General features: G+C 67.2%; 60 protein-coding genes (2 of these 60 cut by a window edge). 33 read left to right on the top strand and 27 right to left on the bottom strand.

Annotated features, from left to right (window positions below; translation table 11 throughout):
* The 3 genes from asnB to J2852_RS00545 all read left to right on the top strand — a co-directional run.
* A protein-coding gene (asnB, locus tag J2852_RS00555; RefSeq protein WP_209869377.1) for an asparagine synthase (glutamine-hydrolyzing) crosses the window boundary here: on the top strand, window positions 1-1,023 show its 3' portion. It extends 951 nt beyond the left edge of the window; the window shows 1,023 of its 1,974 coding nt (coding positions 952-1,974); the start codon falls outside the window, past its left edge; its stop codon occupies window positions 1,021-1,023.
* Complete coding sequence (locus tag J2852_RS00550; protein ID WP_209869375.1) at window positions 1,020-1,160, top strand: hypothetical protein; 141 nt, start codon at window positions 1,020-1,022, stop codon at window positions 1,158-1,160. The genes asnB and J2852_RS00550 overlap by 4 nt, the downstream gene beginning before the upstream one ends.
* Window positions 1,161-1,233: 73 nt before the next feature.
* Entirely contained in the window at window positions 1,234-2,154 is a 921-nt protein-coding gene (locus tag J2852_RS00545; protein WP_209869372.1) for a DMT family transporter, read from the top strand.
* On the opposite strand, the gene J2852_RS00540 is transcribed toward J2852_RS00545, so the two are convergent.
* Complete coding sequence (locus tag J2852_RS00540; protein WP_211112054.1) at window positions 2,135-2,578, bottom strand: GNAT family N-acetyltransferase; 444 nt, start codon at window positions 2,576-2,578, stop codon at window positions 2,135-2,137. The two genes, J2852_RS00545 and J2852_RS00540, sit on opposite strands and share 20 nt — an antisense overlap.
* 101 nt (window positions 2,579-2,679) lie before the next feature.
* Between J2852_RS00540 and dcd the strand changes: the two genes are divergently transcribed.
* The 6 genes from dcd to J2852_RS00510 are packed head-to-tail and all read left to right on the top strand — an operon-like array spanning window position 2,680 to window position 7,248.
* Complete coding sequence (gene dcd, locus J2852_RS00535; protein ID WP_209869369.1) at window positions 2,680-3,234, top strand: dCTP deaminase; 555 nt, start codon at window positions 2,680-2,682, stop codon at window positions 3,232-3,234.
* Window positions 3,235-3,285: 51 nt separating this feature from the next.
* On the top strand, window positions 3,286-4,578 hold the full coding sequence (gene murA, locus J2852_RS00530) for a UDP-N-acetylglucosamine 1-carboxyvinyltransferase (protein ID WP_209869347.1): 1,293 nt from the start codon (window positions 3,286-3,288) through the stop codon (window positions 4,576-4,578).
* A gap of 32 nt (window positions 4,579-4,610) precedes the next feature.
* A complete protein-coding gene (locus J2852_RS00525) occupies window positions 4,611-5,069 on the top strand; it encodes a DUF2948 family protein (RefSeq protein ID WP_209869323.1) in 459 nt (152 codons plus the stop codon).
* Window positions 5,070-5,091: 22 nt separating this feature from the next.
* Complete coding sequence (locus J2852_RS00520; RefSeq protein ID WP_209869320.1) at window positions 5,092-5,688, top strand: hypothetical protein; 597 nt, start codon at window positions 5,092-5,094, stop codon at window positions 5,686-5,688.
* A gap of 42 nt (window positions 5,689-5,730) precedes the next feature.
* Entirely contained in the window at window positions 5,731-6,150 is a 420-nt protein-coding gene (locus J2852_RS00515) for an OsmC family protein (RefSeq protein ID WP_209869317.1), read from the top strand.
* 60 nt (window positions 6,151-6,210) lie between these two features.
* Entirely contained in the window at window positions 6,211-7,248 is a 1,038-nt protein-coding gene (locus tag J2852_RS00510) for an SDR family oxidoreductase (RefSeq protein WP_209869314.1), read from the top strand.
* Between the two features lie 10 nt (window positions 7,249-7,258).
* Here J2852_RS00510 and sugE read toward each other — a convergent pair whose 3' ends face one another.
* From sugE to J2852_RS00490, 4 genes are all read right to left on the bottom strand, one after another.
* Complete coding sequence (gene sugE, locus J2852_RS00505) at window positions 7,259-7,576, bottom strand: quaternary ammonium compound efflux SMR transporter SugE (protein ID WP_209869312.1); 318 nt, start codon at window positions 7,574-7,576, stop codon at window positions 7,259-7,261.
* A gap of 127 nt (window positions 7,577-7,703) precedes the next feature.
* A complete protein-coding gene (locus tag J2852_RS00500) occupies window positions 7,704-7,895 on the bottom strand; it encodes a hypothetical protein (protein WP_209869310.1) in 192 nt (63 codons plus the stop codon).
* 104 nt (window positions 7,896-7,999) lie between these two features.
* Entirely contained in the window at window positions 8,000-8,938 is a 939-nt protein-coding gene (locus J2852_RS00495) for a GGDEF domain-containing response regulator (RefSeq protein WP_209869307.1), read from the bottom strand.
* A 54-nt stretch (window positions 8,939-8,992) separates the two neighbouring features.
* The gene (locus J2852_RS00490; RefSeq protein WP_209869304.1) at window positions 8,993-10,015 is read right to left on the bottom strand and encodes a hypothetical protein; all 1,023 of its coding nucleotides are present in this window, start codon (window positions 10,013-10,015) and stop codon (window positions 8,993-8,995) included.
* Between the two features lie 158 nt (window positions 10,016-10,173).
* Between J2852_RS00490 and J2852_RS00485 the strand changes: the two genes are divergently transcribed.
* On the top strand, window positions 10,174-11,994 hold the full coding sequence (locus tag J2852_RS00485; RefSeq protein WP_209869301.1) for an ATP-binding response regulator: 1,821 nt from the start codon (window positions 10,174-10,176) through the stop codon (window positions 11,992-11,994).
* A gap of 9 nt (window positions 11,995-12,003) precedes the next feature.
* Here J2852_RS00485 and J2852_RS00480 read toward each other — a convergent pair whose 3' ends face one another.
* From J2852_RS00480 to J2852_RS00465, 4 genes are all read right to left on the bottom strand, one after another.
* Window positions 12,004-12,747 carry a response regulator transcription factor gene (locus J2852_RS00480; RefSeq protein ID WP_209869299.1) on the bottom strand — a complete coding sequence of 248 codons (744 nt, stop codon included), beginning with the start codon at window positions 12,745-12,747 and terminating at the stop codon, window positions 12,004-12,006.
* Between the two features lie 86 nt (window positions 12,748-12,833).
* Window positions 12,834-14,624, bottom strand: a complete 1,791-nt coding sequence (ftsH, locus tag J2852_RS00475; protein WP_209869296.1) for an ATP-dependent zinc metalloprotease FtsH — start codon at window positions 14,622-14,624, stop codon at window positions 12,834-12,836.
* A gap of 125 nt (window positions 14,625-14,749) precedes the next feature.
* Window positions 14,750-15,715, bottom strand: a complete 966-nt coding sequence (locus tag J2852_RS00470; RefSeq protein ID WP_211112053.1) for a DnaJ C-terminal domain-containing protein — start codon at window positions 15,713-15,715, stop codon at window positions 14,750-14,752.
* A gap of 33 nt (window positions 15,716-15,748) precedes the next feature.
* The gene (locus tag J2852_RS00465) at window positions 15,749-16,216 is read right to left on the bottom strand and encodes an RT0821/Lpp0805 family surface protein (protein WP_209869290.1); all 468 of its coding nucleotides are present in this window, start codon (window positions 16,214-16,216) and stop codon (window positions 15,749-15,751) included.
* 173 nt (window positions 16,217-16,389) lie between these two features.
* On the opposite strand from J2852_RS00465, the gene pdxH reads away from it, so the two are divergent.
* A complete protein-coding gene (gene pdxH, locus J2852_RS00460) occupies window positions 16,390-16,998 on the top strand; it encodes a pyridoxamine 5'-phosphate oxidase (protein WP_209869287.1) in 609 nt (202 codons plus the stop codon).
* 41 nt (window positions 16,999-17,039) lie between these two features.
* A complete protein-coding gene (locus J2852_RS00455; RefSeq protein WP_425514341.1) occupies window positions 17,040-17,963 on the top strand; it encodes a cation diffusion facilitator family transporter in 924 nt (307 codons plus the stop codon).
* A gap of 115 nt (window positions 17,964-18,078) precedes the next feature.
* Here J2852_RS00455 and J2852_RS31345 read toward each other — a convergent pair whose 3' ends face one another.
* Window positions 18,079-18,351, bottom strand: coding sequence for a hypothetical protein (locus tag J2852_RS31345; RefSeq protein WP_246499279.1), 273 nt, complete (start codon window positions 18,349-18,351; stop codon window positions 18,079-18,081).
* On the opposite strand from J2852_RS31345, the gene J2852_RS00450 reads away from it, so the two are divergent.
* The 7 genes from J2852_RS00450 (at window position 18,331) to J2852_RS00420 (ending at window position 25,476) form a co-directional block, all read left to right on the top strand.
* Window positions 18,331-19,503 (top strand): methyl-accepting chemotaxis protein, encoded by a 1,173-nt coding sequence (locus J2852_RS00450; RefSeq protein WP_343206642.1) that lies wholly within the window; start codon window positions 18,331-18,333, stop codon window positions 19,501-19,503. The two genes, J2852_RS31345 and J2852_RS00450, sit on opposite strands and share 21 nt — an antisense overlap.
* Window positions 19,504-19,743: 240 nt before the next feature.
* On the top strand, window positions 19,744-19,986 hold the full coding sequence (locus tag J2852_RS00445) for a hypothetical protein (RefSeq protein ID WP_209869281.1): 243 nt from the start codon (window positions 19,744-19,746) through the stop codon (window positions 19,984-19,986).
* Between the two features lie 151 nt (window positions 19,987-20,137).
* Window positions 20,138-20,962, top strand: a complete 825-nt coding sequence (locus J2852_RS00440) for an MBL fold metallo-hydrolase (protein WP_209869278.1) — start codon at window positions 20,138-20,140, stop codon at window positions 20,960-20,962.
* A 13-nt stretch (window positions 20,963-20,975) separates the two neighbouring features.
* Window positions 20,976-21,413, top strand: a complete 438-nt coding sequence (locus J2852_RS00435; RefSeq protein WP_209869274.1) for an acetyltransferase — start codon at window positions 20,976-20,978, stop codon at window positions 21,411-21,413.
* 71 nt (window positions 21,414-21,484) lie between these two features.
* Window positions 21,485-22,714, top strand: a complete 1,230-nt coding sequence (locus tag J2852_RS00430; RefSeq protein ID WP_209869271.1) for an SLC13 family permease — start codon at window positions 21,485-21,487, stop codon at window positions 22,712-22,714.
* Between the two features lie 201 nt (window positions 22,715-22,915).
* The gene (locus tag J2852_RS00425) at window positions 22,916-23,899 is read left to right on the top strand and encodes a glycosyltransferase (protein WP_209869269.1); all 984 of its coding nucleotides are present in this window, start codon (window positions 22,916-22,918) and stop codon (window positions 23,897-23,899) included.
* The gene (locus tag J2852_RS00420) at window positions 23,893-25,476 is read left to right on the top strand and encodes a hypothetical protein (protein WP_209869266.1); all 1,584 of its coding nucleotides are present in this window, start codon (window positions 23,893-23,895) and stop codon (window positions 25,474-25,476) included. Before J2852_RS00425 ends, J2852_RS00420 begins: the two co-directional genes overlap by 7 nt.
* Here J2852_RS00420 and J2852_RS00415 read toward each other — a convergent pair whose 3' ends face one another.
* The 4 genes from J2852_RS00415 to J2852_RS00400 form a co-directional block, all read right to left on the bottom strand.
* Window positions 25,477-26,646: a CobW family GTP-binding protein gene (locus J2852_RS00415; protein WP_209869264.1), complete on the bottom strand. Its 1,170-nt coding sequence runs from the start codon at window positions 26,644-26,646 to the stop codon at window positions 25,477-25,479.
* A complete protein-coding gene (locus J2852_RS00410; RefSeq protein ID WP_209869261.1) occupies window positions 26,616-27,098 on the bottom strand; it encodes a Fur family transcriptional regulator in 483 nt (160 codons plus the stop codon). The genes J2852_RS00415 and J2852_RS00410 overlap by 31 nt, the downstream gene beginning before the upstream one ends.
* Window positions 27,099-27,215: 117 nt before the next feature.
* Window positions 27,216-29,231 (bottom strand): PhoX family protein, encoded by a 2,016-nt coding sequence (locus tag J2852_RS00405; protein WP_209869258.1) that lies wholly within the window; start codon window positions 29,229-29,231, stop codon window positions 27,216-27,218.
* A 125-nt stretch (window positions 29,232-29,356) separates the two neighbouring features.
* Entirely contained in the window at window positions 29,357-30,814 is a 1,458-nt protein-coding gene (locus J2852_RS00400) for a cryptochrome/photolyase family protein (protein ID WP_209869255.1), read from the bottom strand.
* A 274-nt stretch (window positions 30,815-31,088) separates the two neighbouring features.
* Between J2852_RS00400 and J2852_RS00395 the strand changes: the two genes are divergently transcribed.
* The gene (locus J2852_RS00395) at window positions 31,089-31,577 is read left to right on the top strand and encodes a fasciclin domain-containing protein (protein WP_209869252.1); all 489 of its coding nucleotides are present in this window, start codon (window positions 31,089-31,091) and stop codon (window positions 31,575-31,577) included.
* An 84-nt stretch (window positions 31,578-31,661) separates the two neighbouring features.
* On the opposite strand, the gene pdeM is transcribed toward J2852_RS00395, so the two are convergent.
* From pdeM to J2852_RS00380, 3 genes are all read right to left on the bottom strand, one after another.
* The gene (pdeM, locus tag J2852_RS00390; protein ID WP_209869249.1) at window positions 31,662-32,342 is read right to left on the bottom strand and encodes a ligase-associated DNA damage response endonuclease PdeM; all 681 of its coding nucleotides are present in this window, start codon (window positions 32,340-32,342) and stop codon (window positions 31,662-31,664) included.
* Window positions 32,323-34,764 carry a ligase-associated DNA damage response DEXH box helicase gene (locus J2852_RS00385; RefSeq protein ID WP_425514340.1) on the bottom strand — a complete coding sequence of 814 codons (2,442 nt, stop codon included), beginning with the start codon at window positions 34,762-34,764 and terminating at the stop codon, window positions 32,323-32,325. Before J2852_RS00385 ends, pdeM begins: the two co-directional genes overlap by 20 nt.
* Window positions 34,765-35,061: 297 nt before the next feature.
* Complete coding sequence (locus tag J2852_RS00380) at window positions 35,062-35,814, bottom strand: hypothetical protein (RefSeq protein ID WP_209869243.1); 753 nt, start codon at window positions 35,812-35,814, stop codon at window positions 35,062-35,064.
* Window positions 35,815-36,727: 913 nt separating this feature from the next.
* On the opposite strand from J2852_RS00380, the gene J2852_RS00375 reads away from it, so the two are divergent.
* Window positions 36,728-38,596, top strand: coding sequence for a cellulase family glycosylhydrolase (locus J2852_RS00375; protein WP_209869240.1), 1,869 nt, complete (start codon window positions 36,728-36,730; stop codon window positions 38,594-38,596).
* A 181-nt stretch (window positions 38,597-38,777) separates the two neighbouring features.
* Here J2852_RS00375 and J2852_RS00370 read toward each other — a convergent pair whose 3' ends face one another.
* The gene (locus J2852_RS00370) at window positions 38,778-39,560 is read right to left on the bottom strand and encodes an oxepin-CoA hydrolase, alternative type (RefSeq protein WP_209869237.1); all 783 of its coding nucleotides are present in this window, start codon (window positions 39,558-39,560) and stop codon (window positions 38,778-38,780) included.
* A gap of 170 nt (window positions 39,561-39,730) precedes the next feature.
* Between J2852_RS00370 and J2852_RS00365 the strand changes: the two genes are divergently transcribed.
* Both J2852_RS00365 and J2852_RS00360 read left to right on the top strand, forming a co-directional pair.
* Window positions 39,731-40,423: a rhomboid family intramembrane serine protease gene (locus J2852_RS00365; RefSeq protein WP_343206640.1), complete on the top strand. Its 693-nt coding sequence runs from the start codon at window positions 39,731-39,733 to the stop codon at window positions 40,421-40,423.
* A gap of 67 nt (window positions 40,424-40,490) precedes the next feature.
* Entirely contained in the window at window positions 40,491-41,375 is an 885-nt protein-coding gene (locus tag J2852_RS00360) for an S-methyl-5'-thioadenosine phosphorylase (RefSeq protein ID WP_209869234.1), read from the top strand.
* 4 nt (window positions 41,376-41,379) lie between these two features.
* Here the strand turns inward: J2852_RS00360 and J2852_RS00355 are convergent, their stop codons facing one another.
* The 3 genes from J2852_RS00355 to J2852_RS00345 form a co-directional block, all read right to left on the bottom strand.
* The gene (locus J2852_RS00355; RefSeq protein ID WP_209869231.1) at window positions 41,380-41,691 is read right to left on the bottom strand and encodes a hypothetical protein; all 312 of its coding nucleotides are present in this window, start codon (window positions 41,689-41,691) and stop codon (window positions 41,380-41,382) included.
* Between the two features lie 71 nt (window positions 41,692-41,762).
* Complete coding sequence (locus tag J2852_RS00350; protein ID WP_209869230.1) at window positions 41,763-42,176, bottom strand: hypothetical protein; 414 nt, start codon at window positions 42,174-42,176, stop codon at window positions 41,763-41,765.
* A 100-nt stretch (window positions 42,177-42,276) separates the two neighbouring features.
* Window positions 42,277-43,206 (bottom strand): pseudouridine-5'-phosphate glycosidase, encoded by a 930-nt coding sequence (locus tag J2852_RS00345; protein WP_209869227.1) that lies wholly within the window; start codon window positions 43,204-43,206, stop codon window positions 42,277-42,279.
* 61 nt (window positions 43,207-43,267) lie between these two features.
* Between J2852_RS00345 and J2852_RS00340 the strand changes: the two genes are divergently transcribed.
* Window positions 43,268-44,302, top strand: a complete 1,035-nt coding sequence (locus J2852_RS00340) for a ligase-associated DNA damage response exonuclease (protein ID WP_209869224.1) — start codon at window positions 43,268-43,270, stop codon at window positions 44,300-44,302.
* Window positions 44,299-45,873, top strand: a complete 1,575-nt coding sequence (locus J2852_RS00335; RefSeq protein ID WP_209869222.1) for a cisplatin damage response ATP-dependent DNA ligase — start codon at window positions 44,299-44,301, stop codon at window positions 45,871-45,873. The genes J2852_RS00340 and J2852_RS00335 overlap by 4 nt, the downstream gene beginning before the upstream one ends.
* Window positions 45,874-45,877: 4 nt before the next feature.
* On the opposite strand, the gene J2852_RS00330 is transcribed toward J2852_RS00335, so the two are convergent.
* The 5 genes from J2852_RS00330 to J2852_RS00310 form a co-directional block, all read right to left on the bottom strand.
* A complete protein-coding gene (locus J2852_RS00330; RefSeq protein WP_209869219.1) occupies window positions 45,878-46,327 on the bottom strand; it encodes a GNAT family N-acetyltransferase in 450 nt (149 codons plus the stop codon).
* An 11-nt stretch (window positions 46,328-46,338) separates the two neighbouring features.
* Window positions 46,339-46,821, bottom strand: a complete 483-nt coding sequence (locus J2852_RS00325; RefSeq protein ID WP_209869217.1) for a DUF488 domain-containing protein — start codon at window positions 46,819-46,821, stop codon at window positions 46,339-46,341.
* Entirely contained in the window at window positions 46,821-47,234 is a 414-nt protein-coding gene (locus J2852_RS00320; protein ID WP_209869214.1) for a hypothetical protein, read from the bottom strand. Before J2852_RS00320 ends, J2852_RS00325 begins: the two co-directional genes overlap by 1 nt.
* 42 nt (window positions 47,235-47,276) lie before the next feature.
* A complete protein-coding gene (locus tag J2852_RS00315; protein ID WP_209869212.1) occupies window positions 47,277-47,705 on the bottom strand; it encodes a hypothetical protein in 429 nt (142 codons plus the stop codon).
* A 136-nt stretch (window positions 47,706-47,841) separates the two neighbouring features.
* Window positions 47,842-48,354, bottom strand: a complete 513-nt coding sequence (locus J2852_RS00310; RefSeq protein WP_209869209.1) for a YciE/YciF ferroxidase family protein — start codon at window positions 48,352-48,354, stop codon at window positions 47,842-47,844.
* Window positions 48,355-48,493: 139 nt separating this feature from the next.
* Between J2852_RS00310 and J2852_RS00305 the strand changes: the two genes are divergently transcribed.
* Window positions 48,494-48,718 (top strand): DUF6898 family protein, encoded by a 225-nt coding sequence (locus J2852_RS00305; RefSeq protein ID WP_209869206.1) that lies wholly within the window; start codon window positions 48,494-48,496, stop codon window positions 48,716-48,718.
* Window positions 48,719-48,970: 252 nt separating this feature from the next.
* A complete protein-coding gene (locus J2852_RS00300) occupies window positions 48,971-49,312 on the top strand; it encodes a hypothetical protein (protein ID WP_209869204.1) in 342 nt (113 codons plus the stop codon).
* Between the two features lie 122 nt (window positions 49,313-49,434).
* Here the strand turns inward: J2852_RS00300 and J2852_RS00295 are convergent, their stop codons facing one another.
* Entirely contained in the window at window positions 49,435-49,878 is a 444-nt protein-coding gene (locus tag J2852_RS00295; RefSeq protein ID WP_209869201.1) for a Ros/MucR family transcriptional regulator, read from the bottom strand.
* A 477-nt stretch (window positions 49,879-50,355) separates the two neighbouring features.
* Here J2852_RS00295 and rpiB point away from each other — a divergent pair, with 477 nt between their 5' ends.
* From rpiB to ribB, 6 genes are all read left to right on the top strand, one after another.
* Complete coding sequence (rpiB, locus tag J2852_RS00290; RefSeq protein ID WP_209869198.1) at window positions 50,356-50,793, top strand: ribose 5-phosphate isomerase B; 438 nt, start codon at window positions 50,356-50,358, stop codon at window positions 50,791-50,793.
* Window positions 50,794-50,863: 70 nt separating this feature from the next.
* Window positions 50,864-52,174, top strand: coding sequence for a serine hydroxymethyltransferase (gene glyA / locus J2852_RS00285; protein ID WP_209869195.1), 1,311 nt, complete (start codon window positions 50,864-50,866; stop codon window positions 52,172-52,174).
* Between the two features lie 47 nt (window positions 52,175-52,221).
* Window positions 52,222-52,686, top strand: a complete 465-nt coding sequence (gene nrdR / locus J2852_RS00280; RefSeq protein WP_209869192.1) for a transcriptional regulator NrdR — start codon at window positions 52,222-52,224, stop codon at window positions 52,684-52,686.
* Window positions 52,687-52,705: 19 nt separating this feature from the next.
* Window positions 52,706-53,848 (top strand): bifunctional diaminohydroxyphosphoribosylaminopyrimidine deaminase/5-amino-6-(5-phosphoribosylamino)uracil reductase RibD, encoded by a 1,143-nt coding sequence (gene ribD / locus J2852_RS00275; protein WP_425514339.1) that lies wholly within the window; start codon window positions 52,706-52,708, stop codon window positions 53,846-53,848.
* Between the two features lie 95 nt (window positions 53,849-53,943).
* Window positions 53,944-54,531: a riboflavin synthase gene (locus tag J2852_RS00270; protein ID WP_209869190.1), complete on the top strand. Its 588-nt coding sequence runs from the start codon at window positions 53,944-53,946 to the stop codon at window positions 54,529-54,531.
* Window positions 54,528-54,750 carry the start of a 3,4-dihydroxy-2-butanone-4-phosphate synthase gene (gene ribB, locus J2852_RS00265; RefSeq protein ID WP_209869187.1) on the top strand. The gene runs 905 nt beyond the window's last position, so only the first 223 of its 1,128 coding nucleotides appear in the window; its start codon is at window positions 54,528-54,530; its stop codon lies beyond the right edge, outside the window. Before J2852_RS00270 ends, ribB begins: the two co-directional genes overlap by 4 nt.

Genomic DNA, 54,750 nt, shown 5'->3' with positions numbered 1-54,750 from the left:
GCCGCCCATCTCGGCACCGAACACACCGAGTTGCGCGTGGACGCCGCCCACGCGCTGGACGCCATCCCGCGCCTGCCCGAGTTCTACGACGAGCCCTTCGCCGACAGTTCCCAGATCCCGACGCTGCTGGTGTCGGAGATGACGCGCCGCTCCGTCACCGTGGCCCTGTCGGGCGACGGCGGGGACGAGCTGTTCGCCGGCTACAACCGTTACTTCTGGGGGCCCGCCGTGTGGCGGCGCATCGGGCGCCTGCCGGCCGGACTGCGGCGTGGCGCCGCCGGCTTGGTGCGCTCGGTGCCGCCGCAGGGCTGGGACGCGCTGTTCGGCCTCGTCCCGCAATCCCGCCGCCCGCGCCAGCCCGGCGACAAGCTGCACAAGCTGGCCGGCGTTCTGGGTGCCGCCGACGAGGACGCGCTCTACCGCCGCTTGGTCAGCCAATGGGACGAGCCCGATTCCCTGGTCCTCGGCGGCCGGGAGCCGCGCGGCCGGCTGTGGGACGACGGCGTGGCCGCCGCGATGCCGGATTTCGTCGAGCGGATGCAGTATCTGGATTCGGTCACCTATCTGCCCGACGACATCCTCGCCAAGGTGGATCGCGCCAGCATGGGCGTGTCGCTGGAAGCGCGCGTTCCGCTGCTCGACCACCGCGTCGTGGAGCATGCGTGGCGCGTGCCACTGTCCCAGAAGATTCGCGACGGCAAGGGCAAGTGGCTGCTGCGCCAAGTCCTCTACCGCCACGTCCCGCGCGAGTTGATCGAACGCCCAAAGTCTGGCTTCGCCGTGCCCATCGACTCCTGGCTGCGCGGCCCACTACGCGCGTGGGCCGAGGATTTGCTGGACGAACGCCGCCTGCGCAGCGACGGCTATTTCGACCCGGCCCCGATCCGCGCCTGCTGGGCGGAGCATCTGGCGGGCACCCGCAACAACCAGCACCGGCTGTGGAGCGTCCTGATGTTCCAGGCGTGGAAACAGCGCTGGGGCACCGCTTCCACCGCCGCACCGCTTGCCGCGAGCGCCGCATGACAGAAGACCCGAAGAAACCCGCCGTCCCCTCCAAGAAGGACGACCGCGCCGAACGCCTCGCCGCCCGCCTGCGCGAGAACCTGCGCAAGCGCAAGGAGCAGGCCCGCCAGCGGGAAAAGGACGAGCAGCCGAACTGACCGCCGGCCGATTTGCCGCATAGGGGGGCCGTTGCGATTCGCTATGCTCGCGCCGAACGGACCCGGAATCGCCATGTCGGATCGCGCCACCGCCAACGCACGCCTGATCGGCTACACCTGCATCGTCGCCTCGGCGCTGCTGTTCGGCATTGCCGGGACGGTGGCGAAGATGCTGTTCGTCACGGCGATGCCGCCCCTGGTGATGATCGCCCTGCGCGCCTTCGTGGCGGCCGGCGCCATGGCCGCGATCATGCTGATGTTGAGCAAGCCGATCCGTGTCGCCCGCGCCGACATACCGTTCCTCCTTCAACTCGGCGTGCTGCTGACGCTGGTCAACGTCACATTCTTCTACGCCATCGCGCTGACCAACGTCGCCTTGGCCTTGATGCTGGAATACACGGCCCCCCTGCTGATCGTCGCGGCGGGGGTGGTCCTCGGCACGCACCGGCTTAATCGGCCCGTGCTGCTGATCCTGGCCGGCAACATCGCCGGCTGCTTCCTGCTGGTCGGCGGTTACGACGCGGCGCTTTGGGACGCGAACACGGCGGGCGTGATCGTCGGACTGCTCTGTGCCGCGTCGTTCGCCGCCTACAACGTCTGGTGCGCGCGGGGGCACGTCCGGGGCCTGAACAGCTGGACCATGAACTTCTGGCCGTTCTTCTTGTCGGCGCTGTTCTGGCTGGTGGCGACCCCGATGATCGACTACGGGTCGGTCGAGCCGACCTGGGAGGTGATCGGCTTCACGTTTTTCGTCGGCATCTTTGGCACGGTCGCGCCCTACTGGCTCTACCTGGAAGGGCTTCGCACCATCGACCCGTTCCCCGCGACGGTGGTCGGGATGCTCGACCCCGTGTTCGCGGGGCTAACCGCCTATGCGCTGTTGGGCGAATCGTTCGACCCGCCCCAGATCGCCGGCATGCTGCTGGTCTGTGCGGTGATCGTCTACCTCAAGCGCAATGAGGCGGCGGTGCGGCCTACGCCAGCGTCTTCCTGAACCAGATCTGCGTGTGCCCCGGCGGATAGCCTTCCATTTCCGCCCACACCTCGTAACCCTGCTTCCTGTAAAAGCCCGGCGCCTGGAAGTCGTAGGTGTAGAGCCGCGACCACTTGCAGCCGCGCCGCAGGCCTTCTTCCTCCGCCGCCTTCAGCAGGCGGGAACCAAGCCCACTCCTTCGCTGGCTGTCATGGGTCCACAGATAGTCCACATACAGCCACTCCCAGTTCGTCCAGCCGGTCAGGCCGCCCAGCAGGGTGCCGTCGTCCCCTCGCGCGGTGACCATCAGTTCCCGCATGTCGTAGGGGCGGGTGAACTGCTCGTTGTAGCCGCGCAGGCCGTCATGCAGCTGCTTTACCTCCGCCGGGTCGAAACGGTCCTTCAGCGACAGGGTGACGGTCGGCGCGATGGTTTTGTCGTCCATGATATGCAGAAAGCCCCATTTCCTTCCCTTGAGCCCGCCCGCATGCTCGGCTACAACGCCTAGTCGGTTCAACCCCCTTTATACCCGAGGAGTACCCCACGATGGGCATCATGCCGGACACTTGGATCCGCGAGATGGCCGAGACCAAAGGCATGATTGAGCCTTTCGTCGAGAAGCAGCATCGCGAGGGGGTGATCTCCTACGGCCTGTCCTCCTACGGGTACGACGCGCGGGTGGCCGACGAGTTCAAGATCTTCACCAACGTGGACAACGCCGTCGTCGACCCGAAGAAGTTCGATGACAGCAGCTTCGTGGACCGCAAGGTGGACGTCTGCATCATCCCGCCGAACAGCTTCGCGCTGGCCCGCACGGTGGAATATTTCCGCATTCCCCGCGACGTGCTGGTGATCTGCCTGGGCAAGAGCACCTACGCCCGCTGCGGCCTGATCGTGAACGTGACGCCGCTGGAACCCGAATGGGAAGGCCACGTTACGCTGGAGATTTCAAACACGACGCCCCTGCCGGCGAAGGTGTACGCCAACGAAGGCCTCTGCCAGTTCCTGTTCCTGAAGGGGGACAGCGTCTGTGAGACCTCGTATGCGGACAAGTCCGGTAAGTACATGGGCCAAAAGGGAGTGACGCTGCCCCGGTTGTAATCCGCCGGGCCACAGCCCTATTGACAGTTTCACACCGGACAAGACAGCTTCATGGACAAAATCCGCATCTGCGGCGGCAAGCCCCTGCACGGTTCCATCACGGTGGGCGGCGCCAAGAACGCCGCGCTGCCGCTGATGACGGCGGCGCTCCTCACCGACGAGACGCTGACCCTCACCAACCTGCCGATCCTCGCGGACATCAACACGCTGTGCAACCTGCTGCTCCAGCACGGCGTGGCGATCCACATGGCCGGGGCCGGCGGTGATTGCGCGGGGCGCGCGGTGGACTTCACCGCCCGCGACGTCACCAACACGACCGCGCCCTACGACCTCGTCCGCAAGATGCGGGCGAGCGTTCTGGTGCTGGGCCCGCTGCTGGCCCGCTGCGGCCAGGCCAAGGTGTCGCTGCCCGGCGGCTGCGCCATCGGCGCGCGCCCGGTGGATCTGCACATCAAGGGCCTTGAAGCCATGGGCGCGGAGATCCGGATCGAGAGCGGCTACATCGTTGCCAAGGCGCCTCCGGGCGGCCTGCGCGGGGCGGAGTATGTGTTCCCGAAGGTCTCCGTCGGCGCGACCGAGAACCTGCTGATGGCCGCCACGCTGGCGAAGGGCACGACCATCCTGGTCAACGCCGCGCGTGAGCCGGAGGTGACCGACCTCGCCGAATGCCTCGTGAAGATGGGCGCCCGGATCACCGGGATCGGCTCCGACCGCCTGACGATCGAGGGCGTGGACCGCCTGCACGGCGCCCGCCACATGGTGGTGCCGGACCGCATCGAGACGGGCACCTACGCCATGGCCGCCGCGATGACCGGCGGTTCGCTCGACATCATGAACACCCGCCTCGACCTCATCAAGGCGGCGGTCACGGCACTTCAGCCAGCCGGCGTGGAGTTCTCGGAGATCGAGAACGGTATCCGCGTGTCGCGGGCCAACGGCGAGCTGGTTGGGGTGGACGTGATGACGGAGCCGTTCCCCGGCTTCCCCACCGACCTTCAGGCCCAGATGATGGCCCTGATGTGCACGGCGAGGGGTGCAGCCATGATCACCGAGACCATATTTGAGAATCGGTTCATGCACGCGCCCGAGCTGACCCGTATGGGAGCCCGCATCACGGTGCACGGTTCCTCCGCCCTCGTCCGGGGTGTGGAGCGTTTGACCGGCGCGCCCGTTATGGCGACGGATCTCCGCGCGTCGGTGTCGCTGGTGCTCGCCGGCCTCGCGGCGGAGGGGGAGACGACGGTCAACCGCGTCTACCACCTCGACCGTGGGTACGAGCGGGTGGAGGAGAAGCTGGCGGCCTGCGGCGCGGACATCGAACGACTCCGGGCGGAAGACGACTGACGCCCGCCTGACTGTCTAGCCAGAGGAAGCCCATGACCGCATCGCCGATCAGACTGCGCGCCCAGGACGAGGAAGACCTGAAGGTCGTCTCCGCATGCCTCCAGGACGCCATCGTCCCCATCGGCGATATGTGTTACCTGCCGGACGAGAGGCGGTTCGTGCTGGTGGTCAACCGCTTCAAGTGGGAGACCGCCGACCAGCCGCGACCCGGCCCCTCGGCCGACGACGACCACCTCACACCCTTCGAGCGCACCCATTGCGGCGTGCGGATCGAGGGGGTGACGGCGGTCAAGATCAAGGACATCGATCTCAAGGACCGTACGCAGATCCTCGAACTCCTGTCGCTGGAAGCGGTGCAGGGCGGGGTCGTGCTGCACTTCGCCGGCGGCGGCTGCGTCCGCCTGGACGGTTCGGGATGGTGCTGCTGGGTGGAGGATCTGGGCGAGCCCTGGCCGACCGTCTGCAAGCCCTGCCATCCGCTGGAAGAGTGAGCGTCCTTCCCGTGCTCGCCCGATGCTGAAGGCGCCAGAAACGATGTCCGCCCCTACCGCTACCGTGTCATCGCCGACCGCCAAGGTCGAAAGGCCGTGGCTGTCCGGGTGGCGGCTGGCCGCGCTTCTGATGGCGGCGCTGGCTGTTTACGGCGTCATGGTCGGGGTTACTCTCCCGGAACTGACCGCCCGTGGCGGCGGTCTCACCATGTTCGATGTGACCCCGCTGGGTTACGACGCCGCCTACGCCCACGCGCTGCTCGACCGCCTTGGGCCTGATGGGCGGCACTATTACCTTTTCCGCCAACTGCCGTTGGATTTCGCTTATCCGGCTCTGATGGCCCTGTCCTTGGCCGGCATCTGGTTGACCCTTCTGCGATGGGCAAACTTGGACTCGACGCGCTTGCGCGCGCTAGCATGGCTTGCCGCCGGAATGGCTGCACTCGATTACGCCGAAAATATTTCCGTCGCCGCCATGCTGCTGTCCTTTCCGCAGGAAAGTGGCGCGCTTGTTGGATTCGCATCGGTCGCGACGGTGATGAAATCAATGACGGCGACGGTTTGCTTCGTTGGTGTTCTGGGGGCCGGGGCGATTGCGGTCGTCCGCCGCCGCCGCTAGCGCGCCTTGCCAACGCTATCGTTTTGACTGTGGAGAACCGCCATGAAGGCGCGCGTGAAGTGGGTTGACGGCCGGATGTTCGTCGGTGAGTCCGGCAGCGGCCATGCCGTGGTGATGGACGGCGCGCCGGAGGCCGGTGGACGCAACCTCGGCATTCGTCCGATGGAAATGCTGTTGATCGGCATGGGCGGCTGCACGTCCTTTGACGTGGTGATGATCCTTGAAAAGGGCCGTCAGGCCATCACCGACTGCGTGGCGGAGATCGAGGCGGAGCGCGCCGACACCGACCCCAAGGTCTTCACCAGGATCCATGTCCATTTCGTCGTGACCGGCCGCAACCTCGATCCCGGCAAGGTCGAGCGCGCCATTGCCCTGTCGGCGGAAAAGTACTGCTCCGCGTCGATCATGCTGGGCGCTACGGCCAAGATCACCCACGACTTCGAGATCGTCGAAGCCCCCTAACGGAACCGGGGGGCGGCGCGCGGGTTTGGAACACGAATCCAACTTGCAAAGAGGCCGCCCATGGCCCGCCGCCCCGTGGCCCATCACCGTTTTCAGCACCGTCCCGTTGTCGTCGTTACCGGAGCCTCGGCGGGTGTCGGCCGCGCCACGGCGCTGGCCTTCGCCCAACGCTGGGGAGCGGCCGTTGGTCTGATCGCCCGCTCCCGCGATGCCTTGCAGGAGGTCGCGGCGGAGGTCGAACGGCTCGGCGGCCGGCCGGAGATCATTCCGGCCGACGTGGCCGATGCCGATGCCGTGTTCGCGGCGGCCGACACGGTGGAACGGACGCTCGGCCCCATCGACGTGTGGGTGAACAACGCGATGGTGACGGTGTTCGGGCGCGTCGGCGACCTGTCGCCGGACGAATTGCGGCGCGTGACGGAGGTCACCTACCTCGGTTCGGCCTATGGCACGATGGCGGCCCTGCACCACATGGCCCCGCGCAACCGGGGCACGATCCTTCAGGTCGGCTCCGCGCTGGCCTACCGCTCCATTCCCTTGCAGGCGGCCTATTGCGGGGCCAAGGCGGCGATCCGGGGCTTCATCGACAGCCTGCGCGCCGAACTGATCCACGACGGCAGCGACGTGCAGCTGACCATGGTGCACTTGCCGGCGGTCAACACACCGCAGTTCGACTGGGCGCGCAGCCACATGCCGCGCCGGGCCAAGCCGGTCGGCACCATCTACAGCCCGGAGGACATCGGCCTCGCCATTGTCAACGCCGCCGAGGCGCCCAGGCGCGAATACTGGCTGGGCTACTCGACGGCGGAGGCGATTCTCGGCACCCAGGCCATGCCGGCCTTCGCCGACCGCCGGGTCGCCACCATGGCTTTCGAAGGCCAGGAAACCAACGAACCGGAAACCCCCGGCCGCCCGGACAACCTGTTCCATCCCGTGGACAGCCTGCACCGCACGCGCGGCCGCTTCATCGACCAGGAACGGCACCTATCCCTGACCACCACGGGAAAGGCGGCGCGCGGCTTCGCCTTCCTGGCTGGGTTGGCGGTGGTCGGCGGGATTGGCTACGCGGCCCGCGCCGCCGCAGCGCGGGCCGAGTGAACCGCCGATTTTACGGTGTGACCAGCTTCAGCCCGACGATTCCGGCCATGATCAGCCCGATGCAGGCCAGCCGGATCACGTCCGACGACTCACCGTACAGCAGTATTCCCAGCAGCACCGTGCCGACCGTGCCGATGCCGGTCCACACCGCGTAGGCTGTGCCGAGCGGCAGGCTCTTCAGCGCCAGCCCCAGCAGGCCGAGGCTGATCACCATGGAAATCACGGTAAGGACAGTGGGGACGAGGCGGGTGAAGCCTTCCGTCTGCTTCAGGCCGATGGCCCAGCCAACCTCGAACAGACCGGCGAAGAACAGAATGACCCAAGCCATAGGGCACCTCCGAAATCATGGAGGCAGGGTCGTCCCCGCCAGTCTCCCTTGCATCGTGGTGAGGTCGTCCTCACGGGAAGGCGCCTCGGATATAGGAAAGGGACGGCGGCCGTCAAGACCTGGGCCGTCAAGCCGGGGGGCAGGCGTATTCCCAGCGGAAACCGCTGTCCACCTCGCCCAGAACGGCGACCTCGCGGCGCGGGCAGCTGTGGTCGTGCAGCGGCAGCTTCTCGGCGGTTTCCGGTTCTTGGCGCGGTGCCGTGCCGGACGACACCAAGGCCAATTCGGCGGGTTTGCGGGCGGATGACGGACGGCGCATGGCAATCACCATAACAGTGGGTTGGAGCACGGCGGCTTGGGGTTTTGCGGCAAGCCTATCCCCGCCACCGTGCCTCCCGCTGTGGAACACGCCACAGGCGGTGCTTATTCCGCCAACTCCACCCTATTCCGTCCGGCCGCCTTGGCGCGGTACAACGCGGCGTCGGCGGCGGCCAGCGCGGGCTCGATGCTGGTGGCGTCGGCCCGAACCTGCGCGGCCCCCAAGCTGACCGTCATGGCAAAGGACGCCTCGCCCGACTCGACCAAGACGTCGGCCACGGCGGTTCGCAGCCGTTCTGCGGCGCATCGCGCGTCACGCAATGCCATGTCCGGCAGCAGCAGCGCGAACTCCTCACCACCCATGCGGCCCAGCGCGTCGAAGGGGCGAACGGCGGCCCGGCAGGTCGCCGCGAAGCGCCGCAAGGCTTCGTCTCCGGCCGCGTGTCCGTGTGTGTCGTTGATCCGCTTGAAATGGTCGATGTCCGACACGACGACGGAAAAGGGTATTCCCGTCCGCCTTGCGCGCGCCAGGAACTCCTCGCCGCGATCGAAGAAGGCGCGGCGGTTCAGCGCGCCGGTCAGCGGGTCGGTGTTGGCAAGCCGCAGGATCTCCTGCCGCATCTCCACGATGCGGGCGCCGGCGCGCAGCCGGGCCATCAGTTCGGCGGGGTTGATCGGCTTGTGGATGAAGTCGTCGGCCCCGCCTTCCAGCGCGGAAATCAGACGGCTCGCCTCGTCATGGGCGGTGATCAGAATGATGTGGCTGTAGGCGGTGCGCGCGACGGCGCGCAGGCGGTTCACCACCTCCATCCCGTTCCGCTTGGGCATTTCCCAGTCGATGACCGCGATGTCGAAGGGCTCGCGCGCCGCCAGTTCCACCGCCTCTTCACCGTCCTTCGCCAGCAGGACCGTGTGGCCCATGGAGGTGATCCATTCCTCCAGCATGCTCCGCATCAGGAGCGTGTCTTCAGCGATCAAAACCTGCATCGCGTCGAAACCCCGGACCGTGTTCTCGTTCGAAAGCGGCCCACTGTGGCTGACCATGAACCGATCGTCCACAAAGCAATTCGGGATTTGAGACGAATGTGCATGTATGCGTCAAAGACGCGTCGGCGCCGGGCTATCGACCACCCCGGCCAGCGCCCGGCCAAGCCGTTTGGCGTCGTCCGGCGACAATGGGCGCCCGGAGTCCGACGCCGCGTCGAACAGCGCCATCAACCCGCGATCCAGCCCGGTCGCCGGCGCTGCGGGCAGGGACCGAACCTCGGACGCCGTGCCTTGACCGCCGACGCCGAACGCATCCAGCGCGGTCACCGCATTCTCCACCAGGGGTAGGGGCATAAGGGCGCGCAGGGCGGCGCCCAGCACCGGATCGCGCCGCGCGTAGAGGCCGGCCACCGCGAACAAGGCCATGGCGTCGGGGGGCGCGCCGCAGCCGGTCAGCGCGTCGCGGACAAGGGCGATCAGCCGGTCGATGTCCATGCTCTGCGCCGCCCCGCCCAGACGGCGCAGGTCGGGGCCGGCGCGCAGGGCCGCCGTCAGCGTCAGCAGGTCCGAGGCGTCGAGCGGCCGGGCCGGAACCCCGTTCGGCGCCATGCGGGCCCGTTCCGCGTTCGCCTCGGCGAGGACCGCCACCCGCTCGGTCGGATCGTCGTGCAGAGCCTCCAGGGCAGCCAGTGATTTGCACCGCAGCGTCTCCGACCAGCGTTCCGCCTCCTCCGACGCCAGAACCCGGTCGAGCGGGGCCGAGGCCGCGCATTCCTCCATGCGGTCCTGGATGTCGGCCGGGGTATCGCCCATGCGCCGGGACAGCGCCACCCACCATCCGGCGGCGTCGGCAAGGCGGATGCAGCCGGGCAGGGGCGTGCGCACGGACAGCAGCGCCCGGTCGCGAACCATCACCGGCTCCAGCCAGCGGGTCCACAGCCGCCGCGCGTGCGACCGGCGCCGGCCGGTGAGCACATCCAGCAGCATGGCCATCATTGGCGACGTGGGGGAGGCGGCCTTGGTGGGCTGGGCCACCAGTTCGTCGAACAGCCGCGCCCGCGTTTTGCGGTCGAGACGGGAGAGGAGTTGGCGTACCTTGTCGTACCGCCCGGCCGTCAGGTCCCCTCGTTCCATGGCGTCCTCCGCTCTCTCGTCTCAGAAGAGCTTAGGTGGCATTGCAATACCAGGGTATGCATCATTGATGAGGATCGGCGGCAATCCGCAACCATTTCCGGCGGAATGTCGCGATATCAGACAATTTGTGACGGGCTGATGCTCAGAGGGAGGGTCGGATGGGCGAGGTTCGGGACGAACGGCTTGACGACGAGCTTCTGTTCGGCCCCGAAAACGGCGTTGACGACGCTGACCTTGACGAGGCGCCTTGCTCAGCCCCAACGGCGGAACCCTGGCGCGTTCTGGTGGTGGACGACGACCCGCAGATCCACACCATGACCGAGGTGCTGCTGCGCGACTTCGAATTCGATGGCCGCCGGTTCGAGGTCATCAGCGCGTTATCCGCCGCCTCGGCGCGGGTCATCCTCGCGGCTCGGCCTGACATCCCCGTGGCTCTGCTCGATGTGGTGATGGAAACGGATGATGCCGGCCTGCGCCTCGTCCACCACATCCGGGAGGAACTCGGCAACCGCCGCATGCGCATCATCCTGCGCACCGGCCAGCCGGGGCAGGCGCCGGAACGCGACGTGGTCGTCGCCTACGACATCAACGACTACAAATCCAAGAGCGAGCTGACCGCGCAGCGCCTCTTCACCACGCTGGTCAGCGCGTTCCGGGCGTGGCGCGACATCGTGGCCATCGAACGGCACCGCCAGGGGTTGGAGCGCATCCTGACCGCCTCAGCCCCGCTGTTCGAAACACGCTCCATGCGCACGCTGGTGGAAGGGCTGGTGGACCAGTTCTCCAAGGTCGTGGACCACGCCGGGGGCGCGGTGCTCGCCTGCCGCATGATGGATTGCGGCGACGGGAGAGGCCGCCCCACCGTAATCGCCGGCTCCGGCCGTTTCGCCCGGCTCATAGGACAGCCCTCGGCCGGCGCGCTGTCCCCCGACCTGACCGCCGCCATCCTCACCGCCTTCGAGAGCCAGCGCAGCGCATTCGGCCCCGACCGCTGCGTTCTGGCCTTCCGCACGCGCGAGCACGGCACCACCGTCTTCGCCCTGGAACGCCCGGAGCCCTACGGCGAGGACGACCACCGCCTGCTCGAACTCTTCTGCAACCGCGTCGCGAGCGGCTTCGACAACGTCTGCCTCTACGAGGGCCTGATCGCGCTGAACCAGTCCCTGGAACGGCGCGTCGAGGAGCGCACCGCTGAACTGGCCGCCAACCAGGCCGCTCTGGTCGCCGCCAAGGAGCGGGTGGAGCGCGCGCTGGAGGCCGAACTGGCCGCCCGCGAGCAGCAGCGCCGCTTCGTCGGCATGGTCAGCCACGAATTCCGCACGCCGCTCGCCATCATCGACAGCGCCGCCCAGATGCTGGCGTTGCGGGCCGAACGCGTCGATCCGGAATCGTTGGACCGCCTCGGCGTCATCCGGGGAAGCGTGCAGCGCCTGACCGGCCTGATCGATTCCCACCTGACCGACGAGCGGATCCGGAAGGGCACCCTGTCCCTGAACCGCAGCGACGTCGACCTCGCCGGCCTTCTGCGCGTCGCGGTGGAGCCCTTCCGCGCCGCCTATCCCGGCAGTGCCTTCCACCTCGACCTCGATGGACTGCCGCCGATCATGGCGGCGGACGGGCATCTGCTGGGGATGCTGTTCGGCAATCTGCTCAGCAACGCCGTCAAATACGCGGACGGTGACGCGGCCGTCACCATCCGGGGTGGCACCGACGGCGCCATGGCGGTGGTGGAGGTCGCCGACCGTGGGCGCGGCATCCCGGAAAGCGAGCTTCCCCGCCTGTTCGACCGATTCTTCCGGGGTGCCGCTTCGACCGATGTGCCGGGAACGGGCATCGGTCTGCAAACTGTCCAGCAGATCGTTCAACTGCACGACGGCGCCGTCACCGTGAACAGCGTGGTCGGGCAGGGCACGACCTTCCGCATCGCGCTGCCGATCGGGACCCCGCAACCCCTCGTGGGAATGACGCTGGAAGAGTGAGCAAAAGCTCTACACCACCCTCACCGGGGCCGAGAACACATACCCCACCCCGTGCACCGACTTCAGCGGCGCCGGTCCGCCGATCGCCCCTTCGATCTTGTGCCGCAACCGCCCGACCACGGTGTCGATGGAGCGGTCGTCGGGGTTCCAGCGCCGGCCGTAGAGCGCCATCGAGATCTGGTCCCGTGTTGCCGGCTGACGCGCCTGCGCGGCGAGCAGCGAGGCCAGTTTCATCTCCATGCTGGTCAGGCTGATCCGGACACCCACGGGGCTGGTCAGCAGCCAGTCGGTGGCGTCCAGAACCCAGCCCGCCTCATCCCCGGAGGCTCCGACGCCCGCAACGGCCGGCGCGGTGACGGCCGGCGCACAGGGGGGCGCCGCTATGCTCTCCAGCCGGCGCAGCAACGCCTTCACCTGCGCCTCAAGCTCCCGCATCTCGACCGGCTTCACGAGATAGGCGTCCGCGCCGATCTCCAGCCCCACGACCCGGTCCACGGTGGAGCCGCGCGCGGTCACCATGATGATGCCGATGCCGGGCGTCTCACGCAGGCGGGAGGCGATCTTGAAGCCATCCTCCCCCGGCAGGTTAACGTCGAGGATGACCACCGACGCCGCCTTGGCCGCAAGACAGTCGTCAAGCTCGCGGCCGTCCTTCGCGGGCACAGCATCGAAGCCGCAGCCCCGCAGATACTCGACCATGTCACGGCGAAGCGAGGCCTCGTCCTCGACCACCACGATCGTGACCGCCGCCATGCCGCTCATCCTTTCCCCGTCAATTTGAGAAAAATCCTACGGGGAAATTAGAGGATCTTCATTCAACCGTCGAGACGCTTGCCGCCCTACGCCGCTTCGGTGGCGCGTTCAATCTCCTGCGCGTCGCCGGCCAGCTCGCCGATCTCGGCCCCGCTCAGCGTTTCGAATTCCAGCAGGGCGGTGGCGATGCTTTCCAGCGCCTTGCGGTCGGTCGCCAGGATGCGGCGGGCGTGCTCCATGCCCTCGTCCGTGATGCGGCGGATTTCCTCGTCGATGCGCCAGGCGGTGCGCTCCGACCGCACGGCCGCCGGGTCGTTGCCGGCGTGGGCGACGAAGCCGATGGCCTCGCTCATGCCCCAGGCGGTGACCATGCGGCGCGCCATGTCGGTGGCGGCGCGGAAGTCGGCCTCCGCCCCGGTGGTCACGGCGTCCGGGCCGAAGATCAGCTCCTCCGCCGCGCGGCCGGCCATGGCGACGGCGATGTCGGCCTCCAGCTTGGCCCGCGACACCGACACGCGGTCGCCTTCCGGCAGCCGGACGACCATGCCCAGCGCCCGGCCGCGCGGGATGATGGTGGCCTTGTGGATCGGGTCGGCCTCCGGGCAGCGGATGGAGACCAGCGCGTGCCCGGCCTCGTGGTAGGCGGTCAGGCGCCGCTCGTGGTCGGACAGGGCGAGGCTGCGCCGCTCGTTGCCCAGGAGCACGCGGTCCTTGGCCGCTTCGAAGTCGGCCATGGTGACGACCACGCGCCCGTTGCGCGCCGCCGACAGCGCCGCCTCGTTGGTCAGGTTGGCGAGTTCCGCGCCGGAGAAGCCCGGCGTGCCGCGCGCCACCGTCCGCATGCTGGCGTCCGGGGCCAGTTGCAGCCGGCCGGCGTGCACGCCCAGGATGGCCTCGCGCCCCGCCACGTCGGGCAGGCCGACGTGGATGTGGCGGTCGAAGCGGCCCGGCCGGGTTACGGCGGGGTCCAGCATCTCGGCCCGGTTCGTGGCGGCGATCACCACCACGTCGCCGCTGTCCACGATGCCGTCCATTTCGACCAGCAACTGGTTCAGGGTCTGCTCGCGCTCGGAGTGGGAGTTGGACTCGCCGCGCTTGCCGGCCAGCGCGTCCACCTCGTCGATGAACAGCAGGCAGGGGGCGTTGGCCCGCGCCGTCTTGAAGACGTTGCGCACGCGTGCCGCGCCCAGCCCGACGAACATCTCAACGAAATCCGACCCCGACGCGGTGAAGAAGGGCACGCCCGCCTCGCCCGCCGCCGCCTTCGCCAGCATGGTCTTGCCGGTGCCCGGCGGGCCGACCAGCAGGATGCCCTTCGGCACGCGGGCGCCGGCCATGGCGAAGCGGCGCGGGTCGCGCAGGAACTCCACGGTCTCGCGCAGTTCCTCCTTGGCCTCGTCCACGCCGGCCACATCGGCGAACACCGTGCGGGTGTCACGCGGGCGGACTCGGGTAGCCCGGCCCATGCCCATGAACTGCCCGCCGCTCAGCAGCAGCGCGCCGATCAGCAGGCCGATCACAAGGAAGGGAGCCAGCTTGTCCAGCACCGTCACGGTCTGCGGCACCAGCCCGCCCGGCCCGTCGTCGAAGGAGATGGCGACCTTGCGCCCACGCAGCTCCTTCAGCAGGTCGTCCGACACCGGCCCGATGACGCGCAGGCGCTTGCCGTCCGCCGTCGTCACATGCGCGGCCCCGTCGCCGAACATGACCGAGGCGACCTCGCCCCGTTCGACCGCCGCGACGAAGTCGCTGTAGGTCGCGGGCTCCTCCGCGCTTTTGCGGGAATAGTCGGACCACGCCGCGAAGGCAAACCAGCCAAGCAGAAGCGCGGCAATAGCGGCAAGGGCGACAAGTACCTTTTTCGGAATCTGCGGCATGGCATCCTACGGCATGTGCGAAGGCCGTTTCCGGCAATTCGCGACAATTGATGAATGCATGCGGCGACCGCATCAACCGCTTTCGGGCTCGGCCTTTTCTTTGACACCGGCGGCGGGGGAGGGGATTATTCCAGCCCCGCCTTCCGGCGCACGTCGTAGCTGCGCGTCTTGGCCCATTCCTCGACGAACTTCACCAGCTCCGCGTCGGGCGGGTCGGGAAGGACGACCTTCAGCTTCACATACTGGTCGCCGGCCTGCTTGGTCTTCTGGTTGACCACGCCTTTGCCGCGCAGCCGCAGGGTGGAGCCGGTGTTGGACCCCGGCGGCACCTTCACGGCAACCGGACCGCTGACCGTCGGCACGCGGATGGTGGCGCCGAGAACCGCCTCGTTCAGCGTGATCGGCACCTCGACGTGGATGTCGCCGTCCTGGCGGGTGAAGAAGGGGTGCGCCTCGACGTGAACTTCGATGATGGCGTCGCCGGCCGGCAGGCCGCCCATACCCGGCAGGCCCTGGCCCTTCAGGCGCAGCTTCTGCTGGTCCTCCGTCCCCGGCGGGATGGTGACGTCGATGCTCTTGCCGCTGGACAGGTTGATGCGGCGCTTTGCACCCTGCGCGGCGTCGATGAAGGACACCGTGACGGAATAAGAGATGTCCGTGCCGCGCGCCTTCGGCCCGCCCGACGACGATCCGCCGGTCCCGCCGCTGCCGCGCCGCCGGCCGCCGCCGAACAGGTCGGAGAACCAGTCGTCACCGCCGCCGCCCCCTCCGAAGAAGGAATCGTCGGCGTTGCTGTAGGCCCGGCCGCGGTTGGAATAGGCGTGGCCCCGGCCGCCGAATCCGTGGTGCCGCTCCTGGCCGGAGGCGTCGATCTCGCCACGGTCGAAGCGGGCGCGCTTCTCGGGATCGGACAGCAGCGTGTAGGCGGCCGAGATCTCCTTGAAGCGCTCTTCGTTGGCGGCGTTCCCCGGTTTCAGGTCGGGGTGGTGTTCCTTGGCGAGCTTGCGATACGCCTTTTTGATGTCGTCGGAACTCGCCGAGCGGCTGAGGCCGAGGATGTGATACGGATCGCGCGTGCTGGACACGGACAAGGACTTCCCACCCCGGAAACCGGAGACTGATGGTTACGAATTGGCGACGATCTTCCACGTACCGTCGGGCTGTTTGCAAGCGGTTCCGTATGCCAACTCCGTGGTGCCCTTGACGGTCACGGTCTGCTGATACTCCCGGCAATACTGGCCGGCGTTGTTGTAGCCGTCGCGGATCGAGGTGATCGTGCCGGAGTTGCCCGTCTGCGGGTTGGTCCAGCCGGCCTTCTCGCCGATCAGCCCGCCATAGGCGCGGCGCGCCGCGACCTCGGCCTGCGCCTGGTCGGACTTGTCGAGACCGGCGACGACGTCCTTGCTGATGAAAGCGCCGAGCAGCGGGCCCACGCCCAGCGACGCCAGCTTCGGGTTGCCGGTGCCGTACTGCGAGGCGATGCTGCCGCCGATCACGCCGCCTTCGGTCTTGGCCTGATCCTTCCCGCTGCTGGCGCAACCCGTGAGCAGGGCGATGGCCATCGCCGCCGGGACCATCTTCTTCACGAACATCGAGAGTGCCTTACGATAGGTTTGGGCGAAAGGTTGGATGCCGCCGCGCCGGACGGATGACGCTTCGGCGGTCACTCATATATGCGAGCTTATGCTATCTGTGAATTGGCCTGTGAGTTGAGACCAAGCCGTGACCGGCATTTCTTCCCGCAAAGGGGCAAGACGAGGCAACCATGAGTGAGAGCACTGACCGCGACCCGTACGAGCTGTTCCAGGAGTGGATGGAGGAGGCGGGCCGAAGCGAGCCCAACGACCCCAACGCCATGGCGCTGGCCACCGCCGACGCGAACGGCGTGCCGTCCCTGCGCATGGTGCTGCTGAAGGGGATCGACCCGCGCGGATTCGTCTTCTACACCAACACCGAAAGCCGCAAGGGCGAGCAGATGCTGGCCAATCCCAACGCCGCCCTGTGCTTCCACTGGAAGACGCTGAAGCGCCAGGTGCGCGTCGAAGGCGCGGTGGAGCAGGTCACCGACGCCGAGGCCGACGCCTATTTTGAAAGCCGCCCGCGAGAAAGCCGCATCGGCGCCTGGGCCTCGCAGCAGTCGCGTCCGCTGGAAGGCCGGTGGGAGCTGGAAAAGCGCGTTGCCCAGTTCGCCGCCAAGTTCGCCATCGGCCATGTGCCGCGCCCGCCGCACTGGACCGGCTTCCGCATCCTGCCCCGCCGGATTGAGTTCTGGCAGGACCGCCCCTTCCGCCTGCACGAACGCGTCCTTTACATCCGCGACGGCAACCCCGATGCAACTCCGGTGCGGTGGACGACCGAGCGCCTTTACCCCTAAGACTTCCCCCGGCCCCGCCAAGAAGGGCTGGAGGAGACATCATGATGACCGAAGCGCACACCGACCGGCTGCGCCGCCACGCCACCTACGCCAGCGTGGCGGTGGCGACGGCGTTGATCGCGGCGAAGCTGATCGCCTATCTGACGACCGATTCGGTCAGCATCCTGTCATCATTGATCGATTCCAGCACCGACCTGATGGCCTCGGTGGTGACCCTGTTGGGGGTGCGCACGGCGCTGCGCCCGCCTGACCGGGCCCACCGCTTCGGCCACGGCAAAGCGGAGGCGCTGGCAGCGCTGGCCCAGGCGGCCTTCATCGGTGGCTCGGCTTTGTTCCTGACCATCGAGGCGGTGCGCCGCCTCGTCCGCCCCGAACCGATCGGGGAAGGGGCGATCGGTATCGGGGTCATGCTTCTGTCCATCGTCCTGACCGCCGGCCTGATCGCCTTCCAGCGCCATGTCGTCACGGCGACGGGATCGGTCGCCGTCGGGGCGGACCGGCTGCATTACTCCGGCGATCTGCTGATGAACACGGCGGTCATCACCGCCATCCTGCTGACCGGCTGGACCGGAATCGGCGCCTTCGACCCTCTGTTCGGCCTGGGCATCGCCGCCTTCCTGCTGCACGGCGCGCGGGGCGTGGCGAAAGAGGCGCTGAACGTCCTGATGGACCGCGAACTGCCGGAGGAGGATCGCGCGCGCATCGCCGCCCTGGTCAAGGCCCATGCCGACGCGCGCGGCATGCACGACCTGCGCACGCGCAGCACCGGCACCGGCGTCTTCATTGAACTTCACCTGGAACTCGATCCGCAACTGACGGTGGCTGTCGCGCACGACATCACCGACCGCATCGAAACCGAACTGCGCGACGCCTTTCCGAACGCCGAAGTCATCATCCACCAGGAACCGGCCGGGCTTGCGGACGAGAGATTGGATAACCGGATCGCCAGGGGCAGCTTCGGCTGAGCGGCAAACCCTCCACCGGAAGGCGTGACATACGAAAGACGGAGAGTGGTCTTACCCCCTATGGTGTTGCAGGATTGCAAGAATCGGGCAATACTTGCCACGGGGAGTAAGCGTTCTACAAACTCTCACCATAAAAACGGTGGTAAAAATGGACAGTGCGCTCGGCAACCGCGGGCATCTGATCGCGGACATTGCCTCCGAAGCCGGTAACCTCGGCATCGAGATCGCGGACATCGCGGGGCACGTTGAAGACGTAAATGGTCGTCTCGGCCATCAGGCCAATGTTTTTGCCCAGCTGCGTGAAACCGGGACCAAGATGTCCCAAAGCACGATGCGCATCTCCGCTGCCTCCCTGGTGGCGCGCAACGTGACCGAACAGGCTCGCCAAGAGGTTGAATCCTCCCACGACCGCGTGCAGCGGTCGATGGCCGACATCCATTCGCTGGTCGCCGCCGTCGGCGGCATGGAAGGGCAGATCGCCGGTCTTCAGGAAGCGCTGGACCGCGTCGGCCGGGTCGCCAAGGAAATCTTCGCCATCGCCAAGCAGACCAACCTGCTGGCGCTGAACGCCACCATCGAGGCCGCGCGCGCGGGCGAGGCCGGGCGCGGTTTCGCCGTCGTCGCCAACGAAGTGAAGGCCCTGTCCAAAAAGACCAGCGAGGCGACGACGGAGATCGACGCCACGCTGAAATACCTGAACGACCAGGCGCAGCGGCTGATGACCGAAAGCTCGGCCAGCGCCAGCAAGGCGCGCGCGGTCAGCGAGGGGACCACGGCCATCGGCGCGGTGATCGAGACGGTCGGCCGCGCCATGAACGAACTGCACAACGAGACCGACAAGATCGACGCCGCCTCGTCCGAGATCGGCGTCAACTGCGACGAGCTGGAACGCGAGATCACCGACCTCGCCGTCGGCGTTCAGCTGTCCAGCGAGAATCTGGCGCAGGCGCGCGACCGTGTGAACAACCTGCTGGGCATGAGCGAGCGCCTGATCGGCATCACCGCCGAACTGGACGTGGAGACGGTGGACACGCCCTTCATCCGGCTGGTGCGCGAGGCGGCTTCCAAGATCTCCGCCAACTTCGAGGACGCGCTGGCGCGTGGCGAGGTCAGCGAGGCCGACCTGTTCGACAAGGCCTACCAGCCGATCGCCGGTTCCAACCCGCAGCAGCACATGGCGCGCTTTACCCAGTTCTGCGACCGCGTGCTGCCGGGAGTTCAGGAGCCGGTGTTGAGCCAGAACGACCGCATCGTCTTCTGCGTGGCGCTGGACACCAACGGCTATCTGCCGACCCACAACCGAAAATTCAGCCAGCCGCAGGGCTCCGATCCGGTGTGGAACGCGGCGAACTGCCGCAACCGCCGCATCTTCAACGACCGCGTCGGGCTGGCCGCCGGGCGCAACACCAAGCCGTTCCTGTTGCAAACCTACCGCCGCGACATGGGCGGCGGAAAGTTCGTGCTGATGAAGGATGTGTCCGCCCCCATCACCGTCCGTGGCCGGCACTGGGGCGGCCTGCGCGTGGCCTACAAGGTCTGATACCGAAGGGGTTTGATGGTTTCCATCAAACCCCTTCGATTAAAGCCCGGCAGCACATGGCGCAGCCATGTGCGAGAGGGGCATACGGCCGGCCGAACATGAAGCATTCATGCGCCGGCCGTATGACCTGGAGGTTGAGCCGAGCACTGGGCTTTGTTCATATATCAGTTTTCCGGCTTCATGTTTCAGCCCTGACATAAATGCGAAACATGCATATGGTGGTATTCATCACCAGATGAGGTGATTCGCATGCAAGCAATCGGGACGGGCCTGCAAGAGCCGGGAAGGGGCATCGACGTCATTCGGGAGGCCGTCGACGACGTGTTGTGCGCCGATGTCATTTCAAAAGAAGAGAAGAAAAGCGTTCTGACCCGTCTGGCCGTTCTGAAGACGGCTTTGGATTGCGCCGACAACGCCTGTCGTGGCTGCGACAACCGGGCGGACTGCGGGCGGCTGGTCGAGGGGATTTTGGCGTCGAACTGACGCCTCAAACTGGTGCCTCGCCGTCCGGGTGGGGATCGCGCACCTCTTTGGAGACGCGCAAGGCTGTGACGACCGTCACCGCACCGCCCGGAATCCGTGCTAAACTGTCATGTTGCCGGTTGATGAACCGGTGCCATGGTGCGAGGGGCGCATGGGGTTCTCGGTCACTTTCTGGGGGGTGCGCGGCACCGTTCCGTGCCCGAATCCCTCGTACATGGGATATGGCGGCAACACCAGCTGCGTCGAAGTGACGGCGGGGGACCACCGCATCGTGATCGACGCCGGGACCGGCATTCGCGCGTTGGGCAAACACTGGCTGAAGGACGGTGTCACCGAGGCCACGCTGCTGCTCAGCCACACGCACCTCGACCACATCAGCGGCTTTCCCTTCTTCGCGCCGGCCTACACCAAGGGGTTCGGGCTGCGCATCGTCTCCGGCCACCTCTCCGGCAACCCGAGCATCGAGGCAGTGATGGCCCGTCAGATGGAACGGCCACTGTTCCCCGTGCCCCTGCGCACCATGGGCGGCGACATCAGCTTCGTGGAGATCGCGGCGGGGCAAAGCTTCCCGCTGGAGGGCGGCATTCAGGTGCGCACCGCCCCCCTGAACCACCCGGACGGCGCCACCGGCTACCGCATCGAGTATGCGGGCAAGGCCTTCGTCTATGTCACCGACACGGAGCATGTCCCGGGCCAGCCTGACCGGAACGTGCTGGACCTGATCGCCGGCGCCGACCTCGTCCTCTACGATTCCACCTACACGGAGGAGGAGTGGCGGCAGCGCATCGGTTGGGGCCATTCCACCTGGGCCGAGGGCGTCCGGCTGGCCCGCGTGGCGGGCGTGAAGCGCCTTGTCCTCTTCCACCACGACCCCGACCACGACGACGCCGCCATGGCGGCCATCGAAGCCGCCGCCCAGGCGGAATTCCCCGACTGCTTCGCCGCACGCGAAGGGACGACGGTGACGTTGGTGTGATAGACCGGCGGCCATGATAATTCGTCTTCAGACCGCCGAGGATCACCTCCAACTCGTCGCCATTTGGCTCGACGCGGTGCGGGCCACCCATCACTTTCTGTCGGAGGAGGAGATCCAGTCGTTCCTGCCTCTGGTCCGCGATGTCTGCCTGACCGCGCTTGAAGTGTGGGTGGTAGAGGATACGCCCGGCGAGCCGCTTGGCTTCATGGGCCTCGACGGTGCCAAGGTCGAGGCTCTCTTCGTCGCTCCCGCGCATCACGGGCGCGGCATCGGCAGGGCGCTTCTGGCACACGCCGAAGCGCTGAAGGGCCGGCTGACCGTCGATGTCAACGAACAGAACCCAGAGGCAGTGGCCTTCTACAAACGGTGCGGCTTCACGCAGACCGGCCGTTCCGACCTCGATGGCATGGGCAAGCCCTTCCCGCTGATTCACATGGCGCAGGTTCCATAGACGGAGCAAAGCGACGGTGCGGCCCAACCAACAGGCTGGCACGGTGCTCGTGGTGGGCTATAAGCGCGCTCATGACCGCCACCATCGTCGCCCTGTTCACCGCCACCTATCTGGGCATGGCGCTGGGCCGTTTTCCCGGACTCCGCATTGACCGCACGGGCATCGCGCTTGTCGCCGCGATCCTGCTGCTGGGCATCGGCGCGCTTGATTCCCGTCAGGTGGTCGAGGCCATCGACTTCCCGACCATCTTCATCCTGTTCGGGCTGATGGTCCTGTCGGCGCAATATGCGGCCAGCCGCTTCTACGACTGGTGTGCGCTGCGCGTCGCGCAAGGAGCCCGCTCGCCCGCCCGCCTTCTCGCAGTGACCGTCGTCGTGGCCGGGGGGCTGTCGGCGGTACTCGCCAACGACGTGGTGGTCTTCGCCATGACGCCGATGCTGTGCGTCGGGCTGATGGCGCGCGGCTTGGACCCCCGGCCCTACTTGATCGCGCTGGCCGGGGCCGCCAACGCCGGCTCCGCCGCGACGGTCATCGGCAACCCGCAGAACATCCTGATCGGGCAGATGGGCCACCTCGACTTTTGGCGCTTCCTCGGCGTCTGCGGGGTGCCGGCGCTCGTCGGCCTCGCGCTGGTCTATGGCGTGGTCTGGCTGGTGTGGCGCAACCATTTCGGCCTGCCCACCGCCGACCACGCCGCCGAGCCGGTCGCGCTGGACCGCGCCCAGCTGGCCAAGGCGGTCGTCGCCACGGTCGCCCTGCTGGCGCTGTTCGCGACGCCGCTGCCGCACGAGACGGGCGTGCTGCTGGTCGCTGGGGCCATGCTGGTCAGCCGGCGGCTCGCCACGCGCGGCATGCTGGGCGTGGTGGACTGGCATCTGCTGGTGCTGTTCGCCGCCCTGTTCGCGGTCAACCACGCGCTGGGCCTGACGGGCCTTCCCGCTCAGATGGTCGGCTGGTTGGAGGGGGCGGGGCTGCTGCCCGACCGGCTGGCGGTGATGGCGCCGCTGGCGCTGGCGGCGAGCAACAGCATCGGCAACGTGCCCGCCGTGATCCTGCTGCTGTCCGCATGGCCGTCGCCGCCGGAAGGCGCGCTCTACGGTCTGGCCGTTCTATCGACCCTGGCCGGCAATTTCCTGCTCCCCGGCAGCCTTGCCAACATCATCGTGGCCGAGCGGGCGGAGGCGTCCGGCGTCCGTCTAGGCTTTATCGAGCACGCTCGCTGCGGCGTTCCCATAACGCTGCTGTCCATGGGGTTCGCGGTTCTTTGGCTGTGGGGCACCGGCTGGATGCGTCTCTTCTGACGGGACCACGTCTGACGGGTCCTTGGGGATTCCGCGCTATGCGAAAGACAGGGCGCCTCTCCGTCCGGATCATTGCCCGGACCTGACTCAGCGAAAACCTAGGGCTTGTGTGCGGCGCGGCGGGCACCTCCGCCGGCTGTCCTGCCGTGGCCGCGCCGTGTCGCTTCCTGTCGTCCGGCACAAGACGGAGAGCCGATCCGCATGTCCGAAGCCCTCACGCCCAGCGGCGCGCCGCCCGGTGCCGCCGCACACGTGATCGCGGTCGTCGTCACGCACAACCGGCTGTCGCTGCTGCGCGGCTGCGTCGCGGCCATCCACGCCCAGGAGCCGAGGCCCGGCCGCATCGTCGTGGTGGACAACGGCTCCACCGACGGCACGGCGGAGTGGCTGACCGAACAGCGCGAGCGCATCCCCGAACTGATCGTCGTCCGCCAGCCCAATGTCGGGTCGGCCGGGGCCTACCACACGGCCTTCGAGACGGCGCTGCGCTTCGGCGCCGAATGGATCTGGAGCACCGACGACGACGGCATCCCGGCGCCCGGCGCGCTGGCCGAACTGCTGCGCCAAGGCGAGCGGCACGACCTCGACCTCGTCGGCCCGATGGTCGTGGCGGCGGAGGATCAGGCCGACCTCGCCTTCGCCATGCATGGCCACACCCGCGCGGCGACCTTCGTCGCCTCGGCGTGCGACGGGATCGTCCCCGACGCCATCGCGCTGTTCAACGGCACCATGCTGCGCCGCCGGGTGTTCGAGCGGATCGGCAACGTCAAGCGCGAGATGTTCATCTGGGGCGACGAGTGGGAGTTCACGCTCCGCGCCCGCCGCGCCGGGCTGAAGGACGGCACCGCCGTGCACGCCCGCCACGTCCACCCGCGCAACCGCCGCACCCAGAGGCCGCTGGCCGGCGGCCTGCTCGGTACCGTGGAGGAGATGCCGGCGAACCGGACCACCTATTTCTTCCGCAACATGGGCTACATCCACGCGACCTACGAGCGCGAGGCCATCGCCCGCATGATGGCGAAGTACACGCTGTACTTCCTCGTCCACCGCCGTTTCGACCTGAAGGGGCTGCGCGGCTTCTGGTCCGACTACCGCGCCGGCCTGCGCAACCGGTACCCGGACGATCTCCGCTCAGCACCGGCACTCGCCATCGTCCCGCCCCCGGAGGAGCCCGCCTCATGCTGAACCAGGACAGCCTCGGCTGGCACGCGCCGGCACGTTCCGACGCCGCACTGCTGTGGCCGGCGGCCCTGCTGGCCTTGGTCGCGGCGGTGGTCCCTGTCTGGATGTTCGAGATTCCGGCGCTGGGTGACTACGTCAACCACGTCACGCGGATGTACGCCCTGACTTATCTGGATCAGGATGTTCCGCTTCAGCAGTACTACACGATCCGTTGGGCCATCGTGCCCAACCTCGTGATGGACTTCCTGGTGCCGCCGCTGGCCCTGCTGGTCGGGCTGCACACCGCCTGCAAGCTGTTCGTCACCGCCAGCTATCTGCTGCTGGTCAGCGGCACCATGGCGCTCTACCGCGCGGTCTGGGGCCGACTGGGGCTGGGGGCGCTGGCCGGTACGCTGTTCCTCTACACCATGTCCACCTACATGGGCCTGTTCAACTACCTGTTCGGGCTTGGGCTGGCGCTGTGGGGAATCGCGCTGTGGATCGGCTTGGCGGACCGCAACGCCTGGGTGCGCGGGCTGGTCTCGCTGGTCTTCGTGCTCGTGCTGTTCGCCTCGCATCTCTTCGCGCTGGGCCTCTACGGGATGACGCTTCTGTGCTCCGAGGCGTGGCGCCTGATGGGTTCGGGCGATTGGCGCCAGCCGCGCCGAGCCTTGCCGGACCTGCTGGCCTTTGCGCTGCCGTTCCTGGTCGTGCCGCCGCTGCTGCTGCTGAGCCCGTCGTCGGGCTACGCCGACGCGGTGATGTGGGTCGGCACGGCCAAGCTGATGGGCTTCGACTTCCTGTTCGGCGCCTACGCCGACGCGGTCGGCTACGTCACCGGCGCCGCGATCGGGATCGGCGTGCTGTGGGGCCTGTGGAGCGGGGCGCTGCGCGTCCACCCCGTGGGCGTCCTGACCATCGCGCTGGGGCTGGTCGTCTACGCCGCGATGCCGCTGGTCCTGTTCGGGTCCTGGTTCGCCGACAGCCGCCTGCCCATCGCGATCATGTTCGTCGCGCTGGGCTTCGCGCGGTGGGAGCTTGCCAGCGGCGCGATGCGCGCGGCCTTCGTCTCCGTCGTGCTGGCCCTGTCGCTGCTGCGCAGCGCCGATGCTGGGGTGGCGCTGGCCAAGGTCGATCCTCTGCTGGAGGAAGTCCGCCAGTCCATGACGCTGATCGAGCCGGGCAGCGCGGTCCTCTCCACCTACGCCGACGAGTCCCTGCGCAAGTCGCTGTTCCGCCCCGCCCAGTTCACCGATGACCGAGCCCTGGCCTTCGGGCTGCACCACACGCCGGTGCTGGCGCTGATGGACCGGTCCAGCATGGTGCCGATCGCCTTTACCCATCCGGGCAAGCAGATCCTGCTGCTGAAGCCGCCCTATGTGGACCTGGACGGCTCCTTCACCTACATGCCGCGCATCAGCTACGTCGCCGACGCGGTGCGGAACCCGACCGCGCGCGACAACCACTATTGGACCAACTGGCCGAAGCGCTACGGCTACGTCTATGTCCTGTTCACCGAGCCGAGGCAGGCGAACCCGGTGCCGGAGCACCTGACCCTCCTGCGGGAGGGCCGGCACTTCCAGCTCTACAAGGTGAAGTGATCAGGCGGCGGCGTTGCGCACGAACTGGTCGAACAGCGGCTCGATCACCGTCTGGCCGAGGTCGCGGGTGATGAACACGATCTTGGAGCGGTGGTCGTCGCTGGGCCACTCGTCCAGCCGGACCGGCGGGTGGAACATGTGCTGGACGCCGTGGACCACCACCGGCAGCTCGCTTTCCTTCACGTTCAGCAAGCCCTTGATGCGCAGCAGGTTCTCGCCGCCGGTGGCGATCAGGGCCTCCATGAAATCGACAAAGCTGTTCCATCCGATCGGCTCGTCCACCACCATGCAGAAGGCGCGGATGTGGTCGTCGTGCCTGTTCGCGTCGTGGTGATGATGCCCATGGTCATGATCGTGCCCGCAGTCGGGACCGCAGGCATCGTCATGCTCGTGGTCATGCCCATGATCATGATCGTGGTGATGGTGCCCATGGTCGTGATGCCCGTGCTCGTCCCGGTAGGCTTCTTCCCTCAGCCAGCGGGCCACGTCGGGGCTTTTGGTCTCCGGATTGAAGAGGCCGGCGTCGAACAGCTGCCTCGGGTCCACGTCGCCGTGCGCGGCCGGGATCACCGGAGCGGCCGGGTTGATGGTGCCGAGCCGCTGGACGAGCGCTAGCGTCGCGTTCGGCGTCGCCACGTCGGTCTTGGTCAGCACGATGCGGTCGGCGACGGCGGCCTGCTTCACGCTCTCCGGCTGGCGGTCCAGCTGGTTGGAGCCGTGCACCGCGTCCACCGTGGAAATGACGCCGTCCAGCCGGAAGCGCGCGGCCAGCAGCGGGTCGCTCATCAGCGTGTGGATGATCGGGGCGGGGTCGGCGAGGCCGGTCGTCTCCACCACCACGCGGTCGAACTCCGGAATCTCGCCCTTCACGCGCTTCAGGAACAGGTCGCGCAGCGTGTCCACCAGATCGCCGCGAATGGTGCAGCAGAGGCAGCCGCTGTCCATCAGCACCATGTTCTCCGACGCCTTGGCGACCAGCAGATGGTCCAGCCCGACCTCGCCGAACTCGTTGATGACGATGGCGGTGCGGGCCATGCCCGGATGGTGCAGCAGCTTTTGCAGCAGCGTGGTCTTGCCGCTGCCGAGAAAGCCGGTCAGCACCGAAACGGGCAGGCGGGCGGGAGGGGCGGCGACGTCGCTCACGGACTCTTCTCCTGACAATCGGTGCACATGCCCCGCACCTCGACGGTGGGGCGGTTCACCCGGAAACCGCGCTCGGCGGCGGTGGTGTCGATGGCGGCGCGGATTCGCGGGTCGTCAATCTCAACAGCGTTGCCGCACGCCTCGCACACCAGGAATTGCCCGGAATGCACGGCGCCCGGTGCGGCGCAGCCGATGTAGGCGTTCAGCGACTCGATCCGGTGGACCAGACCCTGCTCCACCAGGAATTCCAGGGCGCGGTAGACGGTCAGCGGCGCGGTGGACTTGCCCTCGCGCTGGCTGAGATCTTCCAGAATGGCGTAGGCGCCGCGCGGCCGGTGGCTGGTCCACACCAGTTCCAGCACCTGCCGGCGCAGGGCGGTCAGCCGCGCCCCACGCTCCGCGCACAGCGCATCGGCGCGCGTCAGCGCGTCGGCGATGCAGTGCGTGTGGTCGTGGTCGGCGGGGCGGGCGGCGGACATGCTGTTACTCTATAACATCGCCCCGCCGGTTTCCAGACGGGCGCCAAAGAATGAGGGGCGGCCCCTCGCGGAACCGCCCCCTTCAGGCGAGTGTCGCTGCTCTTGTCTTGGGACGGTTCAGAGGCCGATGACCCCGCCGCCCTTCTTGGTGATCGCGACCACCGACGGGCGCGGTGGCATGTTCGGCTTGAAGTCGGGCCAGCGGGTCGCCGGATCTTCGAAGGACGACAGCTTGCCCTGGAACTTGTCCCACTGATCGACGCCGTCGGTCGCCGGGTGCTGGACGGCGACGAACAGGGTCCGGTCGTCCGGCGAGAAGCAGGGGCCGCACATCTCCGCCCCGACCGGGACGCGGAAGAACATCTTGGACAGGCCGCGCAGGTCGCCCTCGGTCTCCACGGCCCAGACGCCATCGGCGGTGCCCGACGCCTTCTTCCAGTTCTCGCCCTGGTCGGTGGTCACCCACAGGCGGCCACGATTGTCCACCGCCGCATTGTCCGGGCAGGAGAACCAGCCGTTGGCCGAGGTATCGGCGTGGAACTGCGCGCCCACCGCCGCATCGGCCGGGTTGCCGGCGCGCAGCAGAATCTGCCAGTGACCCTTGGTCGAGGCGTGATCGCCGTTCTCCGGCAGGATCTCGACGATGTGACCCCAGTTGTTGTCGGCGCGCGGGTTGGTGGCGTCCACCTGCTCCGGCTTGCGGCGGGAGTTGTTGGTCAGCATCACGTAGACTTTGCCGGTCTTCGCGTTGACCTCGATGTCCTCCGGGCGGTCCATCTTGGTGGCGCCCAGCGCGTCGGCGGCGAGGCGGGCGTTGATCAGCACCGTGGCCTGATCGGGGAAGCCCTTCTCCGCCGTCAGCGGACCCTGGCCGTGCACCAGCGGCAGCCATTCCACCGTCGCGTCCGGCTTGAACTTCGCCACATACAGAATGCCGTCCGCGAGAATGTCCATGTTCGCGGCGCGGTTTCTCGGGTTGAACTTCTTCGACGCCACGAACTTGTAGACATAGTCGAACCGCTCGTCGTCGCCGGTGTAGGCGACCACGGTGCCGTCCTTGCCCACAGCGATCTGGCAGGCCTCATGCTTGAAGCGGCCGAGCGCCGTGCGCTTCTTCGGGGTGGAGGTCGGGTCGTACGGGTCGATCTCGACGATCCAGCCGAAGCGGTTGGACTCGTTCGGCTCCTTGGCGATGTCGAAGCGGTCGTGGTGCTGGCCCCAGTTGTACCACTCGCCGGGGAAGCCATAGCGCTTCAGCGCCTTGGCGTTCGGGTTGGTGTCCTCGACCTTGCCCCAGAAGTAGCCGTTGAAGTTCTCTTCCGCCGACAGCCAGGTGCCCCACGGCGTCATGCCGCCGGCACAGTTGTTCAGCATGCCGCGCACCCTGGTGCCGGTCGGGTCGTAGCCGGTCTTCATCAGCGCGTGGCCGGCGGCCGGGCCGGTGATGGCGCATTCCGTCTCGCCGGTGATGCGGCGGTTGTACTTGGAATTCGGGTCGTAGACCCACTTCCCCCGCACCTTGCGGATCTCGACCACCGAGCCGCCGTGCGCGGCGATCTCGATGTCCACCAGATCCCTGGTCATCCGGGCGAACTTGCCCTTCTGCTGCTCCACGCCGACACCGGGGAACATGACCTCCTCGTCGGTGTATTCGTGGTTCACGCAGAGCAGGGCTCGATCCGGAGACTTCGACCCCATGGGCAGCGGCGCGTAGCCGACAAAGTCGTTGTTGTAGCCGAACTGCATGGCCTGCGCCGACGCCGTCTGCTTCATCGGATCGAAGGCCGGCGCGCCGGGCAGCACCGGATCGCCCCAGCGGATCAGGATATCGGCGTCGTAGCCGGCGGCGACGTGGTGCGTCTCGTCAACGCCATGGGCCACTTCCTGAAAGCTGAAGGACGCCTTGCGCGGTGCTGCGGCCTCCGCCTCGCGGCTGGCGAGCAGGGCGGTCGGACCGAGCAGCGCGCTCATTGCCGTGCCGGCCAGCATGCCGCGCATCATTTCGCGGCGGCCGAAGCGCGCGTTGATGACGTCGCCCATGGTCGGGTTGTCGGACGGGTTGGACCCGATGTCCTCGCGCGCTTCGAAGGTCAGGTACTTGGTGCCCTTCCGGGGCAGATCACCGGTGTCCATGCTCTCGCCTCGCCTCGTATTCGCCGTTTGGTTGGTCGTGTTGTACGTTCAGGCGGGCGCACCTTACCGGCCGTCCATGACGGTTTCTTTGCGGTCCCGTGACTCGGGAGTGAATTCCATTGTGGTCAATTGGCCGTCTTGCGCATTCCCTCATAGGCGGCCAGCGCGCGGTCTCTCGCGGTACCATGATCGACGATGGGGCGCGGGTAATCGACGTCCAGCCGCAGGCCCGCGTCCCGCAGCACGCCTTCCGGCGCCTGCCACGGCTTGTGGATCCAGCGCGCCGGCAGGTCCGCCAGCTCTGGCACGAAGCGGCGGACGTAATCGCCCTCCGGGTCGAACTTCTCGCCCTGAAGCACCGGGTTGAAGACGCGGAAGAAGGGCGCAGCGTCGGCCCCGCAACCCGCCACCCATTGCCAGTTGCCAGCGTTGTTGGCGAGGTCAGCGTCCACCAGCGTGTCCCAGAACCACGCCTCGCCCGCTTGCCAGGGCAGCAGCAGGTCCTTGATCAGGAAGGAGCCGACGATCATCCGTACGCGGTTGTGCATCCAGCCTGTTTGCCACAGCTGCCGCATGCCCGCGTCCACGATGGGATAGCCGGTCCGGCCCCGCTGCCAAGCCTTCAGCCCCGCCTCATCCTCCTGCCACGGAAACCGCGCGAAGCGCTGGTCCAGCGGCGTGTCCGGCAGCCCCGGAAAGGCGTGGAGCAGATGGTGGTTGAACTCCCGCCACCCCAACTCCCGCAAGAACGCCTCGATCCCCGGCGCCAACTCCGGCCGAGCGTCCGCCGCATAGAGCGCGGCGTGCCAGATCTGCCGAGGCCCGATCTCTCCGAAGGCCAGATGCGGCGACAGCGACGAGGTGCCGTCCGTGTCCGGGCGGTCGCGCAGCGTCGGATAGTGCGCCACCGGCCCATCGAGGAGATCCGCCAACCGCTCCCGCGCCGCCGCCTCACCCGGCGTCCAGGTCTCGCGCAAGCCGCCCGCCCAGTCCGGTTTGGTTGGCAGGAAGCCCCAATCCTCTAACGATTCACTGCGCACAGGCTGCGCCGGCCCGACCAGCCGCTCCGGCGCCCGCGCCGGGTGCGCCGGGTCGGGCATGGCCCGCAGGGCCTTCCAGAAGGGCGTGAACACCTTGAACGGCCCGCCGGTCTTGGTTCGCACCGACTGCGGCTCGAACAGCAGGCCGGCGTTGTGGCTGCGCACCGTGACGCCGCGTGCCGTCAGTTCCTCCTCCACGCGCCGGTCCCGCGCCATGGCCGCCGGAGCGTGCCGGCGGTTCCACAGCACCGTTCCGGCCCCGGTCTCCTGGACCAGAGCCCCCAGCACCGCCGCCGGCTCCCCCGACCGCAGCACCAGCGGCGAGCCCAGCCGCGCCAGCGCCTCACCCAGCCGCTCCAGGCTGCCGTGCAGCCACCAGCGGGAGGCGGCCCCCGGCAGCCAAGGGTCCGCCGCGTCCTCCTCCCGGATGAAGACCGGCACCACCGGCGCGCCGCTCGCCACCGCATCGCTCAAAGCCGGATTGTCCGCCAAGCGAAGATCGTTCCGAAGCCAAACAATGATGGGTGCGGGTTCGGTGGTCATGGTGCTTTCTGCAAATAATAGATCATCGAATCAGTCGTTGCGCACTTTGGGCGTTACGCGTCTGCTATGCTACGCACGATGTTTTCACTTGGATCACCACAGCATAAAAAATTTTTCTTCACAAATCACCGTTGACCACCGTTTCGCCGCCGCTATTTCCGCAGTCACAGCCCCGGCGCGGGACCGGAGAGCACGGCGGCAATCATTTCGTTCAGTGCCACGCCGGTCCCGCGGTCGAGGGCGGGAGAGAGACACACCAAACTGGAGAAAATCCATGTCCCGTTTGTCGCAGCTTCTGAAGACCGCCGCCGTCGCCCTGCCGCTGGCTTTTGCCGCTAATGCTGCCAGCGCGGCGGACATCGTGGACACTGCCAAGTCGGCGGGCCAGTTCAACACGCTGGTCACGGCCGTGCAGGCGGCCGGCTTGGTGGACACGCTGAAGGGGCCGGGTCCCTTCACCGTCTTCGCCCCCACGGATGAGGCCTTCGCGAAGCTTCCCCAGGGCACGGTCGAAAATCTTCTGAAGCCGGAGAACCGCGACAAGCTCCGCTCCGTACTGACCTATCATGTGGTGCCCGGCAAGGTCATGGCCGGCGACATCACCGGCAAGACGGCCTCGCCCAAGACCGTCCAGGGCACGACCGTGGACATTGACGCGACCAAGGGCGGCGTGATGGTGGACAAGGCCAAGGTGACGAAGGCCGACATCGCGGCCTCCAACGGCGTCATCCACGTGATCGACACGGTCATCATGCCGAACTGAACACCGTTGTCCCCCGCCTGGCTGTCCGCCAGCCCGGCAGGAACCTCGGCCCGGAGAGACCCCCCGCTCTCCGGGCCACCTTTATCAATCCGGTGACAGGCGCCCGCTGGGAAAGCGGTGGACCTTTCCGCGCGCCAGCAGATGCACTTCGAACCGGGGCGCCAACATCCCCGCCACCGCCGGACTCAGCACGTTCAGCCCTCCGGTGAAGGCCCCAAAGGCCGGCAGGATCAGCTTCCCGCCGTCGAAGGCGAAGCACCGCTCCCGCACCCGCCGCCCCGGCACCAGCACGGCCGCCGCCGGGTGCAGATGCCCCGACACCTCGCCCACGGCGCCCTTCACCGCCTCGTGCCGAAACACCAACGGCCCCAACACCATCTCCTCCACGACCCGCCCGCCGAACCCCTCCGGAGGCTCCGGATCGTGGTTCCCGGTCACCCACACCCAATCGGCGACCCGCTCCGTCAGCCCGAGCAAGCGCTCCACATCCCCGGCCTCCATCCTTCCGGCCGCGCGCCGGTCGTGAAAGCTGTCGCCCAGGCACAGCACCCGCTCCGGTGAGACCCGCTCCACCAGCCTCGCCAGCCGGTCCAGCGTCGCCCGCGTGTCGTAGGGCGGCAGCATCCGCCCGCGCGCCGCGAAGGCGGAGCCCTTTTCCAAATGCAGGTCGGCGACCACCAGCGTCCGCTCCCCCGGCCACCATAAGGCCCCGGAGGCATCCAGCCTCAACGCCGCACCGCGAAACTCAATTGAAGAGCCCACCATCCCCAAACTCCGGCATCGCCTCGGCGACCAGTTCGTTCGCCGCCTGCTCCAACAGCTCATCCGTGGCGCTGCCGTCCACCTTCTCGCGCCCAATCTCCAAAATCACCGGCACGGCCAGCGGCGAGATGCGCTCCAGCTCCTTGTGCGTGATCCGCCCCTTCACCCGCGCCAGCAGGTCCGACAGCCGCCGCACATCCGTCAACCCGCCCGCCGCATCGGCCCGCGTCGCCCGCAGCAGCACATGCCCCGGATCGTGCTTCCTCAGCACGTCGTAGATCAGGTCGGACGAAAAGGTCACCTGCCGCCCGGTCTTCTCCTGCCCCGGATGCCGGCGGTCGATGACCCCCGTGATCAGCGCCACGTTCCGAAAGGTCCGCCGCAGCATGGAGGACTCGTCCATCCAAGCCTCCAGATCGTCGCCCAGCATGTCCTGGTCGAACAGCGCGTCCATATTCTTCGGCGACCGCAGCGACCACACCGCCAGCACATAGTCGGTCGCCACGAACCCCAGCGGCCCGAGGCCCATCCGCTCCATCCGTCGGGTCAGCAGCATGCCCAGTGTCTGGTGCGCGTTCCGCCCCTCGAACGCGTAGGCCACCAGAAACCGCTTCCCCCCGCGCGGAAAGGTCTCGACCAGCAGCCCGTCCCGTTCCGGCAGTACCGAGCGCCAGCGTTGCAGCCGCAGCCACTCCCGCACGTCCTCCGGCAGCCCGTCCCAGCAGCCGGGATCGGCGATCATCGCCCGCACCCGCTCCGCCAACGCCGAGGTCAGCGGCAGTCGCCCGCCGGCATAGGCCGGCACCTTCGGCTCCCCCTGACCACCCTTGGCGACCTGCGCCTCCATTTCCCGAACGCCGAGGAATTTCAGCAGTTGCCCCGCAAAGACAAAGGTGTCCCCCGGCGTCAGTCCCTGGATGAAGTATTCCTCCACCTCGCCCAGCACCGGGCCGCGATTCATGCGGACGCGCAGCATGGCCTCCTGCGTGATGGTGCCGACGTTCATCCGGTACTGCCGCGCCACTGCCGGCCCGGCCACCGCCATCCGCCCATCCTCCCGCACCACCAACCGCCGGAACCGCTCATAGGCGCCGAGCGCGTATCCCCCCGTCGCCACGAAGTCCAGCACGTCGTCGAACTCGTCCCGCCCCAGCCCGGCGTAGGGCGCGGCACTCACCACCTCCTCATACAGCTCGTCCGCCAGGAACGGCTCCGCACACGCCATCCCCAGCATGTGCTGCGCCAACACGTCGAGCCCGCCGGGCCGGGGCCGCTCGCCGTCCAAGCTCATCGCCCGCACCGCATCGACGGCGGCGCGGCATTCCAGCACCTCGAACCGGTTGGTGGGCACCAAGAGGGCGCGGCTCGGCTCGTCAAGCCGGTGGTTGGCGCGGCCGATGCGCTGGACCAGCCGGCTCGCCCCCTTCGGAGCCCCGATCTGCACCACGAGGTCCACCGCCGCCCAGTCGATGCCGAGGTCGAGCGAGGAGGTCGCCACCACCGCCCGCAGCTTCCCCGCCGCCATGGCGGCCTCCACCTTGCGCCGCTGCTCCGCCGCCAACGAGCCGTGGTGGAGCGCGATCGGCAGCCCGTCCTCGTTGATCCGCCACAGCTCCTGAAAGACCATCTCGGCCTGGGCGCGGGTGTTGACGAAGACCAGCGTGGTGCGGTGCCCCCGGATGCGCTCGTACACCTCGCCCAGCGCGTGCGCCGCCCGATGCCCGGCCCAGGGCAGCCGCTCGCGCGTCTCCAGGATCTCCACCTCCGCCGAGGCCCCCGCGCGCCCCGTCACCAGCCGGACGTCGCCACTCTCAGCCCGCCCGGTCTTCGACAGCCACGCGAGCAGCTGGTCCGGCTCCGCCACCGTGGCCGACAGCCCGACCCGCCGCGCCCCCGACGCCAGCCGCCCGAGCCGCGCCAGCCCCAGCGCCAGCAGATCGCCCCGTTTGGTCCCGGCCAGCGCGTGCAGTTCGTCCACGATGACGCAGCGCAGGTGCCGGAAGATCTTCTCCGCGTCGGCGTAGGACAGCAGCAGCGCCAGACTTTCCGGCGTGGTCATGAGGATCTGCGGCGGGTGCGCCCTCTGCCGCCGCCGCTTGGATTCCGGCGTGTCGCCCGTGCGGGTTTCCGTGCGGATGGGCAGCCGCATCTCGGCGACCGGCTCCTCCAGATTGCGCTGGATGTCCACCGCCAGAGCCTTCAGCGGCGAGATGTAGAGCGTGTGCAGCCCCTCGCGCGGCCTTTCCGCCAGCTCGATCAGCGAGGGCAGGAATCCCGCCAGCGTCTTTCCCCCGCCGGTGGGTGCGATCAGCAGAGCGCTGTCTCCGGCCACCGCCGCCTCGACCATGGCGAGCTGGTGCGGATGCGGCACCCACCCCCGCGCCCGAAACCACCCCGCGACCTTGGGCGGGAGAGGGGAGGGCACGCCCTCATCCATGGACCGGTCCGTCAGGCGCGAATGAAACGGGATGAAACGCCATGAAACATGAACCGCTGTGCTGTTTCATTCCCCCAAACCCGGATGCCGCGCCGCGTGCGCGGAGGATAGATGGGAGGTGGGAACGGAGCAAGAACAATGATGCTCCCATCGGCTCTCCCTTCTGGCGAAGGGGCGGGGTGGAGGGTTCGCGAGTGACCCGAAAGTCCTGTGCCCAGAATTCATTCCCCCTCCAATTCAGTTGAAGGAGGAGTGTAAAGGTTAATTTCCGTAAAATGTCAGACTCTATTCCTGATATTGCTCTCTATAATTGTCGTGATTTTTATCCCAGTACATTGAGTGACTTCCCGCCTTCTTTGAAGGTGTCATGTACCGATCGGAGTGGGCGCCCGTTTTTGCGGATTTTTTATAATTTTCAAGTCCATGATAAGTCGTCTTCTGGTTATTCCACTGCCTGTTTTGTTGCGGAGTTTGCTTGTGGCCAATTTCGTTGAAGTGCTCGGAGGCACCCTTGTCATGTCCGAAAACGACGTTGGAATGACCTTGTGTGAAGACGTCGTCCATCTTGCGGCTTGTTGGCGAATATGTAATGAAGTTTCGTTCTGGGTCGAGCAGCCAGTCCTCCTTGTCGTCCCAGCGCGAATCGTCGTAGGGTGTGTGCGCGCCGTCCTCCAGTATTGAGAGGCCGACCTTTGAATTATGTGCTGGATTATTATACCCGAAAAGAGACCTTTTCGGAATTTTTGTGGTTTTATAGGATTCTTTGTACTTTTTTATCGCTGCTCTGCAAATTTTTGCTCTCGTCCCCATGACCATTCCGGCCGAGTTTAAATAGTCCAGCTCCAAATAAAGCCCATGATCTACGTCTTCGTTAAAGCCAAATGCGTGGTTTTCGACATCGATGTCGCTGGAAAAAACGGTGATGATCAGCTTGCTCAGATCGTTGCTTCTCTTCATCCGTTGGATGACGGCGCGGCTGCCGCATGGAACGGTTGCCACTGCCTGGGAATGATGATGCGGCCTGAGGGGGTGTGCCACGTGTGCGACATGTCCGCCTGCCGCGGGAAGCGCGCGGGGCTTGTCATGACGCGGTCTGAATGGCTGGGCGGCCTGCACGGGTAAGGCGGGGGGAGGCGCGTTCCTCACCGGACGGATGTGATGGCCTGGCCTAAGTGGTTGGGCCACGGGCGTGGCGAGTCCGCGCGGTGCGGGATGGGGTAAATGTGAATGGTGGTGTGGCCTGTGCGGTTGGGGCGCGGGCGTGGGGGGCGGCAGGAAGCGCACCGTGGAAGCAGCCGCTTTCGGCTGGACGGCTGTTTGTGGTGTGTGGGTACCACTGGGTGCTGGCTGTGCGTTGGACCAATGTATGGGTGGAGGGGGCATGCGCTTCATGGGGGTGCTCGCGGCCGAACATTTGTTGCGGGTGTTGGCCGACGTTCCCGGAGCAAGCAGGCCAATCGTCGTGAGAGTACTTCAATGTACGCGGGCTGTGAATGGGGCGATGGACCCTGCAGGTTGACGGGGAGGGGCAAGCTGTCACTCCCTTTTGCGCCTTAAAGTTGCGCAGGAGGAAGGCTGGGAATGGTTTGTGCTCTTGTAGGGTGCCGAGATGTCCGCTGCTCTGGGGAGTGTCCAAGATTTCATGCTCGGCGAGGTTGTTCTGAAGCGGAAAGCGCTCCTGAATGGCACGACGCAAAGAGCCAATTATCCCGGACGCGATCCTCGAGCAGTTGAAGAGGGCGCTGACGGAGTGGGTGCCGAATGCGGACCGGCGTCCCCCTCGCCCACCGCCCCACAAAAGCCTCCTTGAGACGAAGCGGATGCCGAGATAAAGCCGCACGTCGCCCTTTCTTCGCAATTTGCCTAAAACTGTTCACAATTGGTTCCGGTCGCGCCGACTTAGGATTGCCGAACCCAACCGGGCTTCGGCCTCCAGACGACGTGAACGACCATGACGACCATCGCGCCGGGTTTCCTGTCCACCGACGGCGGGCAGATCATCGACAGCACCGGCAAGGCGGTGAAGCTGACCGGCGTCAACTGGTTCGGGGCCGAGGGCTACGCCTTCGCGCCGCAGGGGCTGTGGATGGACAGCTACCAGAACCAGATGGCCAAGATGAAGGAGCTGGGCTTCAACGTCATCCGCCTGCCCTACTCCGACGCCATGCTCGACGCCGGCCGCCGCCCGACCGGCATCGACTACGCCAAGAACCCCGATCTGGTCGGCAAGACCTCGCTGGAGGTGTTCGACAAGATCATCGAGCACGCCGACAAGATCGGCATGAAGATCATCCTCGACCACCATCGCTCCGGCGACGGCGCCTCGGCCAACGAGAACGGGCTCTGGTACACCAGCCAGTACCCGGAATCGAAGATGATCGAGAACTGGAAGATGCTGGCGACCCGCTACAAGGGCAACGACGCGGTCATCGGCGCCGACCTGCACAACGAGCCGCACAACCCGGCGACCTGGGGCGACGGCAACCCGGCGACCGACTGGGCGCGGGCGGCCGAGCGCATCGGCAACGCCATCCAGTCGGTGAACAAGGACTGGCTGCTGATCGTCGAAGGCATCGAGACCTACCAGAACCAGTGGTACTGGTGGGGCGGCAACCTGCTCGGCGAGAAGAACTACGAGGTCAAGTTCAACACGCCGGACAAGCTGGTCTACTCGGTGCACGACTACGGCCCGTCGCTGCACATGATGTCCTGGTTCAACGACGGCAACTTCCCGAACAACATGCCGGCGAAGTGGGACCAGATGTGGGGCCACTTCATCAAGAACGACGAGGCGCCGGTGCTGGTCGGTGAGTTCGGCAGCCGCATGGAGACCGCCATCGACCAGAAGTGGATGCCCAAGCTGGTCCAGTACATGAACGGCGACTGGGACGGCAACGGCACCATCGATCTGGCCAACGGCGACCAGGGCGCCAGCTGGACCTACTGGGCCTGGAGCCCCGGTTCGGGTGACACCGGCGGCATCATGAACGACAGCTGGCAGGTCGACTATCGCAAGTACGACGCCATCAAGGCCGGCCTGTTCGGCGGGGTGGCGCTGCCTCCGATGCCGCTGCCTCCGGTCGATGCGGGGATGCGGGCCGCCGGCACGGACGCGGCCGACGCTCTGACCGGACAGGGCGGAAACGACACCCTCATGGGCGGTGGCGGTGACGACACGCTCTTCGGGGCTGCCGGTTCCGACCTGGCTTTCGGCAACGCCGGCAACGACGTGCTGTTCGGCAACGCCGGCTCCGACCAGCTGTATGGGGGGGCCGGTGACGACGTGCTGTTCGGAGGGCGCGACAACGATCTGCTGAGCGGTGACCTCGGCGCCGACGTGGTCGTGGGCGACGAGGGTGACGACACGGTGGTTGGTGGGGGCAACGGCGATGCCCTGTCAGGTGGGGCCGGCGCCGACCTTCTGTTCGGCAACGCCGGGTCAGACCTTCTGTTCGGTAACGCCGGCGGTGACCAGCTGTTCGGCGGGCTCGGTGACGACAGCCTGTTCGGTGGCGCCGAGGCGGATCGGCTGTGTGGCGACCTCGGCAACGACCGCCTGTCGGGCGACGCCGGCGACGATACGCTGACCGGCGGGGAGGGCGCCGACCTGTTCGTCTTCATCATCGGCGGCGGCAGCGACCGGATCACCGACTTCAACGCCGCCGAAGGCGACCGCATCGGCCTGACCGCCGGCCGGACCTACACGGTGACGGCCAACGGTGCCGGTGAGGCGGTGCTCGTCTTCTCGGACAGCGACAACGTCACCCTGGCCGGCGTTCGCGGGGAGCAGTTCTCCGCCGACTGGGTCGTTGCCGCCTGAGCGCGGTTTGCGGTCGGACCGGGAACGGCCGGCGGGACACGAGGCAAATCGTTGTACAGTCCGTGCGCAATGTCAGGGCACAGGCAATACGCCGTAAACCTATGATCCAACGCCGATGAGGCACGTTGTGCAGATTTGAGTGTTCCCGAAATCTGCACAACAGGTTGGGTTGCCGCATTCGTTAACGCCCGTGGAACTTCGGCGCTCGTTTTTCGAAGAAGGCGTCGATGCCTTCCTTGGCCTCGGTGTGGTGGAGGGCTTCGACGAACAGGTCGCTCTCGCGGGCGAGCTGGGTGGCGAAGTTGCCGTAGGCCAGCTCCATCAGACGCTTGGCGCGGCCCATCGCCGCCGTGGGGCCATCGGCCAGCGTGGCGGCCCAGGCCAGCGCCTCGGGCAACGCCTGCCCACGCGCCACGACGCGGTTGACCACGCCGAAACCGTGCAGACGCTGCGGGTCCACCGGTCCGCCGTCCAGCATCACCTCGGCGTAGAGCTGCGGCGGCAGCGCGCGGGCGAGCGAGGCCGAAGCGCCGCCATCCGCGTTCAGCCCGACCCGGACATAGGCCGTCAGGAAGCGAGCGTCCTCCGCCGCGACGATCAGGTCGCAGGCCAGCGCCAGCGAGAAGCCGGCCCCGGCCGCCGGGCCCTCGACCGCCGCGACGATGGGCTTGGGGCATTCGCGCATGATGCGGACCCAACCGTGGAAACGCTCGATGGCGTCGCGGTTCTCGGAACGGGACTTGTGGGCGTGGTCGTACAGCCGCGTCAGGTGTCCGCCGGAACTGAAGGCTCCATCCGCGCCGGTCAGGACGATGGCGCCGACGCCCTCGTCGTGGGTGGCCTCGTCCAGCGCCTCGCGGCCCCGCGCCATCATCTCGCCGCTCAGCGCGTTGCGGGTGGCGGGGTCGTTCATGGTCAGCAGCATCACGCGCCCACGGCGCTCCACGTCCAGGCCGATGGTCATGGCGGTTCCCCCTATTCGTTGATTCTTGGTGACGGAAAACTGTGCCACCCGGCGGCTCCGCGACCAATGCGGCCGACCGGGGTAGGGCGGGTGCATCGGGCTGGCGGCATCGGGCTGGCGATCGGCTGGAGCGCCACCATATCGGGAGAAGGCGGCGAAAGGAAAAAGGCGTGGCGCAGCAGTACGCCTATGTGAACCGGGGGCTCATTCTGGTCTGCACGCTGGCCTTCGTGCTGGCGCTGCCGCCGGAGCCCTTCGCCTTCGTGCCCGCCTATTTCTTCGGAACGGTGGAGTTGGCCGGGCCGCTGCCGACCTGGGACCTGTGGCGCGGGCTGTTCGGGCATGTGCTGATCCACGGCGACGCGGGACATCTGGTCAGCAACATGCTGGCGCTCTGGGCCTTCGGCGACGCGGTGGAGCGGGCGATGGGAAGCCTGCGCTACCTGCTGTTCTTCGTGCTGTGCGCGGTTGCGGGGGCTCTGGTCGAAGGGGCGCTGGCCGCCGACCGCATGGCCCCGCTGGTCGGGGCGAGCGGGGCGATCTGCGGGGTGATGGGGGCCTATCTGCTGCTGCACCCGCAGGCCGTGCTGGGCATGTCGCCGGGACCGAGGGTGCCGGCCTCTTTCGTGGTCGGAGGCTTCCTGGTTTTCAACGTGCTGATGACCCTGATGCCGCCGGCACCGGAAACGGGGTTGGCCGACGTGGCCTGGGGGGCGCATCTCGGCGGCTTCGCGGCGGGCATGGCGCTGGTGCCGCTGCTGCTGCGGACGGGCGTGCCGGTCTGGGGCTCCGCCCGGCTGGTCACGGCGGCCAAGGCGGCGGTCTATCTGACTCTGCTGGTCGTGCTGATCCGGACCATGTAGGTGAGCGTTGCCTTTGCGGGGCTGAGCCGGAATACTGCGGCCTCCATTCAATCGGAGGCTTTGGACCATGGCGGAAACCGGGACCGCGCCGGTGCTCGGCGTGATCGGCGGCAGCGGCGTCTACGACATCGACGGGCTGGAGAACAAGCGCTGGGTGAAGGTGGAAACGCCCTTCGGCGACCCGTCGGACGAACTGCTGACCGGTGAGCTGAACGGCCAGACGCTGGTCTTCCTGCCGCGCCACGGCCGCGGCCACCGCATCCCGCCGTCGGAGCTGAATTTCCGCGCCAACATCTACGCGCTGAAGGCCCTGGGCGTGACGGAGATCCTGTCGGTGTCGGCGGTCGGTTCGCTGAAGGAGCACCTGCCGCCGGGCACCTTCGTGGTGATCGACCAGTTCATCGACCGCACCTTCGCCCGCGAGAAGACCTTCTTCGGCACCGGCATGGTGGCGCACGTCGCGCTGGGCCATCCGGTCTGCGGCCGGCTGGGCGATCTCATCGAGGAAGCTCTGGTTGAGCTGAAGGTCCCGCACCAGCGGCGCGGCACCTACATGGTCATGGAAGGCCCGCAGTTCTCGACCAAGGCCGAGTCCGAGCTGTACCGCAGCTGGGGCTGCGACGTGATCGGCATGACCAACATGCCCGAAGCCAAGCTCGCCCGCGAAGCGGAGATGTGCTACGCGACCGTGGCGATGGTGACGGACTTCGACTGCTGGCACCCGGACCACGACCACGTCACCGTGGACGCCGTCATCAAGGTGGTGATCGCCAACGCCGACAAGGCCCGCTCGCTGGTCAAGCAACTGGCGCCGAAGCTGGCGGTGCGCGACGGCCTGTGCGCCCAAGGCTGCCACACCGCCCTCGACAACGCCCTGATGACCGCGCCGGACAAGCGCGATCCTGCCTTGCTGAAGAAGCTGGACGTGATCCTGGCCCGAGTGTTGGGGTAACGCCTTAACTCGGCGTCGCGATGCCGGGTCCCTCGTCGCGCTCCTCTATGCCGCGCTCACCGCTGTCGGTGGTGCCCTTGGAGGAGCCGATACCGGGGTTTTCGAGCTGGTCGTTGCCGCGATCCGTCAAGGCGTCGCGAGCGTCGGGACCCTTGGCGCGGCGCTCACCGTCCGGGTCCATGGGCGGGGATTCCCGCTCCCGGTCCATTTTGCGGTTCTGGTCGTAACTCTTGGCTTCGGTGCCGCGTGGGTGCTTGCCGCCCTCCTGCTGGGGCGTCACGGAACCGCTGCCGCTGGGGTGCTTGATGGTGCCCAAAGCCGTTCTCCTGCGCTGACGAAACCGGGGCCGATGAGGCCCCGGATGCTCGTCCCAACAGGAGGAAAGGCTCAATGTCGCGTGCGCGCGGGCGTGACGTAGACGCCGTCCCAATCGACGCCGAACAGGGCGTCGTCGCCGGCCTCTTCGACCAACTCGTCATACTCGTTGGCCTCGATCAGGCCGAAGATGGAGGCGGTGCCGTCGGCGTCCAGGTCGCAGGTGACGACGCGGCCGGCGAACTCGACCGAGGTGAAGAAGATTTCCGGCAGCTCCATGCTGTCGAGGTCGGCGGTCACCGCGCACTCGATCTCATGGACAAGGCGCGACGGCAGGGAACCACGCAGCTTGGCGGCTTGGGAAGCCCAGACGATCCGCTTGACCCGCGCGGCGGGGCGGGTGTCGGCTTCACCGATGGCTTCGTCGGGCTGGGCAGCCATGGCGATCATCCGGGAAACCAGGTTCGACGAGCTGGGCGCACGCATAGAGACCTCCGCTATAGAACGGCCCCAGATTCGCTCCAGGGGAGTTAACGGGGTCTTAAGTCCGATGGTCGCAGAGGGCTTACCCCTTCTGTACAAAGTTCTAGGCCATCGGTCGGGGGAGGGCCGTGAGAGCCGCCGCAAGACGCGCCGCGACGATGGCGTTGTTGCGGATCAGCGCCATGTTGGCGGTCAGGCTGCGCCCCGCCGTGATGCGTTCCAGCGCGGCCAGAAGGAAAGGCGTGACCGCTTTCCCCTTGATTCCCTTGGCATCCGCGTCGGCCAGTGCCTCGGCGATGCAGGCTTCCATCGCGGCGCCGTCGAGCGCGTCGGCCTCCGGGATCGGGTTGGCGAGAACCACGCCGCCCTCTAGCCCAAGGTCCCATTTGGCGCGGAGGATGCGCGCGACCTCGGTTACGTTGTCACAGCGATGGGAGACAGGCAGACCAGAGTTGCGGCTGTAGAATGCCGGAAACTCCTCCGTGCCGAAGCCCAGCACCGGCACGCCGCGCGTCTCCAGCACCTCCAGCGTCTTGGGCAGGTCGAGGATCGACTTGGCCCCGGCGCAGACCACGCAGACGCTGGTGCGGGCCAACTCGTCAAGGTCAGCGGACACGTCGAAACTGGTTTCGGCGCCGCGATGAACACCGCCGAGCCCGCCCGTGGCGAAGATCCGGATCCCCGCGAGGCGGGCGCCGATCATGGTCGCGGCGACGGTGGTGGCACCCACGGCCCCGGTCGCCAGCGCCACGGGGAGATCGCGTCGGCTGAGTTTCAGCACCTCCTTGCCGCCGGAGGCGAGGCGTTCTAGGGCGGTGTCGTCCAGCCCGATGCGAATGCGCCCGTCAAGGACGGCGATGGTGGCGGGAACGGCGCCTTCGGCTCGGATCAGGGCTTCCAACCCGCGGGCCGTCTCCAGGTTCTTCGGATAGGGCATGCCGTGGGAGATGACGGTGGATTCCAGCGCCACCACCGGCCGGCCTTCGTTCAGCGCGTCGGCGACCTCGGGCGTCGGCAGCAGGGTGGGGTGCATGGTCGTCTCTCCCGTTGCTTCGGAATTTTGTCCTTTTGAACGATGCGCCTATATTGGGGGAATGCCCGCCGCCCCGCTAGCCAAACACGTGCCACCCGAACGCTGGATCAAAGTCTGCCCCGAAGGTCTCTTTGTGGAGCCCGGGGGCTTCTACGTGGACCCGCTGCGCCCGGTGGAGCGCGCGGTCATCACCCACGGCCATTCCGACCACGCGCGGCCGGGCCACGGACATGTGCTCGCCACGCCGGGGACGCTCGCCATCATGCGGCAGCGGCTGGGCGAGGGGGCCGGCGGAACGATGCAGCCGCTGGACTATGGCGAGACGCTCCGCATCGGCGAGGTGACGGTGCGGCTGGTCCCCGCCGGGCATGTGCTGGGCAGCGCGCAGGTGGTGCTGGAACACGCGGGCAGCCGCGTCGTGGTGTCCGGCGACTACAAGCGGCGCTTTGACCGCACCTGCGCGCCGTTCGAGCCGGTGCCCTGCGACGTCTTCATCACCGAGGCGACCTTTGGCCTGCCGGTATTCCGCCACCCACCGGACTTGGGCGAGGTGAACAAGCTGCTGCACTCCATGGCGGTCTTTCCGGAGCGCAGCCATGTGGTCGGCGTCTACGCGCTGGGGAAATGCCAGCGGGTCATCACGCTGCTGCGCGCGGCGGGCTATGACCGGCCCATCTACCTGCACGGCGCGCTGGAGCCGATCTGCACTCTGTATGAAAGGTTCGGGGTGGAGTTGGGCGCGTTGCGGCCGGCGACGGTCGCGGCGAAGGATGACCTGAAGGGCGCGCTGGTGCTGGCCCCGCCGGCGGCGGTGGCCGACCGCTGGGCGCGGCGGCTGGCCGATCCGGTGGTGGCGATGGCGTCCGGCTGGATGCGCGTGCGCCAGCGGGCGCGGCAGCGCGGCGTGGAGCTGCCCCTGGTCATCTCCGACCACGCGGACTGGGACGAACTGACCCAAACGCTGGAGGACGTCGGCGCGCCGGAGGTCTGGGTGACCCATGGGCGGGAGGAGGCGCTGGTCCACCACGCGACCCAACGCGGCATCCGGGCGCGCGCCCTGGCGCTGGTCGGGTTCGAGGAGGAGGACGCGGGATGAACCGCTTCGCCGACCTCATCGACGCGCTGGTCTTCATGCCCTCGCGCAACGGGAAGATCCGGCTGCTGGCCGACTTCTTCGCGACCACGCCCGACCCGGAGCGGGGATGGGCGCTGGCCTCGCTGACCGAAACGCTGGTCTTCCACGAGGCCAAGCCGGCGGCGATCCGGCAACTGGTCGCTGCGCGCGTCGATCCGGAACTGTTCGCGCTGTCCTATGATTATGTCGGCGATCTGGCGGAGACGGTGGCGCTGATCTGGCCGGAGCGTCCGGAGCGCGCCAACAGCCTGCCACCGTCGCTGAGCGAGGTCGTGGACACGCTGCGCGCCGCCAAGCGGTCGCAGGTCATGGAACTGGTGGAAGGCTGGCTCGACACGCTGGACGCGTCCGGGCGGTTCGCGCTGCTGAAGCTGATCACCGGAAGCCTGCGGGTCGGCGTGTCGGCGCGGCTCGCCAAGACGGCGCTGGCCGAGTGGGGCAAGGTCGAGGTCGGCGCGCTGGAGGAATGCTGGCACGGCCTGACCCCGCCCTATGTGGATCTGTTCGCGTGGCTGGAGGGCAGGGCGGAGCGCCCCTCCGCCGGGCACGGCGCAGGCTTCCGCCCGCTGATGCTGTCCCATCCCCTGGAAGAGGAGGACATGGCGGGGCTGGACCCGGCCGAATACTCCGCCGAGTGGAAGTGGGACGGCATCCGCGTGCAGTTGGCGGCCAAGGGTGGGGAGCGGCGCATCTACAGCCGCACCGGCGACGAGCTGTCCGCCGCCTTTCCCGACATCGCCGACCACATGAGCTTCGACGCCGTGCTGGACGGTGAACTGCTGGTGGCGCGTGACGGCGTCGTGGCCTCCTTCAACGACCTGCAGCAGCGGCTGAACCGCAAGACGGTGACCGCGAAGATGATCCAAGAGTTTCCGGCCTGGGTCCGCCTTTACGACATCCTGTTCGACGGCGACGAGGATCTGCGCGCTCTACCCTTCATGGAGAGGCGCGCCCGGCTGGAGCGATGGTACGAGGCGGTGCGGCCACGGCGCATGGACCTGTCGCCGCTGGTTCCCTTCGACGGGTGGGAGCCGCTGAAGTCGCTCCGCGAAGGGGCGCGGGAGAACGGCATCGAAGGGCTGATGCTGAAGCGCCGCGACAGCGCCTACACCGCCGGGCGGCCGAAAGGCCCCTGGTTCAAGTGGAAGCGCGGGGCGCTGACGCTCGACACCGTGCTGATGTACGCGCAGCGCGGGCACGGCAAGCGGTCCAGCTACTATTCCGATTTCACCTTCGGCGTCTGGCGCGGCGACGAGCTGGTCCCGGTCGGCAAGGCCTATTTCGGCTTCACGGACGCGGAACTGGTGGAACTCGACCGCTGGGTGCGCAACCGCACCGTCCGCAAATACGGTCCCGTGCGGGAGGTCGAACCGGGGCTGGTGCTGGAGGTCGCGTTCGACAGCGTCCATCCGTCGAACCGGCACAAGAGCGGGCTCGCCATGCGCTTCCCGCGCGTCCACCGCATCCGCTGGGACAAGCCGGCGGGGGAGGCCGACCGGCTGGAGACTTTGCAGAGGATGGTCGTCGGATAGGGGATCAGCGCGTCAGCCGCATGTCGATGTGGTCGATGCCCACGTCGTCGTAGACCTCGCTGACGCGGCGGAAGCCGAAGCTGCCGTAGAAGGCTTCCAGGTAGAGCTGTGCGCCGATCACCACGTCATGGTTCGGCCAATGGCGGGCGAGGAAGTCCAACGATTCCGACACCAGCCGCCGCCCCAGCGCCTTGCCGCGCCACGCCGGTGCCACGGCGAGGCGGCCGAAGGACACCGCCCCCGTCTCCGGATCGGGGCCGAGCGCGCGGGCGACGCCGATGGGTGTTGGGTCGTCGTCGGCGCACAGGACCAAGTGATGCGCGTCCAGGTCCTTGCCGTCGATGTCGGGGTAGGGCGAGGCCTGCTCGACCACCAGAACGCTGCTGCGCAGGTGGAGCAAGGCATACAGCTCGCGGGTGGACAGCGCGTCGAAATGGGACCAGCGGGACTGCATCGGGAGTGTTCCTAAAAGGACGCCTCGGTGGCGGACAGATGCTCGACGGTGAAGCCGAAGCGGTCGTGGAGCGCCTCGGCGACGCGCAGCCGGTGACAGACGTGCGGCGACGCCTCGAAGCAGAGCAGGCAGGCGGGGCGCTCGCGGGCGATCTCGGCGGCGCGCTGCAAATCGTGCTCGGCCTCCGGAGTCTGCATCTTTTCTTCGACGATGTTCCAGAACCGGTCCATGTCACCCTGGTGGGCGGCGACGCGGCCTTCCTTCGGCGTGCCCAGCCCCTTCAGGTGGACGTAGCCGATGCCGACCTCTTCCAACCCAGCGGAGAAGGGGCGTTTGGAAAAGCCGGCGCGGCGCGACAGGGGCAGGTCGCGCACGTCCAGCACCACGCCCACGCCGCGCGCCTTCAGCGTCCGCAGCACGCCGTCGAGCGAGGCGCGCTCATAGCCGATGGTGAAGACGGTCCCGTTGGTAGAGACGGCCGGGGCGTCCGTCATCAGGACGGCACCGCGTTGCGAATCATGTATTCGGCGATGTCCTTCGGCTTGACCTTGATTTCGGTCAGCGGCTCGTCAGCGGTCATCGCCTTGGCGACCAGCAGGCTGTTCTGCACGTTGGTCAGCGTGATGCGGAAGATGCCACCCGTCCCCTTCAGCTTGGGGTAGTAGTTCGGGTCGATGGTCTTTTCCTTGCGCATCAGGCGGGCGGTCACGTCCTCTTCGGTTGCGTCTTCCACCTCCTGGCTGTGCACGACCTTCCAGTCGCTCTCGCCGGCCCAGCCGGCTTCGACGGCGGCCTTCATGGCGTCCTTGTCCTCGGCCACGCCCAGCTTGAAGATGTGTTTGCCCTGGCCGACGTCGGAGGCCCACTTCGTCAGAGCGGCGCTGCGCGCCACGTAGACCATTGCCATGCTATGACCCTTATTGAAACGAGGCCTTGAGGAAAGGACGCTTTAAGGAAAGGATGATTGCCGCGCGAGGGGGGTGATGAGGATGCGGCTGACCACGTCCTTGCCGAACAGCTTGACGCTTTCCTCGTCGATTTTGCGGCGGAGTGCTGGAATGTTCGCGATGTTGCCGCGGACGATCCAGCCTTCCTCGATGCCCGTGTACACCGCCCGCAAGGCCGCATCATGCAGGCGCGGCATGGCCAGCTGCACCTCGCCCAGCCGGGTGGCGTTGGCGATTTCCAGCATCACCTCGATCTGGGTGTATTTCTCGATCTGCCCGCGGGTGACGACCGGCACCATCACCGGCTTGATGCGCACCGACGGGGGTAGGGCGGTGGCACCCTCGGCGGCCAAGGCGGTGGGAGCCGGCGCCAGGATGGCAAGCGCGCCGGCAAGAAGGCTGGCATGAAGGACGGCAAGGACCCTGCGCATGCGCCGGCACCGATGGAAAGTGAAGGAATGTCCGCAATTCTATCGGTTCGCGGTGCGCCCTTCAACGGCGGCGGCTGAAACAAGTCGCGCGGACACCGCATGGGTGCCCGCGCGTGATTGTGTGCGAAGATGACCGTCAGGCAGCCTTCTTGCCGCTCGCCTGCATGGCCTTCTTGTTCACGTCGTTGATCGCCAGGCTGTTCAGCTTCTGGTCGGTTTCCTTTTCCTCGTTCAGCGTCTGCTCCAGCAACTGTGCCACCTTGGTCAGGCCGCAGGCGGTGGCGTAGGCGTGGACGGTGCCGTAGCTGGCGATCTCGTAATGCTCCACCTTCTGGGCGGCGGCGATCAGCGCGGCGTCCTGCACTTCGGGCGCGAGGCCCATTTCAAGAATTTCGCGCGCTTCGTTGATCAGCCCTTCCATGGCTTCGCAGTGTTTGCCACGGCTGCGGGTGTCGAGTTCCTCGAAGACCTGCTCCAGACGTTCGACCTGGCCCTTGGTCTGCTCCAGATGCATTTCGAAGGCTTGGCGGAGCTGGTCGGAATGCGCAGCCTTGGCCAGCTTGGGCAGAGCCTTCGTGATCTGCTTCTCGGCGTGGTAGATGTCGCGCAGTTCTTCGATCAGAAGATCCTGCATGGTCTTGGCGGCCATTGTTCGTTCCCTCGCGTTTTTGACGATGGATGTGCGCGAACCAACAGGGCGTTGCGTGTCGGGTTCCGAACCTTGGCCGGCGTGCTAAAGTATAGGAACGGGTTGTCCATTCGTGGGCGTTGCAGGACCGGAGAGCAGTATGTCTGGGAAAGATGCGGCTGGAAACGGCGGAGGCGAAATCCTGTTCGAGTTCCAGCGGGTCGGCAGTTACCTGAAGGTCATGGCCATCGACGGCGTTACCGGGGAGGAAGTGTCGGTGGCGGGTCCGGCCTCCGGCAGTCTGGAACTGCTGAAGCGGACGGCTGTCAACAAGCTGCGCTTCGTGCAGAAGCGGGCTGCTGAAAAGAAGAACCCTCAACGCTGACCCTTCATAAGGAACGCGCCCACCGGCGGGACCGGGGGCGCGATTCTAGTCTTGGCTTCTGCTGATGGTGAGCACTGACATCCCGGTGCCGGACCTGCGGGGCCGGTCCTAGGGCGAACTGCTCAAGTTCCGACTGTAGACCTATGAACCGCGAAGGGCACTGGTGCATCCGGTGTAACGCCTGTAGAAACGCCATCGACGAACGAACGAACGGGCCGCGGCCTGTAAGATCTGTCCGGAGGGAGACAACACATGCGTTGCGCAACTTTTGCGCGGACGATCGCGGCGACGATCACGGTCACCATGGCGGTATCGGGAGCCGTGTCGGCGGTGCTGACGGTGGGGGCGCAGGCACAGGCGGCCACCATTTCAAGTTGCATCAAGCCCGGGATTCCTGTCTGCATGGACGACAGCACGACCTTCGTCAGCGCGGACAAGATGGCCGCTTGCCAGTTCGAGGTGAAGGAATACGTCGACAGGACGATGGATTTCCTGAAGTGCCTCAATGAAGAGAACGCAAGCACCGGGCAGGAACTGACCCGCAACGTGGAGCGCTTCAACTGCCGCCTGTCGGGCGGCCGGACTTGCGGCTGAGATCGCCGCTCTATTTTCGCAGGATCCCAAAACGCAAACGGGCCGGTCCATGAGGGGCCGGCCCGTGCCGTATCAGGCCCGTGTCATATCGGGCCCACGCGATATCAGGCAATGCGTAAGGCTCAGCCGGCCTTGCGGCGGGTCTGCCGGCCGGAGCTGCGGCCCAGGCCGATTCGCTTGGCGAACTCCGAACGCTGGGCCGCGTAGTTCGGCGCAACCATCGGGTAATCCGGCGGCAGGCCCCAACGGACACGGTATTCGTCCGGCGACATGTTGTAGGTGGAGCGCAGATGCCGCTTCAGCATCTTCAGCTTCTTACCGTCTTCCAGGCACACGATGTACTCAGGCGTCACCGACTTGCGGATCGGCACGGCGGGCTTCAGCGGTTCGGCCGGAGTTTCCCGCGGCTGCGTGTTCAGACCGGTCAGCGACGAGTAGACCGTGTTGATCACCTCGGGAATCTGCTGAGCCGGCAAAACGTTCTTGCTGACGTAGGCGGAGACGATGTCCGCGGTCATCCGCAGCAGCGCGTTATCGGGCACATCGGCGCGAAGCTGGTCACTCATTGCCTGTTGTCCTGGTTTTTCATTTAGAACCCGGCAACCAAGTTGCATACCGTGATTTGGGTGTCAATATAATTTCCGCAAGAGAGAAGTAAGTTATTTGAATGGTGCAGAACTTCCAAGGGGTGGGTAAATCAGTTAACGCTTAAAACGCCTTGCCTTTCGCCGCTCTGTCCGGCCAATAGGCGCCGTCTAGTGGGGCGCAGTTGTGGAGAACCAGCGGACTTGGTCCCGGCAATTGCCCGACTCGTATGCCATCACGAATCGGCGAGGGCGCTTACTCCGACTTTCGTACCGGTAAGCCGGGAAGTTCGGGGCGATTTGTTCGCGCCATACAATGATATGCGCATGAGTTCGGCGCATCGGCGCTGTGCGTTGTGTCGTTCTGGCGAATCGCATCGATATCTGGTAGTTTGCGTCGCGTGCCGCCGCTCCGACCGGGCTGGCGCCGCTTTTCTTCGTGCACGGAGTTCCAGTTTCATGACCGCCCGCATCATCGCGCTCGCGTCCGACCATGCCGGTTACGAGCTGAAGGCCCAGATCGGGGCGCAGCTTTCGGCGGCCGGGTTCGAGGTCCTCGACCTCGGCTGCAACGGCCCTCAGTCGGTGGACTATCCGGATTTCGCCGCCGCCATGGCCGAAGCCATCACCGGCGGCAAGGCGGAGCGCGGCGTCTTGATCTGCGGCAGCGGCATCGGTATCAGCATCGCGGCGAACCGGCACGCCGGCGTTCGCGCGGCCCTGGTGCATGACGTGACCACCGCCCGTCTGGCGCGGGAACACAACGACGCCAACGTGGTGGCGCTGGGCGCCCGCATCGTCGGGCCGGAGATCGCCAAGGACTGCGTCACCGTGTTCCTGAACACCGCCTTCGAAGGCGGCGAGCGACACAGCCGCCGCATCGTCAAGATGGGCTGACGCGAAAACTGGTTTTTATTTGGCCCGGCCGGCCCGAACGCGACTGCTAGATATAAGGAACCTGCTCTCCATGACCGTGACCAACGCTGATCCCCGCGCCGAGATCGGCCGCTTCTTCGCCGCCTCGCTCGCCGAGACGGACCCCGAACTCGCCCGCGCGGTGCGCGACGAGCTGGTCCGCCAGCAGGAGCAGATCGAGCTGATCGCGTCAGAGAACATCGTCTCCCAGGCGGTGCTGGAGGCGCAGGGCTCGGTGCTGACCAACAAGTATGCCGAGGGCTATCCGGGCAAGCGCTACTACGGCGGCTGCGAGTACGTGGACGTGGCGGAAAACCTCGCCATCGAGCGCGCCTGCAAGCTGTTCGGCTGCAGCTTCGCCAACGTCCAGCCGAACTCCGGCTCCCAGGCCAACCAGGCGGTGGTTCTCGCGCTGCTCCAGCCCGGCGACTGCATCCTCGGCATGTCGCTGGCGGCCGGGGGCCACCTGACCCACGGTGCGGCCCCGAACATGTCGGGCAAGTGGTTCAAGGCCGTGCAGTACGGCGTGCGCAAGGACGACCACCTGATCGACTTCGACGAGGTCGAGCGTCTGGCCCGCGAGCACAAGCCGAAGCTGATCATCGCCGGCGGCTCCGCCTATCCGCGCGTCCTCGACTATGAGCGCTTCCGCGCCATCGCGGACGAGGTCGGCGCCTATCTGATGGTGGACATCGCCCACTATGCCGGCCTGATCGCCGGCGGCGTCTACCCGAACCCGTTCCCCTACGCCGACGTGGTCACCACCACCACCCACAAGACCCTGCGCGGCCCGCGCGGCGGCATGGTGCTGACCAACAAGGAAGAGATCGCCAAGAAGATCAATTCGGCCATCTTCCCCGGCCTGCAGGGCGGCCCGCTGATGCACGTCATCGCCGCCAAGGCGGTGGCCTTCGCCGAGGCGCTGCGTCCGGAGTTCAAGGTCTATGCGCAGAGCGTCCTGGACAACGCCCGCGCCCTGTCGAAGGTGCTGATCGACGGCGGCCTGGACATCGTGTCGGGCGGCACGGACAGCCACATCGTTCTGGTGGACCTGCGTCCGAAGAACCTGACCGGCAAGGCTGCCGAGGCGAGCCTGGAGCACGCCGGCATGACCTGCAACAAGAACGGCGTGCCGTTCGACCCGCAGAAGCCGACCATTACCTCCGGCGTCCGCCTGGGCAGCCCGGCGGCGACGACCCGCGGTTTCGGCGTGGCGGAGTTCGAGCAGGTCGGCCGCATGATCGTCGAGACGCTGGACGGTCTGGCCGCCAGCAACTCCGGCGACAACACCGCCGTCGAGGCGAAGGTGCGGGAGCAGGTGCGCGACCTGTGCCGCCGCTTCCCGATCTATCCGACGCTGTAATATTGACGCTGTAAGCAAGCAATAAGACCAAGGGAGAAAGGCCGGACATGCGCTGCCCGTTCTGCGGACACGAGGACACCCAGGTCAAGGACTCGCGACCGACCGAGGATAATTCGGCGATCCGCAGGCGGCGCTTCTGCCCCAGCTGCAGCGCCCGCTTCACCACCTTCGAGCGCGTGCAGCTGCGCGAGCTGACCGTAGTGAAGAGCAACGGGCAGCGCGAGCCGTTCGACCGTGAAAAGCTCCTGCGCTCCATGCGCATCGCGCTGCGCAAGCGCCCGATCGACGCCGACCGCATCGACCGGGTGGTGAACAGCCTGGTGCGCCAGCTGGAGTCGTCGGGCGAGAGCGAAATCCCGTCGAAGCAGATCGGCGAGATGATCATGCAGGCGCTCCAGACCCTGGATCAGGTCGCCTACATCCGCTACGCCTCGGTCTACAAGGACTTCCGCGAAGCTTCCGACTTCAACGAGTTCGTCGAACAGCTCGCGCCCGAAGCCCAGCACGGCTGACCGGCGCGGGCGGAAGGGAATGCCCGTGCCGAGTCATCCAGCCGTTGAAGGGGCCGCCGTTCAAGCGGACGACCTGCGTTACATGCGCGCCGCGCTGGCCCTGGCCGCGCGGGGCCTCGGCAACACATGGCCGAACCCGGCGGTAGGGTGCGTCCTTGTGAAGGATGGCGCGGTGGTCGGGCGCGGCTGGACCCAGCCGGGCGGCCGCCCCCACGCCGAGACCGAAGCTCTGGCCCGCGCCGGAGCCTCGGCGCACGGCGCCACCGCCTACGTCACCCTGGAACCCTGCAACCACCACGGCAAGACTCCGCCCTGCAGCGAGGCGCTGGTCGCGGCCGGCGTCGCGCGGGTGGTCGTCGCCTGTGGAGACCCCGACCCGCGGGTGGCCGGCGGTGGTCTGGAGCGCCTGCGCGCGGCCGGGATCGCGGTCGTCACCGGCGTCTGCGAAGCGGAGGCCTGGGCGCTCAACGAAGGCTTCTTCCGGCGCATCCAGGACCACCGGCCGCTCTACACGCTGAAGGCCGCGACGACGCTGGACGGGCGCATCGCCACGCACAGCGGCGTATCGCAATGGATCACCGGGCCGACGGCACGCGCCTGGGGGCACCGGCTGCGCGCCAGCCATGACGCGATCATGGTGGGCATCCGCACCGCGCTCACCGACGATCCGGAACTGACCTGCCGGCTGCCCGGCTTGACCCATCATTCGCCGGTGCGCATCGTCGTGGACAGCCGTCTGCGCCTGCCGCTGACCGGGCGCCTTGCCGCCACCGCGCGCGCCGTGCCGACCTGGATCGTCACCCGCGAGGACGCCGACGCCGCGCGGCTGGAGGCTTTCACCGACTGCGGCGTCGAGGTGATCCGCGTGACGGCGGATTCGGCCGGCTTGCCGGACCTTGGCGAGGCCAGCGCGGTGCTCGCCCGCCGGGGTTTGACCCGCGTGCTGGTGGAGGGGGGCGCGACGTTGGCCGCCTCTCTGCTGCGGGCCGGGCTGGCCGACCGGCTGGAGTGGTTCCGGGCGTCCTCGGTCATGGGCGGCGACGGCCTTCCCGCCGTGCACGGCTTCGGGGTGGACGCGCTTGATCAAATGGCCCGCTTCACGCGCGTGTCCGTGCGGCAGGCGGGAGAGGATTTGGTCGAGAGTTATGTGAAGCGGAGATAACGGAGGTGGGGATCGGTACGCGCAACAGTCCGTTGCGCGCCACGCCGTGCGGATGAGCCTTTCCCCCGGTGCAAAACCTGCTAAATTCCCGCGCCATGTTCACCGGAATTATTACCGACGTCGGGCGCGTGCGAGCCGTGGAGCGGCAGGGCGACACCCGGTTCACCATCGAAACCGTCTTCGACATGGAGACGGTGCCGATCGGCGCGTCCATCGCCAACAACGGCGTCTGCCTGACCGTGGTCGAAAAGGGACCCGGCTGGTTTGCCGTGCAGGCCTCGGCGGAGACGCTGTCGAAGACCACGCTCGGCGGCTGGGCCGAGGGAACGCGCGTCAATCTGGAGCGCGCCCTGAAGGTCGGCGACGAGCTGGGTGGGCACATCGTCTCCGGCCATGTGGACGGCGTGGCGACGGTGGTGGACGTGCGGCCGGATGGCGAGTCGAAGCGCTACACCTTCGAAGCGCCGGCCAACCTCGCCAAGTACATCGCGTCGAAGGGCTCGGTCGCGCTGGACGGCGTGTCACTGACGGTGAACGAGGTCGAGGGCGCGCGGTTCGGCGTGAACATCATCCCGCACACCCAGATCGCCACGACTTTCGGCGACCTGAAGCCGGGTGACCGGATCAATTTGGAAATCGATATGCTCGCGCGGTATGTGGCGCGGCTGGCAGGCCAGGAATGACGTCCGAATTTCACGACTATCTGTCCCGCCCCGAAGAGATCATCGAAGAGGCGCGCCAAGGCCGGATGTTCATCCTCGTCGATGACGAGGACCGGGAGAACGAAGGCGATCTGGTCATCCCCGCGCAGTGCGCGACGCCGGAAGCCATCAACTTCATGGCCAAGTACGGGCGCGGCCTGATCTGCCTTGCCATGGACCATGAGCGGATCGAGCGCCTGC

Source organism: Azospirillum soli, from assembly GCF_017876165.1.
GTDB classification, from domain to species: Bacteria; Pseudomonadota; Alphaproteobacteria; order Azospirillales; family Azospirillaceae; genus Azospirillum; species Azospirillum soli.
The sequence above is the reverse complement of the archived record's forward strand: the minus strand, read 5'-3'. Positions and strand labels throughout refer to the sequence as shown.

Coding starts and splice junctions, on each gene's coding strand:
- J2852_RS00495 (WP_209869307.1), bottom strand. CDS start 8,938: ATGGTCAGCCACAGTGGGCCGCTTTCGAACGAGAACACGGTCCGGGGT.
- J2852_RS00485 (WP_209869301.1), top strand. CDS start 10,174: ATGGGCGAGGTTCGGGACGAACGGCTTGACGACGAGCTTCTGTTCGGC.
- J2852_RS00515 (WP_209869317.1), top strand. CDS start 5,731: ATGAAGGCGCGCGTGAAGTGGGTTGACGGCCGGATGTTCGTCGGTGAG.
- J2852_RS00420 (WP_209869266.1), top strand. CDS start 23,893: ATGCTGAACCAGGACAGCCTCGGCTGGCACGCGCCGGCACGTTCCGAC.
- J2852_RS00525 (WP_209869323.1), top strand. CDS start 4,611: ATGACCGCATCGCCGATCAGACTGCGCGCCCAGGACGAGGAAGACCTG.
- J2852_RS00435 (WP_209869274.1), top strand. CDS start 20,976: ATGATAATTCGTCTTCAGACCGCCGAGGATCACCTCCAACTCGTCGCC.
- glyA (WP_209869195.1), top strand. CDS start 50,864: ATGACCGTGACCAACGCTGATCCCCGCGCCGAGATCGGCCGCTTCTTC.
- murA (WP_209869347.1), top strand. CDS start 3,286: ATGGACAAAATCCGCATCTGCGGCGGCAAGCCCCTGCACGGTTCCATC.
- J2852_RS00335 (WP_209869222.1), top strand. CDS start 44,299: ATGAACCGCTTCGCCGACCTCATCGACGCGCTGGTCTTCATGCCCTCG.
- J2852_RS00405 (WP_209869258.1), bottom strand. CDS start 29,231: ATGGACACCGGTGATCTGCCCCGGAAGGGCACCAAGTACCTGACCTTC.
- J2852_RS00270 (WP_209869190.1), top strand. CDS start 53,944: ATGTTCACCGGAATTATTACCGACGTCGGGCGCGTGCGAGCCGTGGAG.
- J2852_RS00295 (WP_209869201.1), bottom strand. CDS start 49,878: ATGAGTGACCAGCTTCGCGCCGATGTGCCCGATAACGCGCTGCTGCGG.
- J2852_RS00480 (WP_209869299.1), bottom strand. CDS start 12,747: ATGGCGGCGGTCACGATCGTGGTGGTCGAGGACGAGGCCTCGCTTCGC.
- pdxH (WP_209869287.1), top strand. CDS start 16,390: ATGAGTGAGAGCACTGACCGCGACCCGTACGAGCTGTTCCAGGAGTGG.
- J2852_RS00345 (WP_209869227.1), bottom strand. CDS start 43,206: ATGCACCCCACCCTGCTGCCGACGCCCGAGGTCGCCGACGCGCTGAAC.
- J2852_RS00330 (WP_209869219.1), bottom strand. CDS start 46,327: ATGCAGTCCCGCTGGTCCCATTTCGACGCGCTGTCCACCCGCGAGCTG.
- J2852_RS00545 (WP_209869372.1), top strand. CDS start 1,234: ATGTCGGATCGCGCCACCGCCAACGCACGCCTGATCGGCTACACCTGC.
- J2852_RS00520 (WP_209869320.1), top strand. CDS start 5,092: ATGCTGAAGGCGCCAGAAACGATGTCCGCCCCTACCGCTACCGTGTCA.
- J2852_RS00540 (WP_211112054.1), bottom strand. CDS start 2,578: ATGGACGACAAAACCATCGCGCCGACCGTCACCCTGTCGCTGAAGGAC.
- ftsH (WP_209869296.1), bottom strand. CDS start 14,624: ATGCCGCAGATTCCGAAAAAGGTACTTGTCGCCCTTGCCGCTATTGCC.
- J2852_RS00440 (WP_209869278.1), top strand. CDS start 20,138: ATGGGGTTCTCGGTCACTTTCTGGGGGGTGCGCGGCACCGTTCCGTGC.
- J2852_RS00465 (WP_209869290.1), bottom strand. CDS start 16,216: ATGTTCGTGAAGAAGATGGTCCCGGCGGCGATGGCCATCGCCCTGCTC.
- J2852_RS00370 (WP_209869237.1), bottom strand. CDS start 39,560: ATGACCATCGGCCTGGACGTGGAGCGCCGTGGGCGCGTGATGCTGCTG.
- J2852_RS00360 (WP_209869234.1), top strand. CDS start 40,491: ATGGCGGAAACCGGGACCGCGCCGGTGCTCGGCGTGATCGGCGGCAGC.
- J2852_RS00550 (WP_209869375.1), top strand. CDS start 1,020: ATGACAGAAGACCCGAAGAAACCCGCCGTCCCCTCCAAGAAGGACGAC.
- J2852_RS00305 (WP_209869206.1), top strand. CDS start 48,494: ATGTCTGGGAAAGATGCGGCTGGAAACGGCGGAGGCGAAATCCTGTTC.
- rpiB (WP_209869198.1), top strand. CDS start 50,356: ATGACCGCCCGCATCATCGCGCTCGCGTCCGACCATGCCGGTTACGAG.
- J2852_RS00425 (WP_209869269.1), top strand. CDS start 22,916: ATGTCCGAAGCCCTCACGCCCAGCGGCGCGCCGCCCGGTGCCGCCGCA.
- J2852_RS00320 (WP_209869214.1), bottom strand. CDS start 47,234: ATGGCAATGGTCTACGTGGCGCGCAGCGCCGCTCTGACGAAGTGGGCC.
- J2852_RS00500 (WP_209869310.1), bottom strand. CDS start 7,895: ATGCGCCGTCCGTCATCCGCCCGCAAACCCGCCGAATTGGCCTTGGTG.
- J2852_RS00300 (WP_209869204.1), top strand. CDS start 48,971: ATGCGTTGCGCAACTTTTGCGCGGACGATCGCGGCGACGATCACGGTC.
- J2852_RS00350 (WP_209869230.1), bottom strand. CDS start 42,176: ATGCGTGCGCCCAGCTCGTCGAACCTGGTTTCCCGGATGATCGCCATG.
- J2852_RS00375 (WP_209869240.1), top strand. CDS start 36,728: ATGACGACCATCGCGCCGGGTTTCCTGTCCACCGACGGCGGGCAGATC.
- ribD (WP_425514339.1), top strand. CDS start 52,706: ATGCCCGTGCCGAGTCATCCAGCCGTTGAAGGGGCCGCCGTTCAAGCG.
- J2852_RS00490 (WP_209869304.1), bottom strand. CDS start 10,015: ATGGAACGAGGGGACCTGACGGCCGGGCGGTACGACAAGGTACGCCAA.
- J2852_RS00340 (WP_209869224.1), top strand. CDS start 43,268: ATGCCCGCCGCCCCGCTAGCCAAACACGTGCCACCCGAACGCTGGATC.
- J2852_RS00410 (WP_209869261.1), bottom strand. CDS start 27,098: ATGTCCGCCGCCCGCCCCGCCGACCACGACCACACGCACTGCATCGCC.
- J2852_RS00510 (WP_209869314.1), top strand. CDS start 6,211: ATGGCCCGCCGCCCCGTGGCCCATCACCGTTTTCAGCACCGTCCCGTT.
- J2852_RS00400 (WP_209869255.1), bottom strand. CDS start 30,814: ATGACCACCGAACCCGCACCCATCATTGTTTGGCTTCGGAACGATCTT.
- pdeM (WP_209869249.1), bottom strand. CDS start 32,342: ATGGTGGGCTCTTCAATTGAGTTTCGCGGTGCGGCGTTGAGGCTGGAT.
- nrdR (WP_209869192.1), top strand. CDS start 52,222: ATGCGCTGCCCGTTCTGCGGACACGAGGACACCCAGGTCAAGGACTCG.
- J2852_RS00455 (WP_425514341.1), top strand. CDS start 17,040: ATGATGACCGAAGCGCACACCGACCGGCTGCGCCGCCACGCCACCTAC.
- dcd (WP_209869369.1), top strand. CDS start 2,680: ATGGGCATCATGCCGGACACTTGGATCCGCGAGATGGCCGAGACCAAA.
- sugE (WP_209869312.1), bottom strand. CDS start 7,576: ATGGCTTGGGTCATTCTGTTCTTCGCCGGTCTGTTCGAGGTTGGCTGG.
- J2852_RS00430 (WP_209869271.1), top strand. CDS start 21,485: ATGACCGCCACCATCGTCGCCCTGTTCACCGCCACCTATCTGGGCATG.
- J2852_RS00315 (WP_209869212.1), bottom strand. CDS start 47,705: ATGCGCAGGGTCCTTGCCGTCCTTCATGCCAGCCTTCTTGCCGGCGCG.
- J2852_RS00395 (WP_209869252.1), top strand. CDS start 31,089: ATGTCCCGTTTGTCGCAGCTTCTGAAGACCGCCGCCGTCGCCCTGCCG.
- J2852_RS00310 (WP_209869209.1), bottom strand. CDS start 48,354: ATGGCCGCCAAGACCATGCAGGATCTTCTGATCGAAGAACTGCGCGAC.
- J2852_RS00325 (WP_209869217.1), bottom strand. CDS start 46,821: ATGACGGACGCCCCGGCCGTCTCTACCAACGGGACCGTCTTCACCATC.